This window comes from Oricola indica, from assembly GCF_019966595.1.
Classification (GTDB): domain Bacteria; phylum Pseudomonadota; class Alphaproteobacteria; order Rhizobiales; family Rhizobiaceae; genus Oricola; species Oricola indica.
The window spans coordinates 681,542-739,212 of record NZ_JAINFJ010000001.1 but is presented as its reverse complement, the minus strand read 5'-3'; the positions used below and the strand labels follow the sequence as shown (position 1 = coordinate 739,212).

At 63.1% G+C, this 57,671-nt stretch carries 48 protein-coding genes and 2 pseudogenes (2 of these 50 running past the window's edge); 25 read left to right on the top strand and 25 right to left on the bottom strand.

Annotation, left to right across the window (positions count from 1 at the left end; all coding sequences use genetic code 11):
• The 8 genes from LC343_RS03460 to ligA all read left to right on the top strand — a co-directional run.
• Nucleotides 1-385: the 3' end of a D-alanine--D-alanine ligase gene (locus LC343_RS03460; RefSeq protein ID WP_223475695.1), read on the top strand. Its footprint begins 551 nt before the window's first position; the window shows 385 of its 936 coding nt (coding positions 552-936); its start codon lies off the left edge, out of view; its stop codon occupies nucleotides 383-385.
• On the top strand, nucleotides 373-1,302 hold the full coding sequence (locus LC343_RS03455) for a cell division protein FtsQ/DivIB (protein ID WP_223475694.1): 930 nt from the start codon (nucleotides 373-375) through the stop codon (nucleotides 1,300-1,302). Before LC343_RS03460 ends, LC343_RS03455 begins: the two co-directional genes overlap by 13 nt.
• Nucleotides 1,302-2,624, top strand: coding sequence for a cell division protein FtsA (gene ftsA / locus LC343_RS03450; RefSeq protein ID WP_223475693.1), 1,323 nt, complete (start codon nucleotides 1,302-1,304; stop codon nucleotides 2,622-2,624). Before LC343_RS03455 ends, ftsA begins: the two co-directional genes overlap by 1 nt.
• A gap of 65 nt (nucleotides 2,625-2,689) precedes the next feature.
• Nucleotides 2,690-4,465, top strand: coding sequence for a cell division protein FtsZ (gene ftsZ, locus LC343_RS03445; RefSeq protein WP_223475692.1), 1,776 nt, complete (start codon nucleotides 2,690-2,692; stop codon nucleotides 4,463-4,465).
• A gap of 267 nt (nucleotides 4,466-4,732) precedes the next feature.
• Nucleotides 4,733-5,695, top strand: coding sequence for a UDP-3-O-acyl-N-acetylglucosamine deacetylase (gene lpxC, locus LC343_RS03440; protein WP_223475691.1), 963 nt, complete (start codon nucleotides 4,733-4,735; stop codon nucleotides 5,693-5,695).
• A 212-nt stretch (nucleotides 5,696-5,907) separates the two neighbouring features.
• Complete coding sequence (locus tag LC343_RS03435; protein WP_223475690.1) at nucleotides 5,908-6,747, top strand: outer membrane protein assembly factor BamD; 840 nt, start codon at nucleotides 5,908-5,910, stop codon at nucleotides 6,745-6,747.
• 30 nt (nucleotides 6,748-6,777) lie between these two features.
• Nucleotides 6,778-8,448 carry a DNA repair protein RecN gene (gene recN, locus LC343_RS03430; protein ID WP_223475689.1) on the top strand — a complete coding sequence of 557 codons (1,671 nt, stop codon included), beginning with the start codon at nucleotides 6,778-6,780 and terminating at the stop codon, nucleotides 8,446-8,448.
• 88 nt (nucleotides 8,449-8,536) lie between these two features.
• Complete coding sequence (gene ligA / locus LC343_RS03425) at nucleotides 8,537-10,657, top strand: NAD-dependent DNA ligase LigA (protein WP_223475688.1); 2,121 nt, start codon at nucleotides 8,537-8,539, stop codon at nucleotides 10,655-10,657.
• 10 nt (nucleotides 10,658-10,667) lie between these two features.
• Here the strand turns inward: ligA and LC343_RS03420 are convergent, their stop codons facing one another.
• Nucleotides 10,668-11,348, bottom strand: a complete 681-nt coding sequence (locus tag LC343_RS03420; RefSeq protein ID WP_223475687.1) for a dimethylsulfonioproprionate lyase family protein — start codon at nucleotides 11,346-11,348, stop codon at nucleotides 10,668-10,670.
• A 224-nt stretch (nucleotides 11,349-11,572) separates the two neighbouring features.
• Here LC343_RS03420 and LC343_RS03415 point away from each other — a divergent pair, with 224 nt between their 5' ends.
• The gene (locus LC343_RS03415; protein ID WP_223475686.1) at nucleotides 11,573-12,274 is read left to right on the top strand and encodes an AzlC family ABC transporter permease; all 702 of its coding nucleotides are present in this window, start codon (nucleotides 11,573-11,575) and stop codon (nucleotides 12,272-12,274) included.
• Between the two features lie 3 nt (nucleotides 12,275-12,277).
• Complete coding sequence (locus LC343_RS03410) at nucleotides 12,278-12,580, top strand: AzlD family protein (protein WP_223475685.1); 303 nt, start codon at nucleotides 12,278-12,280, stop codon at nucleotides 12,578-12,580.
• On the opposite strand, the gene LC343_RS03405 is transcribed toward LC343_RS03410, so the two are convergent.
• Nucleotides 12,570-14,405 (bottom strand): aminopeptidase P family protein, encoded by a 1,836-nt coding sequence (locus LC343_RS03405; RefSeq protein ID WP_223475684.1) that lies wholly within the window; start codon nucleotides 14,403-14,405, stop codon nucleotides 12,570-12,572. The two genes, LC343_RS03410 and LC343_RS03405, sit on opposite strands and share 11 nt — an antisense overlap.
• Nucleotides 14,406-14,625: 220 nt before the next feature.
• Between LC343_RS03405 and LC343_RS03400 the strand changes: the two genes are divergently transcribed.
• Entirely contained in the window at nucleotides 14,626-14,811 is a 186-nt protein-coding gene (locus LC343_RS03400; RefSeq protein WP_223475683.1) for a hypothetical protein, read from the top strand.
• 52 nt (nucleotides 14,812-14,863) lie between these two features.
• On the opposite strand, the gene LC343_RS03395 is transcribed toward LC343_RS03400, so the two are convergent.
• From LC343_RS03395 to LC343_RS03380, 4 genes are all read right to left on the bottom strand, one after another.
• Nucleotides 14,864-15,748 (bottom strand): 50S ribosomal protein L11 methyltransferase, encoded by an 885-nt coding sequence (locus LC343_RS03395; RefSeq protein WP_223475682.1) that lies wholly within the window; start codon nucleotides 15,746-15,748, stop codon nucleotides 14,864-14,866.
• Nucleotides 15,745-17,589 carry a cation:proton antiporter gene (locus LC343_RS03390; protein WP_223475681.1) on the bottom strand — a complete coding sequence of 615 codons (1,845 nt, stop codon included), beginning with the start codon at nucleotides 17,587-17,589 and terminating at the stop codon, nucleotides 15,745-15,747. The genes LC343_RS03395 and LC343_RS03390 overlap by 4 nt, the downstream gene beginning before the upstream one ends.
• Before the next feature lie 78 nt (nucleotides 17,590-17,667).
• Nucleotides 17,668-18,249, bottom strand: coding sequence for an SCO family protein (locus LC343_RS03385; protein WP_338018568.1), 582 nt, complete (start codon nucleotides 18,247-18,249; stop codon nucleotides 17,668-17,670).
• 86 nt (nucleotides 18,250-18,335) lie between these two features.
• On the bottom strand, nucleotides 18,336-18,512 hold the full coding sequence (locus LC343_RS03380; protein ID WP_223475679.1) for a hypothetical protein: 177 nt from the start codon (nucleotides 18,510-18,512) through the stop codon (nucleotides 18,336-18,338).
• Between the two features lie 128 nt (nucleotides 18,513-18,640).
• On the opposite strand from LC343_RS03380, the gene LC343_RS03375 reads away from it, so the two are divergent.
• Complete coding sequence (locus LC343_RS03375) at nucleotides 18,641-19,441, top strand: DUF2189 domain-containing protein (RefSeq protein WP_428982492.1); 801 nt, start codon at nucleotides 18,641-18,643, stop codon at nucleotides 19,439-19,441.
• Here LC343_RS03375 and LC343_RS03370 read toward each other — a convergent pair.
• Both LC343_RS03370 and LC343_RS03365 read right to left on the bottom strand, forming a co-directional pair.
• Complete coding sequence (locus LC343_RS03370; RefSeq protein ID WP_223475678.1) at nucleotides 19,326-20,024, bottom strand: acyl-homoserine-lactone synthase; 699 nt, start codon at nucleotides 20,022-20,024, stop codon at nucleotides 19,326-19,328. The two genes, LC343_RS03375 and LC343_RS03370, sit on opposite strands and share 116 nt — an antisense overlap.
• Nucleotides 20,025-20,074: 50 nt before the next feature.
• The gene (locus LC343_RS03365) at nucleotides 20,075-20,815 is read right to left on the bottom strand and encodes a helix-turn-helix transcriptional regulator (protein ID WP_223475677.1); all 741 of its coding nucleotides are present in this window, start codon (nucleotides 20,813-20,815) and stop codon (nucleotides 20,075-20,077) included.
• A 220-nt stretch (nucleotides 20,816-21,035) separates the two neighbouring features.
• Between LC343_RS03365 and LC343_RS03360 the strand changes: the two genes are divergently transcribed.
• Nucleotides 21,036-21,950, top strand: coding sequence for a diacylglycerol/lipid kinase family protein (locus LC343_RS03360; protein WP_223475676.1), 915 nt, complete (start codon nucleotides 21,036-21,038; stop codon nucleotides 21,948-21,950).
• Between the two features lie 2 nt (nucleotides 21,951-21,952).
• Here LC343_RS03360 and ppk2 read toward each other — a convergent pair whose 3' ends face one another.
• The 3 genes from ppk2 to LC343_RS03345 form a co-directional block, all read right to left on the bottom strand.
• A complete protein-coding gene (ppk2, locus tag LC343_RS03355; protein ID WP_223475675.1) occupies nucleotides 21,953-22,870 on the bottom strand; it encodes a polyphosphate kinase 2 in 918 nt (305 codons plus the stop codon).
• A 220-nt stretch (nucleotides 22,871-23,090) separates the two neighbouring features.
• Nucleotides 23,091-24,686 carry an isocitrate lyase gene (locus LC343_RS03350; protein ID WP_223475674.1) on the bottom strand — a complete coding sequence of 532 codons (1,596 nt, stop codon included), beginning with the start codon at nucleotides 24,684-24,686 and terminating at the stop codon, nucleotides 23,091-23,093.
• Between the two features lie 180 nt (nucleotides 24,687-24,866).
• Complete coding sequence (locus LC343_RS03345) at nucleotides 24,867-25,307, bottom strand: protein tyrosine phosphatase family protein (protein ID WP_223475673.1); 441 nt, start codon at nucleotides 25,305-25,307, stop codon at nucleotides 24,867-24,869.
• Nucleotides 25,308-25,535: 228 nt separating this feature from the next.
• Between LC343_RS03345 and LC343_RS03340 the strand changes: the two genes are divergently transcribed.
• Nucleotides 25,536-26,267: a glutamine amidotransferase gene (locus LC343_RS03340; RefSeq protein WP_223475672.1), complete on the top strand. Its 732-nt coding sequence runs from the start codon at nucleotides 25,536-25,538 to the stop codon at nucleotides 26,265-26,267.
• A 38-nt stretch (nucleotides 26,268-26,305) separates the two neighbouring features.
• Here the strand turns inward: LC343_RS03340 and LC343_RS03335 are convergent, their stop codons facing one another.
• The 5 genes from LC343_RS03335 to LC343_RS03315 all read right to left on the bottom strand — a co-directional run bounded on the left by LC343_RS03335 (nucleotide 26,306) and on the right by LC343_RS03315 (nucleotide 30,271).
• Entirely contained in the window at nucleotides 26,306-26,632 is a 327-nt protein-coding gene (locus tag LC343_RS03335) for a hypothetical protein (protein ID WP_223475671.1), read from the bottom strand.
• 167 nt (nucleotides 26,633-26,799) lie between these two features.
• Nucleotides 26,800-27,537 (bottom strand): hypothetical protein, encoded by a 738-nt coding sequence (locus LC343_RS03330; RefSeq protein ID WP_223475670.1) that lies wholly within the window; start codon nucleotides 27,535-27,537, stop codon nucleotides 26,800-26,802.
• 427 nt (nucleotides 27,538-27,964) lie between these two features.
• Nucleotides 27,965-28,273, bottom strand: coding sequence for a hypothetical protein (locus LC343_RS03325; RefSeq protein WP_223475669.1), 309 nt, complete (start codon nucleotides 28,271-28,273; stop codon nucleotides 27,965-27,967).
• 313 nt (nucleotides 28,274-28,586) lie between these two features.
• Entirely contained in the window at nucleotides 28,587-29,111 is a 525-nt protein-coding gene (locus LC343_RS03320) for a hypothetical protein (protein ID WP_223475668.1), read from the bottom strand.
• Between the two features lie 2 nt (nucleotides 29,112-29,113).
• Complete coding sequence (locus LC343_RS03315; RefSeq protein WP_223475667.1) at nucleotides 29,114-30,271, bottom strand: hypothetical protein; 1,158 nt, start codon at nucleotides 30,269-30,271, stop codon at nucleotides 29,114-29,116.
• A 340-nt stretch (nucleotides 30,272-30,611) separates the two neighbouring features.
• Here LC343_RS03315 and LC343_RS03310 point away from each other — a divergent pair, with 340 nt between their 5' ends.
• On the top strand, nucleotides 30,612-30,902 hold the full coding sequence (locus tag LC343_RS03310; RefSeq protein WP_223475666.1) for a GIY-YIG nuclease family protein: 291 nt from the start codon (nucleotides 30,612-30,614) through the stop codon (nucleotides 30,900-30,902).
• 125 nt (nucleotides 30,903-31,027) lie between these two features.
• Here the strand turns inward: LC343_RS03310 and LC343_RS03305 are convergent.
• Nucleotides 31,028-32,743 (bottom strand): annotated as a pseudogene (locus LC343_RS03305) (ATP-dependent helicase); the annotation flags it as partial.
• Nucleotides 32,744-32,863: 120 nt separating this feature from the next.
• A pseudogene (locus tag LC343_RS25300) lies at nucleotides 32,864-33,712 on the bottom strand (ATP-dependent helicase); the annotation flags it as partial.
• A 140-nt stretch (nucleotides 33,713-33,852) separates the two neighbouring features.
• Between LC343_RS25300 and LC343_RS03300 the strand changes: the two are divergent.
• Nucleotides 33,853-34,914: an aminopeptidase gene (locus LC343_RS03300; protein ID WP_338018564.1), complete on the top strand. Its 1,062-nt coding sequence runs from the start codon at nucleotides 33,853-33,855 to the stop codon at nucleotides 34,912-34,914.
• A gap of 45 nt (nucleotides 34,915-34,959) precedes the next feature.
• On the opposite strand, the gene LC343_RS03295 is transcribed toward LC343_RS03300, so the two are convergent.
• Together LC343_RS03295 and LC343_RS03290 are read right to left on the bottom strand one after the other, a co-directional pair.
• Nucleotides 34,960-35,637, bottom strand: coding sequence for a PRC-barrel domain-containing protein (locus LC343_RS03295; protein WP_223475663.1), 678 nt, complete (start codon nucleotides 35,635-35,637; stop codon nucleotides 34,960-34,962).
• A 335-nt stretch (nucleotides 35,638-35,972) separates the two neighbouring features.
• A complete protein-coding gene (locus tag LC343_RS03290) occupies nucleotides 35,973-36,191 on the bottom strand; it encodes a hypothetical protein (protein WP_223475662.1) in 219 nt (72 codons plus the stop codon).
• On the opposite strand from LC343_RS03290, the gene LC343_RS03285 reads away from it, so the two are divergent.
• The gene (locus tag LC343_RS03285) at nucleotides 36,190-37,179 is read left to right on the top strand and encodes a LysR family transcriptional regulator (protein ID WP_223475661.1); all 990 of its coding nucleotides are present in this window, start codon (nucleotides 36,190-36,192) and stop codon (nucleotides 37,177-37,179) included. The genes LC343_RS03290 and LC343_RS03285 overlap by 2 nt on opposite strands.
• A 122-nt stretch (nucleotides 37,180-37,301) precedes the next feature.
• Nucleotides 37,302-38,945, top strand: coding sequence for an acyl-CoA synthetase (locus tag LC343_RS03280; RefSeq protein ID WP_223475660.1), 1,644 nt, complete (start codon nucleotides 37,302-37,304; stop codon nucleotides 38,943-38,945).
• Nucleotides 38,946-38,952: 7 nt separating this feature from the next.
• Here the strand turns inward: LC343_RS03280 and LC343_RS03275 are convergent, their stop codons facing one another.
• Nucleotides 38,953-39,576 (bottom strand): SAM-dependent methyltransferase, encoded by a 624-nt coding sequence (locus LC343_RS03275; RefSeq protein ID WP_223475659.1) that lies wholly within the window; start codon nucleotides 39,574-39,576, stop codon nucleotides 38,953-38,955.
• Between the two features lie 218 nt (nucleotides 39,577-39,794).
• Here LC343_RS03275 and LC343_RS03270 point away from each other — a divergent pair, with 218 nt between their 5' ends.
• A complete protein-coding gene (locus LC343_RS03270; RefSeq protein WP_223475658.1) occupies nucleotides 39,795-40,196 on the top strand; it encodes a GFA family protein in 402 nt (133 codons plus the stop codon).
• Between the two features lie 5 nt (nucleotides 40,197-40,201).
• Here LC343_RS03270 and LC343_RS03265 read toward each other — a convergent pair whose 3' ends face one another.
• A complete protein-coding gene (locus tag LC343_RS03265) occupies nucleotides 40,202-40,738 on the bottom strand; it encodes a TetR/AcrR family transcriptional regulator (RefSeq protein WP_223475657.1) in 537 nt (178 codons plus the stop codon).
• Between the two features lie 118 nt (nucleotides 40,739-40,856).
• Between LC343_RS03265 and LC343_RS03260 the strand changes: the two genes are divergently transcribed.
• Genes LC343_RS03260 through LC343_RS03250 form a run of 3 tightly spaced genes read left to right on the top strand, consistent with a single transcriptional unit; the run spans nucleotide 40,857 to nucleotide 45,348 of the window.
• On the top strand, nucleotides 40,857-41,981 hold the full coding sequence (locus LC343_RS03260) for an efflux RND transporter periplasmic adaptor subunit (RefSeq protein WP_223475656.1): 1,125 nt from the start codon (nucleotides 40,857-40,859) through the stop codon (nucleotides 41,979-41,981).
• Nucleotides 41,978-45,052 carry an efflux RND transporter permease subunit gene (locus tag LC343_RS03255; RefSeq protein WP_223475655.1) on the top strand — a complete coding sequence of 1,025 codons (3,075 nt, stop codon included), beginning with the start codon at nucleotides 41,978-41,980 and terminating at the stop codon, nucleotides 45,050-45,052. The genes LC343_RS03260 and LC343_RS03255 overlap by 4 nt, the downstream gene beginning before the upstream one ends.
• Nucleotides 45,049-45,348, top strand: coding sequence for a transcriptional regulator (locus tag LC343_RS03250; RefSeq protein WP_223475654.1), 300 nt, complete (start codon nucleotides 45,049-45,051; stop codon nucleotides 45,346-45,348). Before LC343_RS03255 ends, LC343_RS03250 begins: the two co-directional genes overlap by 4 nt.
• A gap of 35 nt (nucleotides 45,349-45,383) precedes the next feature.
• Here the strand turns inward: LC343_RS03250 and LC343_RS03245 are convergent, their stop codons facing one another.
• From LC343_RS03245 to LC343_RS03235, 3 genes are all read right to left on the bottom strand, one after another.
• Nucleotides 45,384-46,910 (bottom strand): helicase HerA domain-containing protein, encoded by a 1,527-nt coding sequence (locus tag LC343_RS03245; RefSeq protein WP_223475653.1) that lies wholly within the window; start codon nucleotides 46,908-46,910, stop codon nucleotides 45,384-45,386.
• A 157-nt stretch (nucleotides 46,911-47,067) separates the two neighbouring features.
• Entirely contained in the window at nucleotides 47,068-50,835 is a 3,768-nt protein-coding gene (locus LC343_RS03240) for a PAS domain-containing hybrid sensor histidine kinase/response regulator (protein ID WP_223475652.1), read from the bottom strand.
• 125 nt (nucleotides 50,836-50,960) lie between these two features.
• The gene (locus LC343_RS03235; RefSeq protein ID WP_223475651.1) at nucleotides 50,961-52,625 is read right to left on the bottom strand and encodes a chloride channel protein; all 1,665 of its coding nucleotides are present in this window, start codon (nucleotides 52,623-52,625) and stop codon (nucleotides 50,961-50,963) included.
• 264 nt (nucleotides 52,626-52,889) lie between these two features.
• Between LC343_RS03235 and LC343_RS03230 the strand changes: the two genes are divergently transcribed.
• From LC343_RS03230 to LC343_RS03220, 3 genes are all read left to right on the top strand, one after another.
• Nucleotides 52,890-54,704, top strand: a complete 1,815-nt coding sequence (locus LC343_RS03230; protein ID WP_223475650.1) for a chloride channel protein — start codon at nucleotides 52,890-52,892, stop codon at nucleotides 54,702-54,704.
• A 100-nt stretch (nucleotides 54,705-54,804) separates the two neighbouring features.
• Nucleotides 54,805-56,214, top strand: a complete 1,410-nt coding sequence (locus LC343_RS03225) for an FAD-binding oxidoreductase (RefSeq protein ID WP_223475649.1) — start codon at nucleotides 54,805-54,807, stop codon at nucleotides 56,212-56,214.
• 112 nt (nucleotides 56,215-56,326) lie between these two features.
• Nucleotides 56,327-57,671: the beginning of an AsmA family protein gene (locus LC343_RS03220; RefSeq protein ID WP_223476100.1), read on the top strand. The gene runs 2,360 nt beyond the window's last position; 1,345 of the gene's 3,705 nt are visible here — the first part of the coding sequence; the start codon lies at nucleotides 56,327-56,329; its stop codon lies beyond the right edge, outside the window.

Sequence of the window (57,671 nt, the reverse complement as noted above, 5' to 3'; positions counted from 1 at the left end):
GCTGACCTGCGCGGTGATGGGCGACGTCGCGCTCGGCGTGACCGAGATCGTCCCGCAGGGACATCAGTTCTACGATTACGATTCCAAATACGTCGCCGGGGGATCAAATCATGTGTGTCCGGCAGAAATTTCACCAAATATTTACCAAACAATAACCAAGCTGGCACTCAAAGCACATCAGGCCTTCGGGTGCCGGGGCGTGACCCGTTCCGACTTCCGCTACGACGACCGGTTTTCCAAGAACGGAGAGGTCATCTGGCTGGAGATCAACACCCAACCGGGGATGACGGCGACGTCGCTGGTTCCCGAACTGGCTGAACATGCCGGGCACTCCTTCGGGGAGCTCTTGAGTTGGATGGTGGAGGACGCATCTTGTTTGCGTTGAACGGGAAAAGCAGGGGAAAGGGCCGCGTCGCGCCGGATGGCAGCGAAGGCGAAGGCCGTTTCGTCGTGCCTCGGCTCCTGCGCCGGCCCGCCCGCCTGTTTTCCAAGATTTTCGCCGGTGACATCACGGTTCCGCGTTACGCGGAAGCGGTGGGTCTCGTTTCGCTCTTCGCTGCGACTGCCCTTTATGGTTCGGTGGCGGGCGGTCAGTTCGGCGCGGTCGCCAACACGGTGACGGCATCGCTGGGATTCGCGGTGCAGGAAGTCGAGATTTCCGGCCAGGTGAATACGTCCGAAGTCGCCGTGATCGACGCGCTGGGCCTCGGCGAAGCAACTTCGCTTGCCCTGCTCGACGTGCGTGATGCGCGCGAATCACTTCAGGATCTGCCCTGGGTCGAGCGGGCCGAAGTCCGCAAGGTCTATCCGGGCAAGCTGGAAATCCGCATCGACGAACGCCAGGCCTTCGCGATCTGGCAGTCCGGTGACGCGCTGTCGCTGATCGAACGCGACGGGCGGGTGATCGCCGCCTATTCCGGATATGGCTTCAACAATCTGCCGCTGGTCGTCGGACCTGGCGCGGCGACTTCCGCAGCCTCCTTCATGGAACTGCTTTCGGATTATCCCGCTGTTGCCGGCAAGGTGAAGGCGCTGATCCATGTGGGCGAGCGCCGCTGGGATGTCCGGCTGGCGAACGGTATCACCGTGAAGCTGCCTGCCGAACAGCCCGAAAAGGCGGTCGAGCGGCTGCTCGTCATGGATGCGGGCACGCAGATCCTGTCGCGCGATATCGCCTCCATCGATCTCCGGCTCGCCGATCGCACGACCGTTGCGCTGACCGAGAACGCCATGGCGCGCCGCGAGGCTGCGCTGAAGGCGCGTGAAAAGGCCATCAAGGCCGCGAAGCGGAGCAGCATCTGATGCCAACCAAGCCCCGCGCTCCCGAACAGAAAAAGCCACGGCGGACCGCCGTCGTCACGGTGCTCGATATCGGTAGCGCCAAGACGGCCTGCATCATCGCGCGCATGGTGCCCAACGAGGGTGGACAGTACCTGCACGGCCGCACGCATGCGCCGGAGGTGATCGGCATCGGCCACACCAAGTCGCATGGCGTGAAATCGGGCCTGATCAACGATCTCGACGCCGCCGAGCAGTCGGTGCGCCACGCGGTGGACGCGGCGGAGCGCATGGCCGGTCTGACGGTCGATTCGATGATCGTCAATGTCAGCGCCGGGCGGCTTTCGAGCCATGTTTCCAGCGCGTCGATCGAACTCGACGAGAACCGGCCGATCTCGAAATCGGATATCGCGAAGGTCCTGAAGGCCGGCGTGGCGCGCGCATCCAATGTCGATCGCACCGTCCTGCACATGCTTCCCGTCGACCACGTGCTCGACGGCGAGCGCGGCATTGTCGATCCGCGCGGCATGGTCGGGCGCGAGCTGACGCTCAACATGCATGTCCTGACCGCCGACGCCGCACCGCTGCGCAACGTGGAAATGTGCGTGAACCGGGCGCATCTGAGCGTCGAGGCCATGGTTGCCACGCCCTATGCGAGCGGGCTTGCCGCGCTTGTCGACGACGAACTCGACCTCGGCTGCGCCTGTGTCGACATGGGTGCGGGCACGACATCCGTGGCGATTTTCGCCGAGCGCGCCTTCATCCATGCAGACAGCATCCCGGTTGGCGGACATCATGTGACGATGGACATCGCACGCGGCTTTTCCTGCCGGCTCGACGATGCCGAAAGGCTGAAGGTCATGCAGGGCTCGGCGCTTGCGGGGCCGGCCGACGAACGCGACGTCATCCAGGTGCCGGCGATCGGCGACGAGGACAGCGGTTACGCGACGCAAGTCCCGCGCAGCCTCCTCAACCGTATAATCGCCGCACGTGTCGAGGAGACCCTTGAGATGCTGCGCGATCGCATCAACAAATCCGGCTATTCCAGCGTTGTGGGCAAACGCGTCGTCCTGACGGGCGGCGCGGCGCAACTGACCGGCATGCCGGAACTGGCGCGGCGTATTCTCGGGCGCAATGTGCGGATCGGACGTCCTCTCGGCGTCAGCGGTCTGCCGGCAGCGGCCAAGGGGCCGGCCTTCGCGGCGGCGGCGGGGCTGATGATTTATCCGCAGGTGGCCAAAAACGACCACAGCACGATGAAATTCGGGCACCCGTTCCGCATGGCGGGCACGGGGACCGACGGGCCATTGGGACGCATGACCCAGTGGCTAAGGGACAGTTTTTAAAGGAATCGCGGGGCGGCCCGCGTTCGGATGTGGCGGCGCATCCGGCATCAGAAAGGATGGAAACCATGACGATCAATCTTCAAAAGCCGGATATCACTGAGTTGAAGCCGCGTATAACGGTCTTCGGCGTTGGTGGCGGTGGCGGAAACGCCGTCAACAACATGATCAATGCCGGCCTGGAGGGCGTCGACTTCGTGGTCGCCAACACGGACGCGCAGGCTCTGTCCATGAACAAGGCGGAGCGGATCGTCCAGCTCGGGCTCGGTGTTACCGAAGGTCTCGGCGCGGGATCGCAGCCGGATATCGGACGCTCGGCCGCCGAGGAATGCATCGACGAGATCAACGATCATCTGAACGGCACCCATATGTGCTTCGTCACCGCCGGCATGGGCGGCGGCACGGGCACGGGCGCGGCTCCGGTCGTTGCCAGTGCGGCGCGCGCCAAGGGCATCCTGACTGTCGGCGTCGTCACCAAGCCGTTCCATTTCGAAGGCCAGCGCCGCATGCGCACGGCTGATGCCGGCATCGAGGAGCTGCAGCAGAACGTCGATACGCTGATCGTCATTCCGAACCAGAACCTGTTCCGCATCGCCAACGACAAGACGACCTTCGCGGACGCCTTCGGCATGGCCGACCAGGTTCTCTATTCCGGCGTCGCCTGCATCACCGACCTGATGGTCAAGGAAGGCCTCATCAACCTCGACTTCGCCGACGTGCGTTCGGTGATGCGCGAGATGGGCAAGGCGATGATGGGGACCGGCGAGGCATCCGGCGAGGGCCGGGCCATGACCGCCGCCGAAGCCGCGATCGCCAACCCGCTGCTCGACGAAACCTCGATGAAGGGCGCGCAGGGCCTACTGATCTCGATCACGGGCGGTCGCGACATGACCCTGTTCGAGGTGGACGAAGCCGCAACCCGCATCCGCGAAGAAGTGGATCAGGACGCCAACATCATTCTCGGTGCGACCTTCGACGAATCGCTCGAGGGCATCATCCGCGTGTCGGTCGTCGCGACCGGCATCGAGGCGCAGCCTGCCGCATCGAGCCGCCCGGATACGGAACTTCGCGCCCAGCCGCGCGCCGTCTCCGCTCCCGCGGCCCGCCCTGCGGCAGCGCCGTCTTCGACACCGGCGCCTTCGTCGACCGCACCGCGCGCAGCGGCACCGTCTCCGGCGCCTCAGGCCACGGCGCCCGCGCCCCGGCCGGCGATGCAGGAACAAGAGGTCAGCGAAGTGATTCGCGAGGCCGAGCGCGACATGTCGGCCTTCGAGCAGAAAGCTGCCGCGGCACCGGCTGCTCCCGCTCCGGACTTCAAGCCGCAGAGCCGTCTCTTCACCAGCGCGCAGCAGCCGATGCGGGCGGCACCGGCAACCGCGCCGATTGCAGCCGCACAGGCCGCGCCTGCCGCTCAGGCTCCAGCACCCGCCGCTCATGCCGCGCCCGCGCGGCCGCAGCCGGTGGAAACGCAGATGAGCGAATCGCCGCGGATGCCGCGCGTCGAGGATTTCCCGCCGATGGTTCAGGCGGAAGTCGATTCGCATTCGACGCACAGCCATGCCGGCGAGGAGGACGATCGCGGTCCGATCGGTCTGCTCAAGCGCCTGACCCATGGTCTTTCCCGCGATGAGAAACCGGCTGCGGCGCCGAAGTTGCGTCCGGCCGATCCCGGGCTCGATCATGGCCAGGCGGAGCCCCGTCGTCAGCTTTCCCAGGATGCCCAGCTCTATGCTCCGCGGCGCGGACAGCTCGACGATCAGGGCCGTCAGCAGACACATGGCGGGGCTGCTTCGGAAGACGATCAGCTGGAGATTCCCGCGTTTCTGCGCCGGCAGGCCAACTGAGCCTCAACGAATGTAACGAAGTGAAAGAGCGGGCCGTCGAAAACGGCTCGCTCTTGTCATTTAAGGCACTGAAATAAAAGGGTTTTCTTTTAGGTTCGCAAATTGTAAACTAGGTAACAATTAGTAAAAAAGCGTGATTTGGTCCGAGGGGCGAGTCACGGATAATGTCCCCGCAGAGGGGAGAACCAGCCTGGTGGAAGCCGCAGGCGGTTCGTGCATTACGCCAAAGAGCATCGCGTTTTCGTTGGTGCTTCAGCGGAAAGGCCAATGGGGACCAAGTTGCAAGGATACCAAGCCACACTCTGCGAAAAGGCAGATTTGTCCGGCGTCGCTGTCCACAGCGGTGAACAGGTTTCAATCAGGCTTCTCCCTGCTGCCCCGAACACTGGTGTCAAATTCAGGCGAATTTATGAGGACGGATCGGTCGCGGAACTGACCGCGGTGGCCGGTCAGGTCGGCGCGACGGACCTGTGTACGATGCTGGGCGATCCCTCCGGCGTGCATGTCGCGACTGTCGAGCATCTCATGGCCGCCTTCTGGGCGACCGGCCTGGACAATGTGGTGGTCGAGATCGACGGCAACGAAGTGCCGGTGATGGACGGATCGAGCCGCGTTTTCATCGAAGCCATCGACGAGGCGGGCATCACGCACCATGCGGTGAAGCGTCGCTATGTCCGCGTGAAGAAGACGGTCCGCGTCGAGATCGGCGGATCGTGGGCAGAGTTCAAGCCGCATATGGGAACGCGTTTCGAGGTCGTGATCGATTTCGACAGCCCGCTGATCGGCCGACAGGAATTCAAGTCCGACGTCAATGGCGACGTGTTCCGGGGTGAACTCGCCAATGCCCGCACATTCGGTTTCATGAAGGATGTCGAGCGGCTTTGGGCGTCCGGCCATGCGCTCGGGTCCTCTCTCGAGAATTCCGTGGTCATCAGCGACGACCATGCCGTCATCAATCCGGAAGGGCTGCGTTTCCGCGACGAGTTCGTCCGCCACAAGACGCTCGACGCCATTGGCGATCTCGCCCTTGCCGGCGCGCAATTCATCGGGTGCTATTCGTCCTATCGTGGCGGGCACCGCCTCAATGCGGCGGCGCTCAAGGCGCTGCTGACGGACCGTACAGCCTTCGAAATCGTTGAAACGCCGGAAAAACGCGAACGTGTTTTCTCCGGCGATTTCGTTGCCGTCGCGGCGGCACAGGCACAGATGCACGCACCCTGGGTGCTCTGATCCCGAGCAGCGTGCCATTTTCACAACGCATCGCAACTGATTGCAGTGAAGGACGTGGTGATTGACGCCGCGCCACAAAATCGCGACATTCTGGCCGCACGGCGTTGCCGGTCGAATTGCGACACGGTAATGGACGATCTCGCGAGCGGCTTCCAACCGCCAGCCGCGAATACGGGAAGATGAATATGACGACCTTGTCTGCGGGAAATGCAATGCGAACCAGCCGAAATCTCGTTCGTGTCGCGACGGTGGCGGCCTGTGCCGGACTGATCGGCGCTTGCGCAAGCAAGGACAAGGGTGTGGACCTGCAGGCCTATGTCGACACGATCGAGCCGGCCGACGTGCTCTACAACCAGGCGCTCGCCAATATGAACAACGGCAAGTACCGCGAGGCGGCGCGCAAGTTCGAGGCGGTCGACCGGCAGCATCCCTATTCGGAATTCGCCCGCAAGGCGAATGTCATGGGCGCTTTCAGTTCCTACAAGATGGGCGCATATGACGATGCGGTGCAGGCGGCGCGGCGGTTCGTGAACCTCTATCCGACCGACGAAGACGCGGCCTACGCCCAGTATATTATCGGCCTGTCCTATTTCGCGCAGATGCCCGAAGTGACTCGGGACCAGCGCGACACGGTGCTGGCGATGCAGAACTTCAACGAGCTGATCGAGCGCTATCCCGATTCGATCTATGTCGAGGACGCGAAGGAAAAGATGCGCGCCGCCCGCGACCAGCTCGCCGGCAAGGAAATGCAGATCGGGCGTTACTATCTCGAACGCCGCGAATACCCCGGTGCGGTCAATCGCTTCCGCACGGTGGTCGAGGATTATTCCAATACGCGTCACGTCGAAGAAGCACTGGCCCGCCTGGTCGAGACCTATCTCTCCATGGGCCTTGTTTCCGAGGCGCAGACGGCGGCCGCGGTGCTTGGCCACAACTTCCCGGACAGCCAGTGGTACTCCGATTCCTACGCATTGCTGCAGAGCGGTGGCGTGGAGCCGCGTGAGAACACCAATTCCTGGATTTCGCGCGCCAGCAAAATCTTCGGTAGCTGAGGCAAGCGGGCCGGGGGAAACTGAGCGGTCATGCTGTCACAGCTCTCGATCCGCGACATCGTACTGATCGAGACTCTCGATATCGATTTCTCCAAGGGGCTTTCCGTCCTGACCGGCGAAACCGGTGCGGGCAAGTCGATCCTGCTCGATGCGCTGTCTCTGGCGCTCGGCGCGCGCGGTGACGCCTCGCTGGTGCGCCATGGCGCGAAGCACGGCCAGGTCACGGCGCTGTTCGACCTCGCACCGACCCATCCCGTCCGCGCATTGTTGGAAGAAAGCGGTATCGACGCCGAGGCGAGCGAACCGGTGATCCTGAGACGCATGCAGTCGGATGACGGGCGGACCCGGGGGTTCGTCAACGACCAGCCGGCAAGTGCCGGGCTCCTCAAGTCGATAGGTCGCGCGCTGGTCGAGATCCACGGCCAGCATGACGACCGGGCCCTGGTCGATGCGGCGACCCACCGCGATCTTCTCGATGCGTTTGGCGGCCTCAAATCTGAAGTGGCGCATGTCGGTTCGCTTTTTCGGTCCTGGAAAGCGGCCGAGAAGGCGCTGGCGGTGCATCGCGCGCGTGTGGAGGAAACGGCGCGCGAGGCGGATTACCTGCGCGCGTCGCATGAGGAATTGTCCAAGCTTGCACCGGAACCGGGCGAGGAAGAGGGGCTGGCCGAAAAGCGTGCGCAGATGATGCGCGCCGAAAAGATCGCCGGCGACCTCAACGAAGCGCATGACGTGCTGTCGGGACAGGCGTCGCCCGTGCCGCATATCGCAAGCCTGTTGCGGCGGCTGGAACGCAAGGCGGAAGAAGCGCCGGGTCTGCTCGACGACGTCAACACCGCGCTCGGCTCGGCGCTCGACCATCTTGCCGATGCGCAGGCTCGCATCGAGGTTGCGGTCAACACGTCGGAATTCGATCCGCGCGAACTGGAAGCGATCGAGGAGCGTCTCTTTGCGCTTCGTGCCGCCTCGCGGAAGTTCAATGTCGCGGTGGACGACCTGCCGGCGCTCGCCATCGATTTCGCCGACCAGCTTGCCGATCTCGATGCCGGCGAAAGCCGGCTCGGCGAACTGGAAAAGGCGGCTGAGGAGACACGCGAGGTCTATGACCGGGCGGCGGCGGCGCTGTCCCAGGCGCGCCTCGGCACGCGCGACGAACTCGTCGCGGCGGTGATGGCCGAGCTTCCAGACCTGAAGCTGGAACGCGCCGAGTTCATCGTGGAGATGGCCAGCGATGCCGAACAACGCTCCGAAGAGGGCATCGACCGGATCGAGTTCTGGGTGCGCACCAATCCCGGGACACGGGCCGGGCCGATGATGAAGGTCGCCTCGGGCGGAGAGCTGTCGCGTTTCCTGCTCGCGCTGAAAGTGGCGCTCGCCGATCGCGGCTCCGCGCCGACGCTCGTCTTCGACGAGATCGACACCGGTGTGGGCGGCGCCGTGGCGGATGCGATCGGGTCGCGGCTGCGCAGGCTGTCGGAGACCGTGCAGGTGCTTTCGGTGACCCATGCGCCGCAGGTCGCCGCGCGCGCCGCGTCGCACTTCCTGATCGCCAAGGCCCCGTCGCATGGCGAGCAGGTGGTCACCTCGGTCGCCTGCATGGGCGATGACGAACGGCGCGAGGAAATCGCGCGTATGCTGGCCGGCGCGACGATCACGGACGAGGCGCGGGCAGCCGCCTCGCAGCTTCTGAAAGCCGGCTGACAGCAGAGTTCACGGATTGCGGCGAAAGCGGTTTGCCCGCTGAAGGTTCGCCGCTAAATTCCGCTTGGATATGAGTCGGATAGGCGGCATGGCTGACAACAAGCTTACACCTGTTGAGAAATTGAATCAGGACGAAGCAGCCGCCGAGCTGGCGCGGCTGGCCGCCGTGATCGCGGAGCATGACGCGCGCTATCACCGCGAGGACGCGCCGACGATTTCGGATGCGGAATACGATGCGCTGAAGCAGCGCAACTTCGCCATCGAGGCGCGCTTTCCGGACCTGAAGCGCGCTGACTCGCCGAGCGAAAAGGTCGGCGCGGCCGTCTCCGAAAAGTTCGAAAAGATCCGCCATCGCATTCCGATGCTGTCGCTCGACAATGCGTTCTCCGACGACGATGTGCGGGACTTCGCGGCGCGGGTGCGCCGCTTCCTCAAGCTTGGAGAGGATATACCGCTCAGGCTGACCGCCGAGCCGAAGATCGACGGGCTTTCGCTTTCGCTGCGCTACGAAGAGGGCGCGCTCGTCTATGCGGCGACGCGCGGCGACGGTACGACCGGCGAAAACGTGACGGCGAATGCCCGGACGATTTCCGACATTCCGAACCGGCTGAAGGGAAACCCGCCCGCCGTCATGGAGGTGCGCGGCGAGGTCTACATGACCAAGGAGGATTTTGCCGAGCTGAATGAAAGGCAGGCGGCGGCGGGCAAGCAGACCTATGTCAATCCGCGCAACACGGCGGCCGGCTCGCTGCGCCAGCTGGACTCTTCCATCACTGCCGGCCGGGCGTTGAAGTTCTTCGCCTATGCCTGGGGCGAGGTTTCGGACATGCCGTCCGACACGCAGATGGGAATGGTCGAGGCGCTACAAGAATTCGGCTTTGTTACCAATCCGTTAATGGCAGTCTTTGAGAATGTTGAGGAACTCCTCGAGCATTATCACGCCATCGAGATGGAGCGGGGCGAACTCGCCTACGATATCGACGGCGTCGTCTACAAGGTAGACGATCTGAAACTGCAGGAGCGTCTCGGCTTCGTTTCGCGCAGCCCGCGCTGGGCGATTGCGCACAAGTTTCCCGCCGAAAAGGCGATGACGACATTGAACGCCATCGATATCCAGGTCGGCCGTACCGGCGCGATCACGCCGGTCGCGCGGCTGGAGCCGGTGACTGTGGGCGGCGTGGTGGTCGAGAACGCGACACTGCACAATGCCGAGGAGATCGAGCGTCTTGGCGTTAAGATCGGCGACACGGTGATCGTGCAGCGGGCGGGAGACGTCATTCCGCAGATCCTCGGCTTCGTGGAAGAGAAGCGGCCGGAAGACGCGACCGAATTTGCCTTTCCGGCGACCTGCCCGTGCCCGCTCGAAACGCCCGTGGTGCGCGAGACCAATGCGAGCGGCGAGGAAAGCGTGGTGCGGCGGTGCTCCGGTGAGTTCGCCTGTCCGTTCCAGCGCAAGGAGCACCTGAAGCATTTCGTGTCGCGCCGCGCCTTCGACATCGAGGGGCTGGGCGACAAGCAGATCGAATATTTTTTCGATGACGAGAGCGGGCTCGAGATCAGGACCCCGGCGGACATCTTCACATTGGCGAAACGCGACGAGAGCGCGCTAACCAAGCTGAAGAACCGCGACGGTTATGGCGAGGTCTCGGCGCAGAAACTGTTCGATGCCATCGAGGAGCGGCGCACGATCCCGCTCGAACGGCTGATCTATGCGCTCGGTATCCGGCATGTGGGCGAATCGACGGCGCGGACGCTCGCGCGGTCCTATGGCGACTGGGGCGCATTCGAGGAGGCTTCACTGAAGATCGCAGAAGGCGACGAGCCGGCGCGCGAGGAGATGGACGCGCTGGAGGATGTCGGCGGCGCGGTGATCGACGCGGTGGCGCGCTATTTCTCGGAGCCGCACAATCGCGACATGATCGACAAGCTGATCGGCGAACTGACGGTGGAAGAAGCCGAGAAGCCGCAATCCGATACCGCGTTCTCCGGCAAGACGATCGTATTCACCGGCTCGCTGGAGCGCATGTCGCGCGACGAGGCGAAGGCCATGGCGGAGCGTCTGGGCGCGAAAGCGTCAGGCTCCGTGTCGAAGAAGACGGATCTCGTCGTTGCCGGTCCCGGCGCGGGGTCGAAGCTCGCCAAGGCGCAGGAGTTCGGCATCGAGGTGATCGACGAGGACGAGTGGTTTCGCCGCGTCGAGGCGCTGTAGCCTTTCCCGGCTATTTCCTCCTGGCGCGGGTGAACTTCATGGTGTGCCCGGTTATCGCCTCGGGTGTGCCCGTCCAGGCATAGGCGAGAAGGGCGGGTTCGTGAATCGACGTCCTGATCGTGTGCGTCGTGCCGGCGGCATTGAAGATCATGGATGGCGGCCGGAAGACGCCGAGATCGTTCTCCGAAACGGCTCCGGAAAGGATGGTGTAGCTCTCGGTGACGCCGTCGTGGCGATGGGACGGGTAGACGCATCCGGGTGCGAAGAGGACGAAACCCAGGACAAGGTCCGAGGCCGCCACGTGGCCGGCGGGGCCGAGAATATCGGCGTAACCGTATTTTCGGGCCAATGCCGGCCGGAGGTTCTCGTAGCCATATTCCCAGCGCAGACGCGGCGCCATCTTGGCCGTCGTGCGCACGAAGACCTCGGTCGGCTCGCGTTCGCCATTGTCGAGCGCGCGTCCCAGATGGCTGGTCACCGGCAAGGTTGCCGGCTCGGTCAACCTTATCGGCGGATTTGCCTTCATGATCTTCGCGAGCCGTTCGCGCACCATGCGCATATGGGCGCGGATCGGGGCGCTTCCGCCGGTCGGCGCATAGCGATAGGCGGTTTCGAATTCGCGCAGCAGGTAGAACAGGTCGGTATCTTCCGCGAGCAGCGGAGATGCGGGCGTTTGGAGTTCGGCAGTCACGAGACGTCTCCCGCGTAGTGAAACTGGATGGCGTGACCCGCGGCACGCCGATGGCACGCGTTCAGATTACGCCAAAACAGGGTTCGATGATGATGCAAAAGCGGCGTCGTCCAGCCCAATGATGGCGTTTTTTGCTCCGGCGGCCCGCCGTCGTTGTCTCCCTGACAATTCTTTCCGTGACGCGTCAGTAATGTTGACCTATACCGCTCGCGGAGTTGATCACCATGAACGCAAGACGGGACATAGCCGCAGGCATTCGTGCGGTCTTGCCGGCGATGCTGGCTGCCGCGCCCTTTGGGCTTCTGTTCGGCGCGCTCGCTGTGGACAACAATTTCACGGTTGGCGAGACGGTGCTGATGAGCGCCACGATCTTCGCCGGGGCGAGCCAGATGGTCGGCATCGACCTGTTCGGCGACAAGATCGCCCCGTGGCTGATCGTCCTGTCGATCTTCGCCGTGAATTTCCGGCACGTTCTCTATTCGGCCGTCATCGGTCGGCAGATGCGCGCATGGTCGGCGCTTCAGCGCTATGTCGCGTTCTTTTTCCTGGTCGATCCGCAATTCGCCGAGTCGGAAAAGCGTGTCGAATCCGGCAGGCCGCTGACATTCGCCTGGTATATGGCCGGCGGGCTCACATTCTACACGACATGGATCGTGGAAGGATGGCTTGGCGCGACCTTCGGCAAAATGGTGGACAATCCGGCGGCCTATGGCGTCGATTTTCTTTTGCCGATCTATTTCCTCGGCCTCGTTATGGGGTTCCGCAGGCGCGCCAACTGGCTGCCGGTGGTGGCGGCCAGCGCCGTCGGCTCGATCATCGCATATGTGCTGGTCGGCTCGCCCTGGCATGTCTCGATCGGCGCGCTGTGTGGTGTCGCCGTGGCGGCGGTCATCGGCGCGAAACCGGCGGGCGAGGCGGTGGAGTAGACGATGGAATTTTCCACGATAACCTGGATCGTGCTGGCCGGCGCGCTCGCCACCTATCTCACCCGGATCGGCGGCCATCTCATCCTGTCGCGGTTCAAGACGATCCATCCGCGTGTCGAGGCGGCGCTGAACGCGGTGCCCGCCGCGGTCCTGACGACGCTGGTCGCCCCGGCGGCGGTGTTCACCGGCCCGGCCGAGACGGCGACCGTCATCGTCTGCGCGCTCGCCGCCTTCTACCTGCCCGGCATGGCGGTTTTCGTCATCGGATGGGCGGCGGTGCTGGCGTTCCGGGCCCTTATCGGCTGATCGGAGACGTCATCGTCTGCAGCCATGACCTGACAACCGGATCCTCGAGCAGGGGGCTCACTTCCTCCAGCACACGGGCGTGGTAGGCGTTCAGCCAGTCGAGCTCCGCCTCGGACAGGAGCGAGATGTCGATCAGTCGACGGTCGATCGGGCACAGCGTGAGCGTCTCGAAGGAATGCACGGCGATCTCTCCGCCCTGCGGGATTTCGGCGGGCTGGACCAGCACCAGATTCTCGATGCGAATGCCATGCGAGGCGGGCTTGTAATATCCGGGTTCGTTGGAAACGATCATGCCGGGCAGCAGCGCCTGCGTGCCGCGACGGGAAATGTTCTGCGGGCCTTCATGAACGCCAAGGAATGAGCCGACGCCATGGCCGGTGCCGTGGGCGTAATCGAGCCCGGCCTGCCAGAGCGCGTTGCGCGCCAGCACATCGATGTCGACGCCGCGCGTTCCCGCGGGAAAACGGGCCAGCGTGATGGCGATCATGCCCTTCAGCACCAGCGTGAAGTGGCGGGAATACTCCGCCGATGGTTCGCCGAGCGGGATCACGCGGGTGATGTCGGTCGTGCCGTCATGGTATTGCGCGCCGGAATCGACCAGCAATAACTCGCCGGTCGCCAGCTTGCGATTGGTCTTCTCGGTGACCCTGTAATGGACGATGGCGCCGTTCGGGCCGGCGCCGCAGATCGTGTCGAACGATATCTCCGCGAGCGGCATGGCGAGGCGCTCGCCGGTTTCGCGGCGAAATTCCTCGAGCGCGCTCACCACGGCGATCTCGTCGAGTTCCTCCGGCTGCTGATTGTCGATCCAGGCGAGAAAGGCGGCCATGGCGGCGCCGTCGCGGCGCTGGGCATTGCGCGCGCCGGCCTGCTCTGCGGCATTCTTGCAGGCCCGGGGCAGGCGCACGGGATCGGAAGCTTCGACAAGGCGGGCGCCGGCGTCCTGCAACTCGTCGGCGATCTTGCGGGCGGTGAGAGCCGGGTCGATCAGCACCGCGCCGCCTTTCGCGCCCAGTTCACGCAGCCCGTCGTCGAATTCTGACGGCGGGCGCAACGTCGCCAGTTGCGTGAGATAGGCTTCCGTGCGGATGGGCAGCTTGCGCTTGTCGATGAAGAGCACCGGATCGCCCTCGACAGGCAGGATGGCGAAGGCGAGCGCCAGGGGCGTGTGCGAGACGTCGTTGCCGCGAATGTTGAACAGCCAGCAGATCGAGGCCGGATCGGTGAGTATGGCCGCATCGGCCTTCTCGTCGCGCACCGCATCGGCGATGCGGCCGATCTTGTCGCGGGGCGTTTCGCCGGCAAATTCGAAGGGATGGATGGCGACGGGTTCGAGCGGCTGGGCCGGCAGGTCGTTGCGGATGGCGTCCACGAGGTTGCGTTCGACCGGCACCAGACCGGCGTCCGCGCTGGAACAGGCGGTTGCGAGCTGTTTCGCGCCCTGGACGGTGTGCAGCCACGGATCGAACCCGATGCGCATGCCGGGCTTCAGGTTTTCGGCGAGCCATTGATGCGGCGGGTTGGCCATGAGGTCCTGCGGCGTGAAGACGGCCGGGTCCGTCTGGGCGCGGACCTGTAGCGTGTAACGGCCATCCGTGAACACATGGGCTTCGTCCTGAAGGATAATGGCCGCGCCGGCGGAGCCGGTGAAGCCGGTCAGCCATGCCAGGCGCTCGGCGCGTTCCGGCAGATACTCGTTCTGGTGTTCGTCGGCATGCGGAACGAGGAAGGCGTCGAGACCTTCTTCCGCCATCCGGGCGCGCAGGGCGGCAACCCGGGCCTTGCCCATCGACGGATCGCTCTTTTCGGTAAATTTCTGGAACATCGCCGGGCCTCTGGTTCGGATTCGCCGGGCGGACGTTATGCGCTGGCCTAAAGCGGATCAATCCGGCGCGACGCATTTCGGCGCATGCTGCGGCGCATCATTTCATTTCGCATATGCGAAGGACGCATGGCTGCCTTGCCATATTGGCCGTGGTCACATTTGCCGCAGGCGCCCATATTGACCTTGTCGGTGCGTTACCGATTCAATCAGGAGACCCCAAATGACCGTCAAATCGAAAAAAGGCATGTTCCACAACGCCTTCGACGCCATGGTTAACGCACGCGCACGCCAGGCTTCGTCTTATGTCAACGGCGCGCTGCTGATGCTCGATGACAAGACGCTCGAAGCGCATGGTTACGACCGCGCGGAACTCCGCCGCCGTCCGACCGCCTTCTATCCGTTCTGAATATCCGCATCGTCGATGCGACAAGGGCGGCCACGAGCCGCCCTTTTTCGTTTCAGCCGCGATCGAGATACATCGTGACCCATTCGTCGCGCCAGATCGTTTCGCGGTGATACAGCCCGGCCGAGCGGAAGCCGGCCAGCACCATCTGGCGCTGCGTCGCCAGGATGCCAGACAGCACGACACGGCCGCCCCGGGCCAGATTGCGTTCGATTTCCGGCGCCATGCGCATCAGCGGCCGCGCAAGGATGTTGGCGACGACGAGATCGAACGGCCCCTCCTCGATGAAGGCGCGGCCGGACAGGCCGGCGGTCGTCTCGAATCGGATCAGGCCCGCCTCTCCGTTGAGCCTCGCATTCATGACCGCGACCTTCGTCGCGACCGGATCGATATCCGTTGCGAGTATCGGGCACTTGGCGAGTTTGGCCGCTGCGATGGCCAGCACGCCGCTGCCGGTGCCAAGGTCGAGCAGGTTGGCCGGATAACGGGTCCGGATGAGCCGTTCCAGCATGATCAGACAGCCCGCCGTCGTGCCGTGGTGGCCAGTGCCGAAGGCCTGCCCGGCCTCGATCTCGACAGCGATGTCGTTGGCGCGCACCGCGTCGCGGTCGTGGCGCCCATGTACGAGGAAACGCCCGGCGCGCACCGGCTTCAATCCTTCCAGCGACTTGGCGACCCAGTCGATATCGGGGAGCACCTCGCGTGCGATCTCCAAACCGAAACCATCCGATCCGAGGCGGTTGGCCATGCGCGCCTCGATATCCGAAACCGCATCCTCGTCGCCATGCGCGTAGACGGACACCTCGTAGATCTGGCGTGGTTCGTCGATCTCCATATTGGCCAGCGCGAGGCCGTCATCCTCGAATTCCCGTTCGAGCAGGTCGAAGATCCTTTCCGCCTCAAGCTTCTCGGCGGTCAGATACAGGCGGATTTGCGTCATTCGGGCTTTCTTTCGGATTCGGCCATTTTGGCGCGTTCTTTTTGGCGTGTTTCGGCTGCGTCGGGCGGGGCAAACCTCAGAATCACGTCGTCCTCCTGCGCCTTTTCGCCGTCGGAATTCGTTTCGAAGACGAGCGCGCCGTCGGGCTTGCGCCACAGGATCACGCGCCCCTCTTCGGGGCTGCTGGCGAGATAGGCGTCGTAGTCGAATTCGTCGGTCAGGCGCGTCGACTGAAAGGTCCAGCCCGCCGCATGTTTTTCACGCAGGTCGCGCAGGCCCAGACCAGGCTTGAAGAGCTGCCGTCCGCCGATGGTGAAGCGAAGGGCGCGCCGGTCGGGCTGTTCGCGCGAGACTCCGATCTCGTAGACATTGTTGCGACCGATCTCGGGGCCGAAATTGGTACAGACGAGGGCATTGTAGGCGTCGTTGTCGGTCGCCGCGACAAGCGCGTTGAACCGGCCGATGGCCAGATGATGGTGGGCGTGCTCGGACAGGGTCTCGCCGTAATGGGTATCAAGGCCGGCCTGGCGGGCATCGCTGAGGTGGTTCCAGTTGGCGTCGGCGATGGTCACGGGCACTTCCATGTCCTTCAGCTTCGACGCGAATGCGGTTGCCCAGCGCGATCCGCCGACGATCAGCACGCCGGGCTTCTCCGCCATGCGCAGGCCCAGGATACGCGCGAGCGGCGCGAGCGAGAAACCGTGAAGCACGATGGTCGCGACCACCACCGCGAAGGTCAGCGCCACCATGCGTTCGCCATCGGGGACGGATGCCTGAAACAGGAGCGAGCCGAACAGGCTGGCGACAGCCACCGCGACGATGCCGCGCGGCGCGATCCAGGCCGTCAGCAGGCGCTCCTGCCAGGTCAGACCGCCGCCGATCGTCGCGACGAAGATCGCAGCCGGCCGGATCACGAGGAGGAGGGCGGCGACGAAACCCACGGCCCGCCAGTCGAGCGCCCGGATGACCGACCATTCGAGCGCGGCGGTCAGGAGGACAAAGAGGCCGGAGACGAGCAGGACGGTGATCGTTTCCTTGAAGCGGCGCAGTTCCGACAGCGAGGCAAGCCGCGAATTGGCCATCCGGATGCCCATGATCGTGACGGTGAGGAGGCCCGATTCTTCCAGAATCAGGTTGGAGACGGCGAAGACGCCCAGCACGGACGCCAGAAGAACCGGCGCCTTGAGGTACTCGGGAACATGGCCGCGTATGAAGGCCCAGATCAGCAACTGGCCCGCGCCGATGCCGGCAACGATCGCGAAGACAAACGCGACGATAATCGTCAGCAGCAGATTGTCGGAGTCGTGACCGCCGTGAAAGGCGAGGAACACCTCGAAGGATATGACCGCCGCCAGCGCCCCGATCGGGTCGTTGACGATCGCTTCCCAGCGCAGCAGCGAGGCGGGCCGGGACTTCAGGGCCGACGAACGGAGCAGCGGCATGATGACCGTCGGGCCGGTGACTATAAGGATCGCGCCGAGAATGATCGCGACCGGCCAGACGAGACCGCCGATATAGTGACCGGCGCATGCCGCGCCGAGCCATGTCAAAGGACCGGCAATCAGGATGATTCGTCGGACGGCGGTGGAGGTTTCGCGGATTTCCGTGAAGTTGAGTGTCAGCCCGCCCTCGAACAGGATGATCGCGACAGCCAGCCCGACGACCGGCTGGTAGATGTCGCCGAAATCCTGTGCCGGCACGATGAACCCGGTGACCGGACCGGCGAGGAAGCCGGCGGCGAGAAGCAGAACGATCGCCGGCAATTGCAGTCGCCATGCGAGCCATTGGGCGCCGATACCGGCCACGCCGATAAAGGCCAGTTTGGCGGCCAGATCTTCCATGTTTTCTCGCGTCCTGAGCGGGTCACACGGTCATATTGCCATTGTACCCGGTGGGGCAAGGGCCTGGATCGCGCTGCGTCAGGTTTCCGCGAGATCGCGCAGTTTCTGGATGGCGGTCTCGGTATCTTCGCCGAAGGCGATCGTCTTGCGGAAGCGCCCCTCGCTGTCGAGCAGGATGACGGAGGCGGTGTGGTCCATCGTATAGTCGCCGTCATCCATGTCGATGCGTTTGAAATAGATGTTGAAGCCGCGCGCCATCTCTCTGACGGCGTCGGGATCACCGGTAATACCGCGTACGCGGTCGGTCACGCTCGATACATATCCGCCTAGAATTTCGGGCGTGTCGCGTTCCGGGTCGATGGTGATGAAATACGCCTCGATGTCCTTGCCGTCCTCGCCGAGCGTATCGAACCAGTTGCTCATCTCGTAAAGCGTGGTCGGGCAGATTTCCGGGCAATGGGTGAAGCCGAAGAAGATCGCGGTCGGGTGGCCGCGAAAGGCCTGCTCGCTGATCGGCTCACCGTCCTGGTCAATGAGGTTGAAGGCGACACCGTAGGGTTCGCCGGATCCGCCCGATCCCTGACGGTAGATCTCGTATCCCAGCCATGCGCCGACGACGGCGAGCACGACGACGAGACCAGCGATTATCGCACGCATGATGGACCTCTCATTGTTATCGGGTTCCAATTAGGGGAAATGGGTCGGAATTTCATCCGGTCATTTTGGCGCGGCTTCGCTGCGCCGGATCAAAGGCACCAGGCCAGGCCGGCCTGCAGCATCGACCAGAACAGCGTATCGCCATTTGCGAGCCATCCGGCGACGCCGACTGCGCCGATCACGGCGGCAATCGCGGACGCCACGATGATAGCGCGCGTTTCGGTGCCACGCGCCTGTTGCGGTCGAAGGGTCATCCTGTCGTTCATGGTGGCGTTCTAGCGCATTCGGGCCGTCAATCCAATCGGACCGAATTGGGCTGCCATGTTGACTTGCGTCAATGAGCACAATTGCCGCGCGTTACAATGTGTCGCAGTCTGTGACGGGAGGACAAATCATGACGAATGAAAACAACGCGGAGAGCGCAGCACGGCGGCCGCCGGCCATGCCGACGGTCAACACGATCGCCGTCGGCGACATTGCGGAGGTCCTGAAAGCCGGCCTGTCGGATTTCTTGCGCGCGCCATTGTTCGGGCTGTTCTTCGGCGGGGTCTTCGCGCTTGGCGGCATCATCATCGCCCTTTCGCTGACGACATGGGACATCCCGTGGATGATCTATCCGGTGGCAATCGGCTTTCCGCTGGTCGGACCATTCGTGGCGGTCGGGCTCTACGAGGTCAGCCGGCGGCTGGAGGCGGGGAAGCCCCTGTCATGGGGCGAAATTCTCGGCGTGGTCTGGCTGCAACGCCAGCGCGAACTGGCCTGGATGGCGTTCGTCATGCTTTTCGTGTTCTGGGTCTGGATGTACCAGGTGCGCCTTCTCGTCGCGATCATCCTGTCGCGTTCGTCCTTCTCGACACTCGACCGTTTCATCGAGGTCGTATTCACGACGCCGCAGGGCTGGACGTTCCTCGCGGTCGGTCACGTCGTCGGCGCCATCCTGGCGATGGTGCTCTTTTCCATCACGGTGGTCTCGATCCCGCTGCTTCTCGACCGCGAATCCGATTTCGTGACCGCGATGATCACCAGCGTCAAATCCGTGACGTCCAACCCGGTTCCCATGCTCGGCTGGGGCGTGTTCGTCACGCTTGCGGTGATCGTGTCTTCGCTGCCAATGTTTCTGGGTCTGATCGTGACGCTTCCGGTGCTCGGACACGCGACGTGGCATCTGTACAAGAAGTGCGTTGCGCCTGCATGACGCAGCGTAGCCGCTCGGAGGCGGCGCGCGCGCGTTCATCGATCGAGATGAGGCCGCACACGACGTCACAACCGTCGATTGTGCGGCTGCCGAGAAGCTCGAAGCCGAGGCTGAAGACGCGGGTCAGTTCGTACATCCGGCGTTCGGTGACGATGATGTAGTGGGTGATACCGTTGCGCAGCGCGTAGTCGAGATTGGCCAGAGACAGTTCCAGCGTCGCCATGCCAAGTCCGACCGGCAGGCGTTCCGCTGCCGCCGCGCTATCGACGCAGAACCGCGAGAGTTCCCAGATCGTGGGTGAGTGGAAATCGAAGTCCTCCGGCACGAGGCCGTCGAAGGCGAGATCCAGCAGCGTCGTCTGCGTGGTCGGAATCAGCCGGATTCCCGCATTCACCTGGCCGTTTTCATCGACGGAAAGCGCGTAGGTGCAGGGCATGTCGTCGAGGCAATCGCGCTCTTCGTCACCCTGGACCTCCACATCCCAGCCAAGCCGGTCATGGAACACCGTCCTGCGCAAACGGTAATAGCCAGCCACTTCGCGCGCATGGTCCGCGCGGTCATGCATTTCCACATGGATGATCATCGACGCCTCCGGTCCGAGCCGGAGTCCGTCTTAGCGAAGGCAGAGTCGAATTACAACTTCTGATCGTATCGACTTAACAATTTCAACTCCAGCGCGCGAGCAATCGCCGCCGACTTGTTGGACACATGCAGCTTCGTCTTCGCGCTCTGGAGGTGGGCGATGACCGTCCAGCGCGAGATTTTCAGAATTTCGCCGATCTGCTTGTCGGTCTTGCCCTGCGCGCCCCAATAGAGAACCTCGATCTCGCGGTCCGTGAGGTCGACCTTGGGCGGATCGTTCTTCAGGAACTGTTCGGTGACGGTCAGCGCGATGATATGGGAATGTTCCCGGAATTTTGCCATCAGGCCGCTGGCCTCGTCGCGGGCGTTGGTGACATCGACATCGGTGGCGAAGGTCGTCACGGAGCGGATGTTCTTGCCGATGTGGACGGGCATGCCGATGGTGTAGAGGCCGATATCATGCGCGATCGCGCCTTCGGCCAGCTCGGCGAGTTCGACATTGTCCGGATGACGGTGGTCGAAGATCACGGCGCTGACCGATTCGAGTCCCTTCGCGATGACTGGGTCGATCTGCGCATAGTTGCGCTCTGTATAGCGTTCCAGCCATTTCTCAGGGTAGGTCGTCACGATGATGTTGGAGGCAATTCCGCCGCCGCCGACCTGGGCCCAGAAGGATATGTAATTGCTCCCGGTGTCAGCGCATGCTTTCTTCATGGCTTCCAGAATGGCGGGCGGAAAGTCGGGATTCGATGGCGCCACGACGAAATCGGGCGCGACCAACACGCGATACATTACAGATTATTCCCCCAATGACACGCAACCGGACGTCGTCTGACGCGTTCGAAAGACAGTGCCCGAAAAATCATACAATTAATTGTAGGCGATTACAGCGCGCCGGGACAACCCGTATATCGGGGCCGTTATCACCGCCGGGCTTTGGCGATTTGGTCGAGCGCCCCATTTATACTCGCAGCGCCACAGCCGGAGAAAAGAGAGAGGTCGTTTCACCGCCATGCATTTCGCCGCAGTGATCAATCCCGATGCCTCGACGCTGAAAACAGTCGACAGGGACCGGCTTGCCGATTCTCTGCGCGAACGGTTCACCGAAAAAGGCCACTCCATCTCGATCGGCTTCCACCATGGAGCGGAGATGGGCGAGGCGTTGACCGAAGCCTGCGAGGCGAAAAATACCGATGCCGTGCTGGCGGGTGGCGGTGACGGCACGATCTCGGCGGCAGCCGGCATCATCCACAAGACAGACAAGGCGCTCGCCATCCTGCCCGGCGGCAACATGAACCTGTTCGCGCGCTCGCTCGGTATCCCGCTCGACATCGAACCCGCGATCGCAGCGCTTGCGGCCGGCGAACCGAAAGCGGTCGATATCGCCTTTGCGAACGACCGTCCCTTCATCCACGAATTCTCGCTCGGGTTGCATCCGGAGATGATCGAGGAACGCGACCGCCAGAAATTCGGCTCCCGCCTCGGCAAGCTGATTGGCGGCATGCGGTCGCTCTCGCGGGCGATCCTGCGTCCTCCGCGGGTGCGGATCCGGATGGAGAATGGCGACGAATCGGGGCGGGCCATCGTGACGTCCGTGTTGGCCATTTCAAACAATCCTTACGGGGAAGGGCATCTGCCCTATGCCGACCGTGTCGATACCGGCGAGCTCGGCGTCTATATCGCTCATGCGCGCAAGCCGGCGGAGCTGGCGGCAATCGCGGCCCGGATACCGGTCGGCACCTGGGCGGGCATGCCGCAGATGGAGGTTTTCACGGCGACGCATCTTCGTCTGACGCGAAGGCGTTCGGTGAAGGCCGCAATCGACGGCGAACTCGTCAAGATGAGCAGCCCGGTCGAGGTACGGATCGCGCCGGGCGGGCTCAATGTAATCATGCCGCGCGAGGCCGATGCCGTGCGCGGTCAGTAGGATCAGTACTTGCTCGGCACGTAGAGTTCCGGCGGCAGAACGGCGCGTTCGTATTCCGGATTGAACACGCGTTCCGGCAGTTCGATATCGTCGTGCGGTACAGGTTCGTAGGGAATCAGGTTCAACAGGTGGTCGATGCAGTTGAGGCGCGCGCGCTTCTTGTCGTTGCCCTCGACGATGTACCACGGGGCTTCGGGAATGTTGGTGCGCGCGAACATCTCCTCCTTGGCCTTGGTGTATTGCTCCCAGCGCACGCGCGATTGCAGGTCCATTGGCGACAGTTTCCACTGCTTCATCGGATCGTGGATGCGCATGAGGAAGCGCATCTGCTGTTCCTCGTCGGTGATGGAGAACCAGTATTTGACGAGGCGGGTGCCGTTTCGCACCAGCATGCGCTCGAATTCGGGGACGTCGTCGAAAAATTGCTCGACTTGGTCCGGGTTTGCGAAGCCCATGACGCGCTCGACACCGGCGCGGTTGTACCAGGAACGGTCGAACAGAACGATCTCGCCGGCAGCCGGCAGATGCGGGACATAGCGCTGGAAATACCACTGCGTCTTTTCGCGATCGGTCGGCGCGGGCAGGGCGACAACCCGGCAGATGCGCGGATTGAGCCGCTGGGTGATGCGCTTGATGACGCCACCCTTGCCGGCGGAATCGCGGCCCTCGAACAGGACGACGATACGCTCGCCGCTATGGGCAACCCAGTCCTGCAGCTTGATCAGTTCGGATTGCAGGCGAATCAGCTCGCGGAAATAGACCTTGCGGTCGATCTGCGCGGGATGCGCCTTGTTGTAGATCTTGCGCAGTTCCATCGACAATGCGGGCTCGGAAATCTCCAGCTCGAAATCTTCGTCGAGCGTGTCGGCCAGTTCCGCCTCCAGCCAATCCTGAACGTCGTCGTGGGGACCCGTATCCATCGTCATTGCATCCTCGTCCTTCTGATCCGCCCGGTACCGGGCGTGCCGACATTCCTTGGCCGCGCCGTTTGAACCTTTTGTGACACACGCACCTTACGCCAACCCATCGCGCGGTGGATATTTGGCGGCAGCCGGCCCTTGCGATGAGGGTGCTTCTCCGGTCTTGACGTAAAAAGGCGGGCCGAAGCCCGCCTTTTCTCCTCCTCCAAGGATCGCCGGGTCAGGCGGCGAACTGGTTCATCGTGTTGTCCTTGCCGCTGGCCTTGAGCGCCGCTTCGCCCGCGAACCACTCCTTGTGATCGTCGCCGATGTCGGAGCCTGCCATGTTCTGGTGCTTGACGCAGGCGATGCCCTGGCGGATCTCGGCGCGCTGGACGTTCTTGACGTAGCCGAGCATGCCTTCCTCGCCGAAATACTCCTTTGCCAGGTTGTCGGTCGACAGGGCGGCCGTGTGGTAGGTCGGCAGGGTGATGAGGTGGTGGAAGATGCCGGCATCACGCGCCGCGTCGCGCTGGAAGGTACGGATGCGCTCGTCGGCTTCGGCGGCCAGTTCCGACCCGTCATAGGCGGCGCTCATCAGCGTTGCGCGGTCGTAAGCGGACACGTCGCGGCCCTCTGCCTCCCAGGCATCGTAGACCTGCTGGCGGAAGTTCAGGGTCCAGTTGAAGGACGGCGAGTTGTTGTAGACCAGCTTGGCGTTCGGGACGACTTCGCGGATGCGGTTCATCATGCCGCCGATCTGGCCGATATGTGGCTTCTCGGTCTCGATCCAGATCAGGTCCGCGCCGTTCTGCAGCGAGGTGATCGAATCGAGCACGCAGCGGTCCTCGCCGGTTCCGGGCCGGAACTGGAACAGGTTGGAGGGCAGGCGCTTCGGACGCAGCAGCTTGCCGTCGCGCTTGATGACGACATCGGAGGAGCGAAGCTCGTCGGCCGAGATCTCCTCGCAGTCGAGGAAGGCGTTATACTGGTCGCCGAGATCGCCGGCTTCGCTGGAATAGGCGATCTGCTTGGTCAGGCCCGCGCCGAGCGAATCGGTCCGCGTGACGATGATGCCGTCATCGACGCCAAGTTCGAGGAAGGCGTAGCGGCAGGCGCGGACCTTGGCGAGGAAATCCTCGTGGGGCACGGTGACCTTGCCGTCCTGGTGGCCGCACTGCTTCTCGTCGGACACCTGGTTTTCGATCTGCAGCGCGCAGGCGCCGGCCTCGATCATCTTCTTGGCGAGCAGGTAGGTCGCCTCGGCGTTCCCGAAGCCGGCATCGATATCGGCGATGATCGGCACGATGTGGGTCTCGTGATTGTCAATTCTGTGCTGGATCTCGGCCGCCTTGTTGGCGTCGCCGGCATCGCGGGCGGCATCGAGGTCGCGGAAGAGCAGGTTGAGCTCGCGCGAATCCGCCTGGCGCAGGAAGGTGTAGAGTTCCTCGATCAGCGCGGGCACGGAGGTCTTTTCATGCATGGACTGGTCCGGCAGCGGACCGAACTCGGAACGCAGCGCGGCGACCATCCAGCCGGACAGGTAGAGATAGCGGCGCTTGGTGGAGCCGAAATGCTTCTTGATGGAGATCATCTTCTGCTGCCCGATGAAGCCGTGCCAGCAGCCCAGCGACTGGGTGTAATTGGCCGGATCGGCGTCGTAGGCCGCCATGTCCTCGCGCATGATCTTCGCCGTGTAGCGGGCGATGTCGAGGCCGGTCTTGAACTTGTTCTGGGCGCGCATGCGGGCAACCGCCTCGGCATCGATGGCGTCCCAGCTGTTGCCGCGATCGGCGATCAGATTGCGGGCTTGCTGGATATCCTGGGTGTATGACATTTCGGGTTCCTCTCGTCGATTTGTAAAAATCTGTCATGCCGCAATGCAGCGGAGACCGGCGAGAGTCACGAAAATCGCGCAAAACAGCGCCGCAATTCGTGTCGAAATGTTGCGGCGCGGTGTAACGGGCAGTAAAATTGTAAAAAATTTACAAGACGGGGCGTGTCAATCCGGCGTCTGTCAGGCGGCGATGGACGCCGCGTGATCGTCGATGAACTCGCGCAGTTCCTCGAGCTGGTAGCCGGCCTGCGCGGCGCGCTGCAGAACCGTGTCGGTGCCGAGGCGGGCGGCGGAGGCCTGCGCCCACAGGATGGTGGAGCGATTGCCGGAGCGGCAATAGAACAGGACCGGGCCGGGAAGATCGCGGAGCGCCTTCGCCTGCGCGGCGACGGGCTCGTCCTCGGTGACGTCGTGATTGGTCACGGGCAGGTGGCGATAGACGAGGCCGTAGCGCAATGCGGCGACTTCGGCTTCCTCGCTCGGCAACTGGTCGTCGGCCTCGCCGTCGGGGCGGTTGTTGACGATGGTGCGGATGCCGCGCGCGGCGATGTCCGCGAAATCGTCCGCCGTGAGCTGCGCGGCGACGAAGACGTTGTCTTCAAGCTGTGCGATCCTGGCCATGCGGGCCGCCTTTCCCGTTCTAACCGCCCGGTGCCGGACGCAATCCGGGCTGGCGCCATTATCGCTCTCGCCGAGACCGGTGGATAAGATGGCGAAGCTCAATTGGCGGCGCGCAGAGGAATTCCTTTGCGCGGGCGCGGCGTTCGGTGAAAAGCGAATCCGCATGCGCGTTTGACGCACGCGGGCGATTGGCTCATTAAGCGCGGCGTTCCTTCCAAGGCGGGCCCCATGAAACCGTTCCTGATCCTGCAATTGCGCCCCGAGGCGGAGGCCTCCGACGACGAGTTCCGCGCCATCCTGCACAAGGGCGGGCTGAGCGAGGACCGGGCGCGGCGCATCCGGCTGGAGCGCGAGGAACTGCCGGCGATCGACCTTGCCGACTATGCCGGCGTGATCGTTGGCGGCGGGCCGGGCTGCGTGTCCGACGCGCCGGAGGACAAGAGCCCGCTGGAAAAGCATATCGAGGACGAGGTGATGAGCCTGATGCCGGCGATCACCGGGGGCGACGTGCCGTTTCTCGGCTGCTGCTACGGTATCGGCATCCTGGCGCATCATTTGGGCGGGCGTGTCTCGAAGGACCGCTTCGGCGAGCCGGTTTCGGTGGTGCGCGCGACGGCGACCGAGGCCGGGCGGGCCGATCCGCTGCTTTCGGGGATCGACGGGCCGTTCGACGCCTTTGTCGGCCACAAGGAAGCGGTGCAGGACCTGCCGGAGGGCTGTGTGCATCTGGTGGCGGGCGATGCCTGCCCGTTCCAGATGATCCGCTTCGGCGAGAATGTCTATGCGACGCAGTTCCACCCGGAAGCCGATGGAGAGGTCTTCGCGCTGCGCATCCGCATCTATCGCGAGAAGGGCTATTTCGACCCCGGCGACGCGGAGCAACTGACGGCGGCGGCGCGGCGGGGCGACCCGCAGGCGGGCGCGCGCATTCTCAGGAATTTCGTCGAACGCTACGGCTAGTGCATTTTTTCCATAGCAACTTGAGCTGCACCAGCCCTTCAATTCCCCGCGACGCGGCCCTCGGGCCGGTATTTGTCCATCACCGCGTCGAGGCGGGTGTTGGAGATCGCGGGATTGGCGGCCTGGAGGCAGGGAAGCAGGATCGCCTTGTTGGCGGTTTCGCGCGCGCCGGACGCGCGGGAGCCTTGCGGGGCCGGGTTCACATTGGAAAAGCAGGCGACGAACTGGCCGGGCGCAATGTCCAGATCGGCGGCGATCTTTTCGACCGGGCGGCGCGGATCGTTCTTCAAAGGCTGCCGGGCCAGCGCTGAATTCGCCGCAATGCCGGCCACGGCAACGGCCAGAACGAGCAGGTAGAAGCGCATGGGAGACCTCCGGATGCGTTTCGGACCATGGCAGGATAGGGGCGGAAACGCGGCAGGCCCAGTTACAAATCGGTAAGGAAAAGGGGCAGGGCGCGCGCGATCGGCCCCGCGCGCCGGTTGTTCCGTCCGCAAGCGCCTTGGCGTGGGTGTCGCGGGCGGGCACCCGGTCACGACGTGTTCAGCGGCATCGCCGCCTGACACGCCAGCGCATGGCATTCGCGCAGGATATCGTCGGCCTCGTTTGCCGGGCGTTTGCGATGGCCGGGCGGAAGGCCGCGCCGCAGAAACGGGCGGTGCCGGGGACCGCGCAGACCGGCATCGCGGCGGGCGCGCCGGCGAGCGAGGCGCTTCGCGTGGCCGTCAATATCGTCCAGCGCGCGTTTCAGCGCCTGAATGCGGCGGCAAAGCGCGCGGGCGCTCACCTCCTCGTCCGGGTCGGCACGCATGAACCCGTCTTGCGGGAAGGGGCGCAGGCCGTGCCAGCCCCGCACATCGAAGCGGCGGGGCGGATCGGTCAGCCGGAAGGCGGGAATGGCGGGCGCGGATTTCTCTGGATTGGCGGCAGGCTCGGCCGGTCTTGCGCGGGCGAGACCGAAATCGACATTTTCGAGAACGGTCACGCAACCGGTTGCCCGCATGACAGGCGCGGGCGCTTTTTGCGCGCCGGGTTTCGGAGGCGGGACCTCGATGCCGCGCGCCGCGATGACGATCAGCCGGCGGGCAGCGGCCTCGGCCGGGCGCAACAGGCGGATGATCCTGCGCCAGACCCGGCGCGGCACCTCGTCCGCGCCGCCCACGTCCAGCCCGGCATAGATGAACAGCACCGCGACGATGCGCAGGAGCGCATCGCGGTTGCGGGCGATGGCTCCGGGCCAGTCGAAAGTGTGGGCTCGCGCGGTGGTCATGGCGCAAGGGTAGGGGGAGGTGGCGGGGCGGTGGATGAGACGTTGGCGCGTCGTCCTGCGCTTTCCTTATAAGGCGCTGTTTTCACGAAGGATCTTTGTGTGTCGCTTCGCGACGACCCCCACCCTGTATCCCTCCCCACAAGGGGGAGGGAGGACGTGAGCATCGCTGCTCGCCGTCACCCTTCAGCCAGCGTGTGGCGCTGTATCGGCGCGGAGGAGCGCGGCGCAGTTGCGGTCGATGGCTGCGGGCCGGTGGAAAGTTTGGGTTTGAGCGGCGATTGTGGCGCAAGGGTAGGGGGAGGTGGCGGGCTGGTGGATAAGTCTTGCCGGGTTTGCGTGATTTCGGGCTTCTTCGAGGGCTCCGATCCAGGAGCCCCCGTTTCGGTTTTGCGGTTCAGGCCCGCACGACAATTCGCGACAGAGCCGATTACTCTGGCGCCGGTGTGAAACGCGCGTAATTGGGGCACTGGTCTGCGTGGAATGTCGCACATCCGGAATATTTGTTTACGTGGTCATAGTTCGTGCAGCAGACCCGTTTCGTGCCGACCCGACCTGCCTTGAAGGTATTTGAAGCACCTCCGCTGCGCTGACTCGCCGAATTTCCATTGATGATCTGGGTATTGCTTTGCGCCTGGACGAGTATCAGGCTTGAATCGGCGCTTGCAATGGCCGGATTGAAGGTAACTGCCGAAACCAGCAGAACAGATGATACTGCGATATTCGATAGGGATTTCATCTTCCGATCCTCCTTTGTGGATACGGCAAGGATGACCTGTCCGTTACATTCGGGCTGTGCGCTTCTGCACAAGCACCGGTGTCTGAATTCTTGACCCGACGCCCGCCCGAACCGCGGGGCTTGCCGGCGGCTCCAACTCCAGGGCAGGGAGCATCATGCGGAAAGGCCGGCACCGCGTCCGTGCGGCCCTCGTCGAGACCGGCATAGATGAAGGGCACCGTGACGATGCGCAGGAGCGTGTCGCGGTTGCGGGGCGGTGGATAAGTCAGAAAAACGGAGCGCAAGAACCAACATTCATTTTGATACATGCAGTCTATTTTTTATATAATGTAAATATTGCAGCAAAAATGGCCGATATTGCTACATATGCCCAAATTACGGTGTTAAGGTATTGCGCCCAGGGCCTGAGGCACCCCTCTTTCTCCGCGCTCATGTCTTCTATCCTAAGCGTGCTAAATATCACTTCATAAGGAAGCACCACATCATTGCAGCCCGGTAACATTGCGAACTTTGATATAATTACAGAATATATAAGAAGCGCCAAGATGACCAATACGATTATCTCAACAAGTATATCGTATAGCGTCGCCTTCCGAAATACAATCTCATCAGGACCGCTTTGGCTGTCTCTATTTATAAAATTGCTGTTAAATTCATCATTTCTAAATATATAGATGATATCTATTGCTAAAAGCATCAAAGCCAGAGATAGGGCAGGTAATACGATACAATTTATGTACCATTCTTCAAATGCAATCATAAAAAAGTATATTACAGTAATAATGAGCAATGATACGATTTTAAGTTTCGGTCTGTATTTTCCAAAAATTTTTTCCATTTTTATTTCTTTTTATTAAATGCCATATTTGCGAAATATAGACTTGCATACCCTTCATATGTAAGCTTGTTTCTAAAAGCATATATATTGTCACTATTCATTTCTGATATTCTGCCCATTCCACGAATCTTTTCTGGTCTATGTTTAGTATAAAAACGGCCCTTTTTTATCTTGAACTCGTGAGACTCCTTCGCGAAATCTCTTCTCTCTAGATGGGTATCGATAAAATCTTGAGACGTGCCGGGAAACTTCGCCAAGAAAAAAAACTGAGGCTTTCCTGCTCTTACCAATTCTCTCGAAAGCCCTACGCAAGAGATTTCATATTCCGTAGGAAAAAGGCCTAATTCTGCCTGTATCTCTCTCTGCATGGCGAAGGAAATTCCCATTGATGATTTATTCCTTCCATCAAAATAAAGATCATCCCATTCAAGTACGCCAGAGGATGTGCAGTGCAGGCCTCCGTGGTCTATTGAAGCCACGCGATCCGGATCCCTATCGACAAAAATCGGATAATTATCACTATCCAAAAAGAGACACGCAATCCCAATTGTATTAGATAGAAGAGAATTCCTATAGGGGATAAATGCCTTCCCATCGTTAGATAGATTTCGAAAATCTACATCTGATCCCTTATATTTGAATTTTAAATCGCAAAATTTATGGCAAATTACATTCTCTATATAATTGCTAATCTGTACTTTAATGTAATTTTCTTCGATGTTTATATCGCTCAGTCTGACGCAATTATTAATTTCAAATTCATCAAACTGATTTCCGTATTTTGCTGGGAAAAAAGATAGCATTGGATTTCTTTTCCAAGGCTTCACTTTGTTGAGATTAACTTTTATTCTTATCCCGTCCGTGTTGATGATATTTGGTAATGAATTTTCTGCCATGCTTCTAATATGATTTAATATGTCTTCTTCAGGATTCCAAAATTCAATTTCGTCCTTCTCAGAGTTCTGTATATGAAAAATAGGTATATCGTCATTTATAACTGCTGGTTGTACGCCGGGGACATTCTGCAGTGTCATAAAAGTAAATTTTTCATATAAAACATTATGGATCATAAAGTGCTTATCTGTAAAATTGCTATAATTAGCTTTACAGGCATCTGTGATCTGATCAATTTTTGAAATTGAATCCTTGTATCCCGCCATCATACCCCTCTTCGTCTCTTCCCGATAACAATACAACTTAATTGTAGGCGAGTCCACTCTGGAAATATTACATAAGATATGGGATTGTATGGCAAATAGCCGGTCGACATGTAATAGGTCTTACCGTGCCGGTTGTGGGGCTCAGCCCCTTCCATATACCCGTCCAGAACCGCTTCTGGCAGGCGTTGTTGAAATCGATTGTCAGCTAGTTGCCGTCCACCTCGACCACTTTGCCATCGCCGAATTCGATACGGCGCACGGGGTGCCCTCGACGATTTTTGTCTCTCCCTACCGTCATCCCTGTGCTTGTCACAGGGATCCATTCCGCTAACGTCGACGGATGGGGCGCGTGGGCTATGTCTACATTCTGGCATCCAAGAAGGGCGGGACGCTTTATACCGGCGTCACAAGCGATCTGGCGCGGCGCGTTTACGAGCACGAGATCGGCCATGGCTCGAAGTTCACGGCGAAATATGGCGTGAAACGGCTGGTCTGGTTTCAGGAGTATGACGAGATCACCGAGGCGATCCGGCGCGAGAAGACGATCAAGAAGTGGCCGCGCCAATGGCGTGTCAATCTGATCGAGGAGAGTAATCCCGACTGGAACGACCTGCGGCGGTTGTTGTGGTGAGGGCGGTCGGGGGGCGTTCGGCGGGCGTGATGGTTATTTCGGGCGGGTGGCGCGGCGGTCTCTGGAATGGGTCCCTGTGACAAGCACAGGGATGACGGCGGGTGGGGACGTGTCGCGGTAGTTGGTCACACCCGCTCCACAAACCCGTCAAGCACGCGTTTCTGCCCGGCCTTGTCGAAATCCACCGTCAGCTTGTTGCCTTCCACGGCCACAACGTTGCCGTTGCCGAACTTCATGTGGAAGACGCGGTCGCCTGTCGTGAAGTCGGAGGGGGTGTCGGAGACGGATTTGGCGACGAGTTCGCCCTCTATGGTGCGGCCCTTGACCGATTTGCGGCCGGCGCCGTAGCCCGAGTCGGTCTCGCCATAGCCGATGCGTTCGACGCCGACGCCGGAGCGCGAACCCCAGTTTTGCGCGGTGCCGGCGTTGCGGTTTTGCCGGGCGCGCTGCCAGCCGGGCGAGGAGCGGTTGACGGTGAAGGGATCGGCCTTGTCGAAGCGCGACGCGCCATAGGAGCCGTAGCCGCCATAGTTGGATGACGGTTCGGCCACATCGCAATGGTTGGCCGGCAATTCATCGAGAAAGCGCGAGGGCACGGTGGATTGCCACAGGCCGTGGATGCGGCGGTTGGAGACGAACCAGATGTGGCAGTTGCGCTTGGCGCGGGTGAGGCCGACATAGGCGAGGCGGCGTTCTTCCTCCAGGCCGGAGCGACCGCCCTCGTCCAGGGCGCGCTGGTGCGGGAACAGGCCTTCCTCCCAGCCGGGCAGGAAGACGGTCTCGAACTCCAGCCCCTTGGCGGCGTGCAGCGTCATGATGGAGACGGCGTCCATGTCCTCGTTCTGCTCGGCATCCATGACGAGCGAGACATGCTCCAGGAAGGAGCGCAGGCTCTCGAACTCCTCCATGGAACGGACCAGTTCCTTGAGGTTTTCCAGCCGGCCCGGCGCATCGGCCGAGCGATCGTTCTGCCACATGGCGGTGTAGCCGCTCTCGTCGAGGATCTCCTCGGCGAGCAGGTGGTGCGCCGTGTTCTCCAGCCGCTCCTGCCAGCGGCCGAAATGCTCGACCAGTTCGCGCAGGGCGGCGCGCGGCTTCGGCTTCATTTCCTCGGTCTGGACGATTTCCCGCGCGGCTTCGAGCATGGGAATGCCCTGCTTGCGGGCGTGGTCGTGCACCATGCGCACGCTCGCATCGCCAAGGCCGCGCTTGGGCGTGTTGACGATGCGCTCGAAGGCGAGGTCGTCGGCCGGCTGCGCCACGACGCGCAGATAGGCCATGGCGTCGCGGATCTCCATACGCTCGTAGAAGCGCGGGCCGCCGATGACGCGGTAGTTCAGGCCGAGCGTGACGAAGCGGTCCTCGAATTCGCGCATCTGGAAGGAGGCGCGCACGAGGATGGCCATGTCGTTAAGCCGGTGGCCCTTGGTCTGCGCGGCCTCAATCTCCTCGCCGACGGCGCGGGCCTCCTCCTCGGAATCCCAGGCGGCGTGGACCTGCACCCTGGTGTGATCCGGGTCGGATATCTCGGTGAACAGCGTCTTGCCGAGGCGGCCCTCATTGTGGGCGATGAGGTGCGAGGCGGCGCCGAGGATGTGCTCGGTCGAGCGGTAGTTGCGTTCGAGGCGGATGACGGCGGCGCCCGGAAAATCCTTCTCGAAGCGCAGGATGTTGTCGACCTCCGCGCCGCGCCAGCCATAGATCGACTGGTCGTCGTCGCCGACGCAGCAGATGTTGATCTTGTTTTCGCTCGCGGCCGTGCGCTCGCTCCGCTCGCTGGCCTCCGCGGGGGCGGCCTGACCGGCCGGCGGGCGGTCGCCCTTGCCGCCTGCGGCGGGGGGCGGGTAATCGCCGGGGAAAGAGGCTTCCGCGAAGCCTTCATTTTCGCTCACGCTGTCGCCGCTGCGCGGCTCGCTCCGCGAGGGCGCGCCAACGGGCGCGGCGGCCGGTCGGCCTTGCGGGCCTTCGGCCCGGGACTTCGGCCTCTGCGCCAGCAGGCGGAGCCACATGTACTGGGCGGTGTTGGTGTCCTGATACTCGTCGACCAGGATGTATCTGAACTTGTTGTGATACTCGGCCAGCACGTCCGGATTGTCGCGGAAGATGCGGATCGGGTGGCACAGGAGGTCGCCGAAATCGCAGGCGTTCAGCGTCTTGAGGCGGTCCTGATAGGCGGTGAAGAGTTCGCGGCCCTTGCCGTTGGCGAAGGCGCGGGCGTCGCCCTCGGGGATATCCTTCGGGCCGTAGCCCTTGTTCTTCCAGCCGTCGATCATCTGCGCGAAGGTGCGCGGCGCCCAGCGCTTGTCGTCGAGGCCCTCGGCCTGGATGACCTGCTTGATCAGGCGGATCTGGTCGTCGGTGTCGAGAATGGTGAAATCCGACCGCAGGCCGGCCAGTTCGGCGTGGCGGCGCAGGATCTTCACGCCGATGGAGTGGAACGTGCCGAGCCAGGGCATGCCCTCGACGGCCTCGCCGACGAGGAAGCCGATGCGCTCCTTCATCTCGCGGGCGGCCTTGTTGGTGAAGGTGACGGCGAGGATCTGGCCGGGCCAGGCGAGGCGGAGCGACAGGATATGCGCGATGCGGGTGGTCAGCACGCGGGTCTTGCCGGTGCCGGCGCCGGCCAGCACGAGGACAGGGCCCTCGGTGGTTTCGACGGCGCGGCGCTGCTCGTCATTGAGGCCGTCGAGATAGTCGGGCGGCTGCGCCGGCCGGCGGGCCTGCATGGCGCGCGCGGCGAGGCCGGAAGGCTCGCCGACCGGGCGCGGGGGCTCGTCGCCGAAGGGAATGTCGTCGAAAGGATCGCTCATTGACACGGAATGTAGTGATTCGGGGCAGAAAGACCAGAACGGAACAGGAATGGCCCGAGTGGGCGCGCAGGTTTTTTCGGCGCCGGGTTTCGCGGAAATGGCCTGCGGCGTCTCGCAAGCCGTGCTATGGGCGAAACATGATGGGCGTGTTTGTTCGATTTGCGGTGGCGGCGGTGCTGGTTGCGGGGCTCAGCGGCTGTACCGGCATCTCCTATTACGCGCAGTCGGTGAACGGGCATCTGGAGATGCTCTCGGCCCGGCAGCCGGTCGCAAAGCTCGTCGACGATCCGTCGCAGCCGGCGGAACTGCGCGCGGAGATGGCGCTGGCAAGCGATATCCGCCGCTATGCGACGGACGAACTCGCGCTGCCCGACAACGCCAGCTACCGGAGCTATGTCGATACGGGCCGCGATGCGGTGACGTGGGCGGTGTTCGCCGCACCGGAATTCTCGCTGGTTCCGCAGACATGGTGTTTCCCGGTTTTCGGCTGCGTGCCCTATCGCGGCTATTTCTCGCGGGACGCGGCGATCGAATTCGCGAAGGATGTGCGGGACGAGGGCATGGATGTCCATGTCACAGGCATCACTGCCTATTCGACGCTCGGCTGGTTCAGCGATCCGCTGCTCAACACGATGTTTCGCCGCGACGAGGCGTTTCTGGTGGCGCTGGTCTTTCACGAACTGGCGCATCAGCGGTTCTATGTGCGCAACGACACCGCCTTCAACGAGGCCTTCGCGGTCACGGTGGAAACGAGCGGGGTCAGGAAGTGGCTGAAGGACAGGGGGGATGCGGCCGCTTTGGGGCGCTACGAGGCGGAGCTGAAGCGCGAGGCGGATTTCCTGGATCTGATCGCCGAGACGCGGACCGAGCTGATCGGGATTTATCGCGGCGCGGACAGCGCGGAGGAAAAGCGCGCCGCGAAGGCGGACGCCATCGACAGGCTGCGGGCGCGCTACCGGCGTTTGCGGGACGGGCGATGGGGCGGATATGCGGGCTACGATGGGTGGTTCGACGCGCCGATCAACAACGCCAAGCTGGCGGCGACCGCCGTCTATAACGACCTCGTGCCGGCATTCGTCGAGCTGTTCGAGGCCTGCTCGGGCGATTATCCGAAATTCTACGAGGCTGTCCGGCGGATCGGTGCGCTGGACAAGACAAAAAGGCTGGCCGCTCTCAAAGCGGCGCGCCGTTGCGGGACATGAAAAAGGGCGGCCGTTGGGGCCGCCCTTCTCGTTTGGAATGACCGGTTATTCGGCCGGCGCGGCAGGCGCTGCCGGCTCGGTCGCATTCGGATCGACGGGCGCGATCGCGCCGGTCATGCCCGAATCGGTGCCGAGTTCCTCGATCGTCTTCTTGCGCTGTTCATTGGCGGCCTGCTCTTCCTTCGTCACGAAAGAGGGAGCGGCTTCCAGTTCCTCGCGCGTGGTGTCGAGGACAAGATTCATGTCGCCGGCTTCCGCGTTCTCGGAAATCGACAGGGCGTCGAAGCGAACGCCGACATCCTTTTCGCCGATGCCGAGGAAGCCGCCGACGCCGATGATGACGCCTTCCAGCTGACCGTCGGCGGAAACGACGAGGTCGTTGATGTCGCCCAGCGTCTCGTCCTGGCCGTTGATGACGGTGTGGCCGACGAGCTTGGTCGAGCGATACTGGTTGTCTTCCTCGTAGATGAAGAACATCGAATCGTCGGCTTCGGCCATCTCGGTGGTTTCGGCAGCAGGCGCGACCTCTTCGGCCGGCGCTTCGCCGGTCATGGTTTCACCGGTGTCGGACCCCATGGTGTCCGTGTCCATCGAATTCACGTCGTCGCCCGGCAGGATGACAGCCGGCTTGTCGGCCGGGGCCTGGTCCTGTGCGAATGCCGGCGCCAGCGGGGCGGCGATCAGGGCGATGAATGCGGTCGAAGTCAAAAGTGTGCGTTTCATGACAATCTCCTCTGTTATGGCGACTGGAGGGTGCGCCATTGGGTCCACAACGGCGTCGAAGCCGAACACGTTCCTTTTTCGGCCGGGCACATATTTCGCCCGTGCTGAAATAGTATGTGATGGAACCGGTCGGGCGTATTCTCGTGGTGACGCGACCGCCGTCTGTAACGATCTCGTGTCGGATTTCGAGCGCCTGTTTGCGGCCTGTTCGGGCAGCTATCCGGATTTCCATGCTGCGGTGGAGCGTCGCGGTGTGCTGGACAGGGACAAGCGCCGCGCGCCGTTGAAGGCGGCGAGACGCTGCGGGTGAACGGTCCCCGTTACGCGCCTGGAGATCAGCCCCGACGGTAGTTGATATACATCCACTGCATTCCAAATTCGCTGGCGCAGCAAGCCGGGTATGCAAGCAGCATTTCCTCCATCGCCTCGCGCCGCTCGGTTCCGGTCTCCGGGGCTGCTGCCTTAACGGGGAGGGTCGGCCTCGACGGGGTGAAACGGGCGAGGATCACGTCCGCGATATGTCGAATGCCGGGGAAGAGCGTTATCGTCGTCATGGCCTGGATCCTTTTTTCCGTATTGGATGACGGGAAGGTTACGTTGCGACACTTGGTGCTGGAAGAATTGTCGGCGTTGTGCTGTTCTTCAAAAATGAAGAACGGCTTCCAGAACTGGTCGGATGTGCGTGTGTTCCTGGCAGTGTGTCGGAAGGGATCGACGCTCGCCGCGTCGAACGCGCTCGGCGTCGCGCAGCCGACGGTCGCGCGGCGCATCGAAGCGCTGGAGCATGTGTTCGGGCTGACACTTTTCGAGCGCGATAATCGCGGTTTTCGTCCGACCGATGCCGCACGGACGCTGCTGCCACTCGCGGAGGCGCTGGAGACGGCGGCCGAGGCGCTGGCGGACAGGGCGCACGATTTGTCACAACCGCGCCTTATCCGGATTACCGCGTATTCCGGCAATTTCTCGCCGCGTGTGTCGGACATCTTTACCGCCTACATGGCGATGCATCCGGACATCCAGTTCGAGTTCCTGCCCAGCGCGAAAACGCTGGATCTCATGGCGGGCGAGGCGGACATCGCCCTTCGCATCCTTGGGGAACCGCCCGAACCGGAACTGATCTGCCGGCATATCAGCACCGCGCGCTTCTCGGTTTACGGTGCGCCGGCCTATGCGGCGAAACATGGTCTGCCGAAGTCACCCGAAGACATGAAGGGTCATTGCTTCGTGACATCCGATCGCACGGGCTTATTAAAACGGCTCGAGGAATGGATGCTGCGCCACGTTTCGCCGGACCGGTTGCAAAGATACAGCGAAATCGAGCTGATGGACGCGGCGGTGAGGTCCGGCCGCGCTCTTGGCATCAGGAACCTGCGGCTGGTGGAGGGGGAAGAAAAGGCGGGAACGCTGATCCGCTGTTTCGAGCCGCCGGAGGAATTGTCGGCCCAGCACCTGATGCTCGTCTCGCCGGACGCCTACCGGCGGCCGGAAGTGAAGATGTTCACCAAGTTCTTCGCGCCCCGCTACGCGGCGATCTTCCGATAGCGACGCCCTCTTTGGCCGTATTTTTACGCGGTTGCCGGGGCGAAAACAAAAGCGATAATGACGCGGGGGAGGCGGCGCAGTAGAACGGCGCTTCGCATATTGTCACCATCGGGAGGAGAAAGATGGAAGGCACGATCTATGGCGAGGGGCTGGAACGCAACGCGGCCAATTACCAGCCGCTGACACCGCTCAAGCATCTGGAGCGGGCGGCGGCCGTGTTTCCGGACCATGTCGCGATCATTCACGGTTCGCTGCGCAGGACCTATGCCGATTTCTACGCACGGTCACGCAAGCTGGCCTCGGCGCTGCAAAAGGCGGGCGTTCAGCGCGGCGACACGGTGGCGGCGATGCTGTCCAACACGCCGGCCATGCTGGAAGCCCATCACGGGATACCGATGGCGGGCGCGGTTCTGCTGTCGATCAATACGCGGCTCGACGCCGACATCATCGCGTTCCAGCTCGACCATGGCGAGGCGAAGGTGGTGCTGGTCGATCGCGAATTCGCCGATGTGATGGCCGCCGCGCTGAAGCGGGCGGAAGCCGATCCGATCGTCATCAATTACGACGATCCGGATTACCCTGATGACGCGCCGTTCCCGAAGGGGCCGATGATCGGACCCCTCGAATACGAGGCGTTCATCGCCGACGGCGATGCGGAATTTGCCTGGCAGATGCCGGCCGACGAATGGGACGCGATCTCGCTCAACTACACGTCGGGGACGACCGGAAATCCGAAGGGTGTGGTCTATCATCATCGCGGCGCGGCGCTTATGGGCTATGCCAATGTCATCGCGTCCGGCATGGCGAAGCACCCGGTCTATCTGTGGACGCTGCCGATGTTCCACTGCAATGGCTGGTGCTTTCCGTGGACGCTGGCCGTGCAGGCGGGCACGCATGTGTGCCTTCGCTGGGTGCGCGCAGGCGCGATGTATGACGCGATCTCCGACCATGGCGTGACGCATCTTTGCGGTGCGCCGATCGTCATGTCGCTGCTGATCAACGCAGCGGACGAGGACAAGCGCGACTTCCCGCAGACCGTGACCTTCAACACCGCCGCCGCGCCGCCGCCGGAAAGCGTGCTGTCGGGCATGGCGGATGCGGGCTTCGAGGTGACCCATCTCTACGGGCTGACCGAAACCTACGGGCCGGCGGTGGTCAATGAGTGGCATGCGCAGTGGAACCTGCTCGACGGTCCGCACAAGGCGGCGCGAAAGGCGCGCCAGGGCGTGCGCTACACGGCGCTGGAAGACGTGACCGTGATGGACCCGGAAACGATGGAAAAGGTGCCCGCCGACGGCGAGACGCTGGGCGAGGTGATGTTCCGCGGCAATATCGTGATGAAGGGTTACCTGAAGAACCCGTCGGCCACCGACGAAGCCTTTCGCGGCGGCTGGTTCCATTCCGGCGATCTCGGCGTGATGCACGAGGACGGCTATATCCAGCTGAAGGACAGGTCCAAGGACATCATCATTTCCGGCGGCGAGAACATCTCCTCGATCGAGGTGGAGGACACGATCTACAAGCACCCTTCCGTGGCGGCGGTTGCCGTTGTGGCGCGGCCGGACGAGAAGTGGGGCGAGACGCCCTGCGCCTTCGTCGAACTGAAACCGGGCAAGGATGCCTCAGCGGACGACATCATCGCCCACTGCCGCAACCTGATCGCCCACTACAAATGCCCGCGGCACGTGGTGTTTTCGGAACTGCCGAAGACCTCGACGGGGAAGATCCAGAAATACGTGCTCAGGGAGCAGGCGAAGGACGTGTGAGCGCGGTTCAGCGCCGTTCCAGGACGATCAGGTTGTCGATCACCTCGGCGGTCTGGCCCTCCGGGCCGGTCGCCTGCCGCGTGAGCGGGCCGACCTGAACCGTGGTCCAGCCTGACATGTCCAGCGCCATGCCGGCGAGGATTTCGTCTGCCGTGGAGAAGACGTGGTCGGGGTTGCCGGAACGCCAGGGCAGGGCGGAGCCGTGGGTCGCGACCAGCAAGAGGCCGCCCGGCACGAGTGCCGAAGCCGCCTGCCGCAGCGCGTTGGCGCGGCCGAATTCGACCGGCGATTCCAGGAACATTGCGTAGACCATGTCGAATTCGCCTTGCGGGAATGTCTGCGACAGGTCGTGTCGGGCGAAGGTGACGCGGTCGGCGACACCGGCGCGTTCGGCATTGGCGCGGGCGAAGCCAAGGACGGTCGCCGAAACGTCGACGGCGGTGACGGTCCAGCCGCGCCCGCCGAGCCAGACGGCATCGTCGCCCTTGCCGCAACCCAGTTCAAGCGCGCGGCCCGGCGTTCTTTCCTGGGCATATCGCACGAGGACAGTGGAGGGGCGGCCGGAGGTTTCGGGAGAGGCGTCGCGGTAAAGGTCTTCCCAGAAGGTTTCGGATTCGCTCGGTGCGGTCATGTCGGTTCCAGCGGTTCGTGAAAGGGATGATGTCGTTCGGAGATTCATGGAACTTCAAATGATACATGAAAGAGGTGTTGTCAATATCATGTAAGTTTCATTGTTGCGTGAAAAGACGCGACCGCGACCGCGATTTGGTGCTGCGCGATACGACCCGACCGTTTAAACGGTTTCCGGAGTGGTTGTTCCGGCGAGAGCCCGCATGGAAGGAGACAGACATGACCCATAAACATTCCGGCTCGTGCCTTTGCGGCGCGGTGGCGTTCGAGATCGACGGGGATTTCGACAAGTTCTTTCTGTGCCATTGCAGCCGCTGCCGGAAGTTTTCCGGGACGGCGCATGCGTCGAACCTGTTCTCCTTTAATGGCAAGCTGACATGGCTTTCCGGCGAGGAGAAGGTGAAGCTGTTCGAGGTGCCCGGCACGCGCTTCATGAAGGCGTTTTGTGCGGATTGCGGCTCGCCGATGCCGCGTGCGCGCGAGGAGGCCGTGGTCGTGCCGGCGGGCTGCCTCGACACGCCGGTCGACATAAAGCCGGACGGGCACATCTTCTTTGCCGACAAGGCGAATTGGGACGAGCATCTGGAGGCGGTGGAGACGTTCGATCAGCGACCGGGGTAGGTGGCTTACGCCGCTCCTATCATCGATGCGATCTTATCGAGAACGAGGCGGCGTTCCTCCTCGCCGAGAATGGCGGTTCCGAAGACCTGCTGGGCTCTCATGCCCTCCAGAACGAGGAACAGGGTGAGCACCGCGCCGGGATCGGGCGTTTCCTGGAGCATCCGGTCGAGAAGCTCGCGGTTGAACGTCTTGACCGGCGCCAGCAGGCACGGATCCTCGGCCAGCGCGGCCAGAAGGCCCGATGACGGCGGCGATTTCTCGTCCAGCGTCCTGACGACCTGATCCATGTAACGCGCCGCGAAATCGTTTCCCTGCAACCGGTCGGCCTTTTCGTCCAGCTCGGCGCGAAATTCATCCAGAAAACGCTCGACGAGGGCACGCATCAGCGCCGCCTTGTTGGGGAAATTGTAGAGCAGGCCACCCTTGGACACGCCGGCGCGGGCGGCGACCGAGTCCAGCGAGAGATGCGCGGCGCCATCGCTCATGGCCAGTTCCGAGGCCGCCGTCAGGATCTTCTCGCGCGATGATTCTCCACGCGCCATCTGCGACCTCCCATTGACTTTACCGTCCAGACGGTACAGTAAACTGTCCCGGACCGCAACTGCCTTTCCAGCTGGATGGGTGCTGCCGCCGTCCAACGAACGACAACGGACCCCGTTCATGATCAAGAGATTCATCATCGCCTTCATTCTGCTCGTCGTGATTTGCGGCGGACTGGTGGGGTTCAACCTCTTCCGCGATCAGGCGATCGAGGATTTCTTCGCCAACATGCAGCAGCCGCCGGTCGCGGTTTCGACGACCGAGGTCCAGTCCGTGTCCTGGGAGCCGGCGATCCGCGCGATCGGAACGGTCAACGCGGCAAACGGCGTCGACCTGACGATGGAAGTGCCCGGCGTGGTCAAGGAAATCCAGTTCGAGGCCAATGCGACGGTCTCCGAGGGAGACCTCCTGGTTCGGCTCGACGACGAGGTGCAGCAGGCCGATCTCGCGTCGGCGAAATCCCAGCTGAGCCTGAACGAGCAGGCCCTCGTGCGTGCGCGCGAACTCCAGGAGCGGGGCGTTGGCTCGCAATCGACGCTGGAAACCGCGCAGGCGGCCGCGACGGCTTCGACATCGCAGGTGACGAAACTGCAGGCGGTGCTGAACCAGAAGCAGTTGCGCGCGCCCTTCGGCGGGACCATCGGTATCCCGCAGATCGATATCGGCCAGTATATTTCGCCCGGCCAGGTCGTCGCCACGCTGCAGGACCTCGAGACGATGAACGCGAATTTCACCGTTCCCGAGCAGCAGTTCGAATTGCTGGCGATCGACCAGCCGGTGCGCATCGGACTCAGCGAAGACGATCTGCCCTTCACGGGAAAGATCACGGGTATCGATCCCAAGATCAATCCGGCCACCCGGCTCGTTTCTGTGCGCGCCGAAATCACCAATCCCGACGGACGCCTGAACCCGGGCCAGTTCGTGCGCGTGCGCGTCGGCCTTCCGGTCGAGGACGACGTGATCGTCATCCCGCAGACGGCGCTTGTCGCCAGCCTCTATGGCGACTTTGTCTTCCGGATCAAATCGGTCGAGGCCGAAGGGGATTCCGATGCCGAGCCGACGCTGACGGTCGAGCAGGTCTTCGTGAAGCCGGGACGGCGCTCCGACGGCACCGTGGAAATCCTCGACGGTCTGACGGGCGGTGACGAGGTGGTCAATGCCGGGCAGAACCGGTTGTCCAACGGCGCCCGCGTGACGATCAACAACTCCGTGCAGCCCGACGGGGCGAAGGACAGCGCGCAATGAACATTTCCGCGCTCTTCATCCGGCGGCCGGTTCTTGCGACCGTCTTCGGCATCCTGATCCTGCTGCTCGGTTTCCAGGGCATCTTCAACCTGGCGGTGCGCGAGTATCCGGAGGTCGAGGAAACCGTCATCACGGTGACCACCGTCTATCCGGGCGCGTCGCCGGAGCTGATCCAGGGCTTCGTGACGTCGCCGATCGCCGCCGCTGTCGCGACCACCGAGAATATCGACTACGTGACCTCGCAGAGCCGGCCGTCGGCCAGCGTCGTCACGGTCCAGATGAAGCTCGGCTCCAATCCGGACGTGGCGCTGACGGAAGTGATGTCGAAGGTCCAGCAGGTCCGCGGGCAGTTGCCCTCGGATGCGAAGGACCCGACCATCGTCAAGGGCACGGGCCAGCAATTCGCGATCATGTATATCGCGATGCAGAACCCGAACATGTCGGCGGAACAGCTCACCGAATATATCGAGCGCGTCATCCGGCCGCGCATGTCGACCATCGAGGGCGTCGCCGAGGTGCAGGTGATGGGCGCGGCGAACTACTCGATGCGCGTCTGGATCGACCCGATACGCCTCGCGGCGCGCGGGGTCACGGCGGCGGAGGTCGTCGGCGCGATCAACCAGGCGAACTTCCTGTCCGCGCCGGGCAAGACCAAGAACGAATACGTCACCTATTCGATCACGACGGAAACGACGCTCAGGACGCCGGAGGCGTTCGGTTCGCTGCCGTTGCGGTCCAGCGGCGACGAACTCGTCCGGCTGCGCGACGTGGCGGATGTCGAACTCGCCGCCGAGAGCACCGACATGGTGGTCAATTTCAACGGCGAACCCGGCACGTTCATCGGCATTTTCCCGACCCCCGCCGCGAACCCGCTCGACACGGCGGACGCGGTCATCGCCGAATTGCCGGCCATCCAGGCGACGCTGCCGCAAGGCATGGAGATGAACCTCGTCTACAACGCGACCGAGGCCATCAGCGCGTCGATCGAGGAGGTCTTCAAGACAATCGGCGAGGCGGTCGCCATCGTCGTGGTGGTCATCCTGCTCTTCCTCGGTTCATTCCGCTCGGTGCTGATGCCGATCGTGACGATTCCGCTCTCGCTGATCGGCGCCTGCGGGCTGCTTCTCGGCATGGGCTATTCGATCAACCTCCTGTCACTGCTCGCCATGGTTCTGGCGATCGGCCTCGTCGTCGACGACGCGATCGTGGTGGTGGAGAACATCCACCGCCATATCGAGGAGGGGATGACCGCGCGAAAAGCGGCCTTTAAGGGCATGAGCGAAATATCGGGCGCGGTCGTCGCCATGACGCTGACCCTGGCCGCCGTGTTCGCGCCGCTCGCCTTTACCGGCGGGCTGACCGGTTCGCTGTTCAAGGAGTTCGCCTTCACGCTGGCGGGCGCGGTTGTGATCTCGGGCATCGTGGCGCTGACGATCACGCCGTCGATGAGCGCACGGCTGTTGGCGCATGACGGGGAAAGCCGCTTCCAGGCCGTTGTCGACCGGACGTTCGAACGGCTGGAGAACTTTTACGAAAAGCTGGTCTCCGGGTCGCTGAAATACCGGCCGGTGACGCTGATGATCGTCATCGCGCTGGTGACGCTGACCGGCTTCCTGTTCGTGAAGACGTCGACCGAGCTCGCGCCCGAGGAAGATCGCGGCGCGCTGTTTTCGCTGATCACGGCGCCGCGCTATGCGACGAGCGACTACACGACGGTCTATGTGGACGAGATGCGGGAGAAGACGAAGGACCTGCCCGAGCTCGACGCCAGTTTCTCGATCGTCGGTTTCGGCGGCCAGACGAATAGCGGCATCGCCGTCTGGGCATTCGACGACTGGAGCGAACGCGACCGGTCGCAAAAGGAAATACAGGGGGACATCCAGGCGCGGCTGTCCTCGATCACCGGGGTTCAGGCGCTGGTCTTCGCGCCGCCGTCCCTGCCGGGCGCGGGCGGCGGGCTGCCGATCTCCGTGGTGATCCAGTCGACCGGCGATCCCAGCCTGGTCTACGAGGTGGCGGAGGAAATCCGCCAGAAGGCGCAAGCATCCGGACGGTTCATCGTCGTGCAGAACTCGCTCGCCTTCGACGCGCCGCAGGTGACGGTGTCGGTGGATCGGGAACGCGCGGCGGCGCTCAACATCCCCGCGAGCCAGGTCGGCACGACGCTCGGCGTCCTTGTCGGCGGCGGCGCGGTCGCCCAGTTCGATCGCGATTCCAACAGTTATGACGTGATCACGCAGGTGCCGCGCGAATATCGGGAGAACCCGGAAAGCCTCGGCGATTTCTTCGTGCGGAGCGCGACCGGCGAGATGGTGCCGTTGTCGGCGGTGACCTCGGTCTCCACGGCGGCGTCGCCGGCCTCCATCGAACAGTTCAACCAGCTCAATTCCGCGACGATCTCGGCGCTGCCGCTTCCCGGCGTGACCACGGGCGACGGCCTGCAGGCGATCGAGGAGATTGCCCTGGCGGCGCTGCCGGACGGGTTCTTCGTGGATTATTCCGGCCAGTCGCGGCTGGAGAAGGAGCAGGGGAACACGATCCTGATCGCCTTCGCGATGGCGGTGGTCGTCATCTATCTGGTGCTGGCGGCGCAGTTCGAGAGTTTCCGCGACCCGCTGATCATCATGATGGCGGTGCCGCTGTCGATCTTCGGTGCGATCGTGCCTCTGAATCTCGGCCTCGGCACGCTGAACATCTATACCCAGATCGGTCTGATCACGCTGATCGGACTGATCACCAAGCACGGCATCCTGCTGGTGGAATTCGCCAACCAGCAGCGGACGCATAACGGCCTGTCGCGCCTGGATGCGATCATCGCCTCGGCGAAAGTCAGGCTGCGGCCCATCCTGATGACCACGGCGGCCATGTCGCTCGGCGTCGTGCCGCTCATCCTGTCGTCGGGCGCCGGCGCGGCCGCGCGCAACTCGATGGGGCTGGTCATCTTTTCGGGCATTCTCATCGGAACGATGTTCACGCTGTTCGTCGTGCCGATGTTCTACACCTTCATCTCCGCACGCGATCTCAGCCCCGAAACGGAGGATGATGCCGAGGCGACGCCGGAACACCCATGACGAGAAGACGCGGCAGCCGGCAGAGCTTCGACTGGGCAGGGTTGGAGACCCTGTCCGTGGGCGAGGATGAATTGATCACGCCAGCCCAGTGCCGGATGGCGCGGGCGGGTATCGTGATGTCGGTGCGCGAACTGGCGCGCCTGGCGGATGTGTCAGGGTTGGAAGTAACGCGCTTCGAGAACGGCAATGAGGGCGCGCTGCCCGAGATCGTCCGGCGCTTCCGGCTTATACTGGAATCGCGCGGCGTCCGGTTTCTGGATGGCTCCGAAGGCGGTGGGGTGGAAATCACCGAGTGAGGCAGCGCGGCTTCCTCTCGCCGCGTCGATAATCGCTACTCCGCCGCTTCCACCCGCCCGTTTCCGTCGCTGAGCGGTGCGTCGGCGTTGCCGCCGGTTGTCTGGGCGTCGAGGTCGGGGAAGGCGGCGATGCGTTTGCCGGTGTGGTCCTGGTGCAGGACGATCAGGCCCTGTTCCTCGAACCAGTCGAGGAAGCGTCGTGCGCGGCGCGCGGAATGGGTGCCGTAGGCGCGGGCGATCTCCGCGTCGGAAGGGCAGGGCCCGGCGGTGATCGCGGTTTTCGCCAGCATCAGGAAGACGCCCTGGAGATCGTCGGTCACGCCCGTGGCGAGCGACAGCGCCGTCTGCCAGGCTTCGCCGGAGGCCGTTTCCTCGTCGACGCCCGAGCGCGCAACGGCAAGGCGCAAGCGAAATTCCCCCATGGAGAGCGGCGCGCCGGCGATGCGGCGCATACGGCCGCGCATCAGGAAATCCTGATATAGTTCGGAGTCGGAGCGGAAGGCGGACTCCGCGCTGGCCGTGATGGCGGCGAGCGTCTCGGCGATCCAAACCTCAAGTTCCTCGGCGTCCATCGGCGGGCGGCGTCCGGGCGTTTCGGCTTCCGGTTCGGCCTGCTGGACTGACGCGGCGTGCGCGAGGTCCTCCATGATGTCGGTCGTCGCGCGCGGTTGTGGCGCGGCGCGGCGCGTGACGGGAGGCCGGGCGAAATCCTCGGGAGCCGGCGTGAAGATCAGGTCTTCGACGTCCTGCGGCGCGTCGGGAAGCGGCATCAGCTTGGGGCTCGACGAGCGCGCGCCGGTCTCGACCGGGCCGATCGTGACCTTGAGCGGGCGACGCGACATGGCGGGCCCGAGCGCGACGAAGGAGCCGCGCTGAAGATCGCGGAACTGCTCGGCCTGGCGGCGGTCCATGCCGAGAAGATCGGCGGCGCGGGCCATGTCGATGTCGAGGAAGGTGCGCCCCATCAGGAAGTTGGAGGCTTCCGCCGCGACGTTCTTGGCGAGCTTGGCGAGGCGCTGCGTGGCGATCACGCCGGCAAGCCCGCGCTTGCGGCCGCGGCACATCAGGTTGGTCATCGCGCCGAGCGATGCGCGGCGCGCGTCTTCGGCGACTTCTCCGCCGGCGGCGGGCGCGAACATCTGCGCTTCATCGACCACGACGAGGACCGGGAACCAGAATTCGCGGTCCGCGTCGAACAGCGCGTTCAGGAATGTCGCGGCGGCGCGCATCTGGTCGTCGATCTCGAGGCCTTCCAGCGTCAGCACGCAGGAGACGCGGTGCTGGCGGATGCGGTTGGCGATGCCGATCAGTTCGCCCTCGGACCGGTCTGCATCGACGACGATATGGCCGAAGGCGTCGGCCAGCGTGACGAAATCGCCTTCCGGATCGACGACGACCTGCTGGACCCATTTGGCCGACTGTTCGAGCAGACGGCGCAGCAGATGCGATTTGCCGGATCCGGAATTGCCCTGGACGAGCAGGCGTGTAGCCAGCAGTTCCTCGATATCGAGCTTCGCCGCGTCATGCGTGGCGGTCGTTCCCATGTCGATGTCGACTTTCAAGGCCGGGCTCGCTGCGGTGATGGTTCGAGGACAGCCGGCAGAGACGCCGGCCCACCCCTCGATAGAGGATTCGCGGGCCGGACGGAAACCGGTTTGCGCACGGTCCACAGGCAGGAGGCGCACGAAACCGCATCAGTCGGGAAGACGATGCGATGCCTTAAAGGTTGTGTGCCCTGAAGTGGCTGCTGGAGAGCCACTCATTGACCTTGGCCAGCAGGGTGTCGGGGCTGATCGGCTTGGACAGGTAATCGTCCATTCCCGCTTCCAGACACTTCTCGCGGTCACCCTTGAGCGCATGCGCCGTGACGCCGACGATCGGCGTCCTGCGGCCGTTCAGCTCTTCGCGCTTGCGGATGATTTCCGTCGCCTCCAACCCGTTGAGTTCCGGCATGGAGACATCCATCAGGATAAGGCGCGGCGGCTTGCGGGCGCTGGTGTCGACGGCCTGCCTGCCGTCGCCGACGATCTCGAAGGAGAAGCCGGAATCAAGCAGGATTTGCGAGAAGACGAGCTGGTTGACCTCGTTGTCCTCGGCAATAAGGACATCGAGCGCGAAATCGGTCGCTTCCGGTTCCGCGTCCTTCGCCTGCGCGACGGGGCCGCCGGGGGCTGGCTCAAGCGCGGGGTTTTCCCGAAGCGGGCGCGTGCTTGCCGTTTCCGGTACCTCTTCCGGGGCGATTGCCGCGGGCGAGGGTGCATTCGCGGTCTGGGAATCGCGGGTCCGTTCCGAAGAGACGATGGAGTTCACCATCGCATCGAACAGATGCGACGATCGTGCCGGCTTCATCAGGTTCTTGTGAATGCGCAGGCGGCGGATCTCGTCCGGCGAAACGCCATTGTCGACCGAGGTCAATATGACGATCGGCGTGTCGCTCAGGCGGCTGTCGGAGCGGATCGCGGCCGCGACGTCGGTGCCGTTCATGCCCGGCATCTGATAGTCGAGCACGATACATTCGAAGGGCGCGTCGAGGCGTTTCGCCTCGCGCAGGACCTGCAGTGCCTCGATGCCGGAACCGACCGCGCAGCTGTCGAACCGCCAGGCGTTCATCTGCTCCATCAGGATGGAGCGGTTCACCGAGTTGTCGTCGACGATCAGGACGCGCGCGCCGGTCACATCGGTCGAGGGAAGTTCCGGACGGCTGATTTCGCCGTGTTTGGGAAGCGTGATCGAGAACCAGAAGGTCGAGCCTTCATCGATCTTGCTTTCGACGCCGTATTCCCCACCCATCAGGCTGATGATGGAAGACGAGATGGCGAGCCCCAGACCGGTGCCCTCGTGGCGGCGGGTGGACGAGCCGTCGACCTGCGAGAATTTCTCGAAGACCGTCGCAATCTTGTCTTCCGGGATACCGATCCCGGTATCGGTGATCCGGAAGGTCAGTTTCGCCTCGTCGCCGAGATCGACGGCGTCCACGTTGATCAGCACGTGGCCCAACTCTGTGAACTTGACCGCGTTCGAGACGAAGTTGGTGATGACCTGGCGCAGCCGACCGACGTCGCCGACATAGGCGTCGTGGATCGCCGGGTCGACGCGAACGATCATCTCTATATCTTTCTGCTGCGCGCGTGCGGTCATCAGCGTGGCGACGTCTGTGACGGCCTCGCGCAGTTCGAAGGGTTGCGGATCGAGCTCCATCTGGCCGGCATCGATCTTCGAGAAGTCGAGTATGTCGTTGATGATCGTCAGGAGGGCGTTGCCCGACTTGATGATGACATCGGCAAAAGTGCGCTGCTTGCTGTCGAGATCGGTGGCGGTCAACAATTCCGCCATGCCGAGAACGCCGTTCATCGGCGTGCGGATCTCGTGGCTCATATTGGCGAGGAATTCCGACTTGGCGCGGTCGGCGTTCTCGGCCTTGATCTGGGCGTCGCGGAGCGCCTTTTCACGTTCCTTGAACTTGGAAATATCCTCGATGCGGATGACGAGGTAGTTCTTGCCGTCGGCCAGTTGTTCGCGCGACTTGAAAGCCTTGGCCGCGAAGACCGTGCCGTCGGCGCGCCGGATGTCGTGCTCATGCGCGAAGGTCGTGCCGGTCTTCATGACCTCGTCCTCGAACATCGTGGCCTGGTTGGCGTTTTGCGGCCCGACGATGTCGATGGCTCTCTTGCCGACGATCTGGTCGACCGACAGGCTGTGAAGTTCGGCGAACGCCTTGTTGGCGATGACGCAGACGCCGTCGGTATCCTTCACGAGAACCGGGCTTGAGAGCCGGTCGAGGATGCTCTGGCCGAGCTCGGCCTTGGTGCGGGCGGCGATGGCTTCGTTCTCGCGCGCCTTCATCTCGTTGATGTCGGTCGTGATGCCGACGACATAGACCGACCCGTCCGAGCCGACGGCCTTCGATTTGCGTGCAAGGCGGTATTGCGGCGAACCGTCTTCGCCGACGCCGATTTCCTCGAGTTGCTGAACCTCGCCGGTTTCCAGCACCTTCCGGTCGGCTTGCATGTATTCCCGACCGGATTCGCCGAAGACCTCCAGATCGGTCTTGCCCATGCTTTCGGCGACCGTGACGCCGGCGAATTTCTCCCATCCGGAATTGGCGTAGATCAGCCGGAGATCGGGGGTCTTGGCGTAGATCGCGGCGGGGATGGCCTCGATGATGTTCTGGTAGAGTTCGTTCTCGCGGACGCGCTCGGCAAGCGCGATCTGCTGGTCCTTCAGTTCCGTGACATCCATCCTGAGGCCGATCAGCATGTTGTCTTCGGTTCTGATGTTGACGACCTTGTGCCAGTTGCCGGAACGGGCGCGGCGCAGCGATTCAAACCGGTGCTGATGATACTCATCCAGCTTGCGCCGTTTCCACTCCGACGGATTGGTGTCGTGCAGCATGTCGATCTCGGGATCTTCGCTGTCACGCCACAGTTCCTTGGCATGCGCCAGATCGACCGCCGCCGAGAGCGGTTGGCCGGGCCGCATGGCGGGACCGAGAAGCGGCTGGTCTTCCTGCAACCGGCGATTTGAGAGCAGGAAGCGGTCCTTGTCGTCATAGACGACGATGCCTATCGGCACATTGTCGAGGACTGTCTGCAGAAGCCGGAAGGATTTCTCGGTCTGAGTTTGAGCCGTCTCCAACTGGAGTTCGTGATCCTTTTCGGCGGTGATGTCGGTGCGTATACCGATGAAAATTCCGCTTTCGAGGCGGCGGTTGTCGATCTTGCACCAGCGTCCGTCGCGCAGCTGTTCAACAATCTCAAAATGGGTCTTGTGATGTTTGGCGACGCGGTCGGCTATTTCCTCGTCGAGTTCCGCTTCCGACAGATTCTCGGCCTTCAGATTCGTGGCGTAGACCTCGCGCAGGATGGAGGCGCGCATGACCGTCGACAGTTCGGCGCCGGGAACGAGCATGTCTGCTACGCCCGGATAGAGATCGTGCATCGCTCGGTTGGTGTAGAGTAGTCTGTCTTTTTCGTCATAGATCACGACGCCGGAGCCGATCGCGTCGAGGCTGGCCTCGATGATCTGGGTCAGGCGGCGCGTCTCGTCGCGCGCGCGCTTCATTTCCTCGAGCATGGAGATGATGTCGCTGAGGTCGTTTCCCGTTCCGCGATAGCCTTCGAATTCGCCGTTCTCTCCAAAGACCGGATGGCCGGAGACGGAAATCCAGTGTTCCTGGCCGCGCGGATCGACGAATTCGTAGATGAAGTCGCGAAAAGGTTCCCGGCGTTCCAGCACCTCGAGATGCGCTTCGGATTTTTCCTTGTTTTTCGTATGGTTGAGGAAGATGTCCCGGCGCGATCTTCCGATCATCTCCTCCGGGGAAACGCCGGTGATTTCCTCCACGTCACCGGACATGAAGGTAAAGCGATGGTCCTTGTCGGTGACCCAGATCCACCCGGCGGAGCCCGAAACGATATTCTTGTAGTCGTCGAGGGTCGCGCCTTCCGGAAGGAGGGCCGCCGTGTCAGTTCGCGATCCGTTGTTCATCACTACCCTGCCGCAATCCAAAAGTTGCAGGCGCGCCGAACCACAACTTCAGCACGCGGTGTATGCAGAGTCGCCGAAACAGATGAACCACGCGTTAACCAAGCGCGGCTTTGGGCCGGCCGGGCTTATCTGTGCTCTTCGACCGAAGCGTCTATGAGAGCCTTGTTGAAATAGCGCAGCGCGCGCACCTGGGTCGCCCAGCCGACGATCTTTTCGGGCTCCCTGTCGTCGATGACAGGCAGGCGCGCATGCCCGCCCTTGTCGAACAGGCGCAGCGCAACTTCCAGCGTGTCGGATCGCTTCAGCGTGGGTGTGCCGGATTCGGTATCGTACTGTTCCGGTTCCGCATCGGGATCGAGCGGATCCATGAAATCCATCACGCGGCGTGAGCGGGTGAGGGCGCGGTGCGGTCCCTCGCTGACGAAAAGGCCACGCATCTCGAGCTGCCACTGGAAATAGGAATGGGCATGAACCGCCTGGTTGATGCCATAGGCGATGGCGACGGTGAGCAGCAGCGCGATCGACAGCGCATAGCCGCCCGTCAGTTCGAACACGATCATGATGGTGGAGAATGGTGCGCCGAGAACGGCGGCGGCGACGGCGCCCATGCCGAGGATCGAGTAGAGCCCTTCGCTGGAGGCCAGTTCCGGGAACGCCGAGGCGGCGATGAGCCCGAAACTGCCGCCAGCCATGGCGCCGAGATAGAGCGACGGCGAGAAGATGCCGCCGCCGAACCGCGAGGCAAGCGTGATCGCGGTCGCCGCGGTCTTGGCGACGAGCAGCATCAGCATCATTCGAAGCGGAAGATTGTTGTTCAGCGCGTCGTCGGTCGTTTCGTAGCCGACGCCGAGCACTTCGGGAAACACCACGGCGATCGCGCCAACGCCCGCTCCGCCGACGACGGGACGCACCCATGTCGCCATGTTGATGTGGCGCGCGACCCAGTCCGTCGCGACGAGCGAGAACTGCAACAGGATCGCGACGATGGCGCAGGTGACGCCGAGAAGCGCGAAGGCCGGGAACTCCCAGTAGGAGGTGATCTGGTGATCCGGGATGATGAAGGCCGCGACATCGCCGAACCAGAAGCGGGTGACGAGCGTGCCGACAACCGAGGAAAGCACGATGGGCACGATGGCCGACAGCGCATAGTGGCCGAGCACGACTTCGTGGGCGAAGATCATCCCGGCGATCGGGGCGTTGAACGAGGCAGAGACCGCGCTGGCGACGCCGCAGGCGAGCAGGACGCGGCGCGCGGAATCCGGCAGGTGCAGCCGGCTGCACAGGGTCGAGCCAAGGGTCGCGCCGAGATGGACGACAGGCCCTTCGCGGCCCGCGCTGGCGCCGGAGCCGAGCGATAGGGCGGTTATGAGGGCCGACGAGATACCAGGCCAGAAGGGGAGACCCCGCTCGCCGAGGACTCGGGCCTCCATGACATCCGCGACGCTGAAGGTTCGCTGTTTCGACTGGATCGTCTGCAGCAATATGCCGACGACGAGGCCGCCGACGACCGGTGCGGCGAAGATGACGATCTTCGGAATGCCGGCGGCGGCGCTGACCACCGATTCCGACGTGGTGCCGAGCCACAGCAACTGGACGAGCCCTATGGCCTCGCGGAAGAGCACGGCCGCAATCGCGACGACCAGCCCGATGATCACCGAAAGAAGCCAGACCGCGGGCAGGCGGCGGCCGGTGAAATCGCGCAGGTTCGTCGTCATCTCGGACAGGGCCGCCGAGAAGCCCGTCTGGAGCATTGCCAGCAGGCGGCGCAGGGGTGAAGGCGTGTCTGACATGGTACCGCCGCGGCCGACTCCGTAAGCGTGAAGTTGCGAATGCGGCGCCATAGTAGAGCGCTTCACGGCGGGAATGAAGCGGTCGCGTCGGGCGATCCGCAGGCGATATGCCCGCCGCGCCTTGATTTTCGCCGTCGCGCGGTTCAGGAGAGGGCTTTCCATGGGCTCCGCCGGCGCATTCCTGCCGATTTCAGCGTTTAGCGCAGACGGTTCTCTCACTTTCGACCGCTTTCGGCCGTAACAAGAAACGAAGAAAACGGCACCATGCCCCTGTTAGACCGTCTGCAACTCAGCACGACCTCCACCGATCTGCCTCCCCATGAATCGCGGATCGTCTCCCTGCCGCTCCTTTGCATGATCGCCTTTGCGATCGGACTGGTCGCAGCGGCGGGTGCGGTGGTTTTCCGAATTCTGATCTCGGTCGTTCACAACCTCTTCTTCTACGGGCGTTTTTCGACGGTCTATGACGCCAATCTGTTCGATGCGCCGAGCCCGTTCGGCCCCGCGATCATCCTCGCGCCGGTTGTCGGCGGGCTGATCGTCGTCTGGCTGGTGAAGACGTTTGCGCCCGAAGCAAAGGGGCACGGCGTTCCCGAGGTGATGTTCGCGATCTACCATGCCAAGGGCAATGTGCGCGGCGTGGTGGCCATCGTGAAGTCGCTCGCCTCGGCCATCTCCATCGGCAGTGGCGCATCGGTCGGCCGCGAGGGACCGATCATCCAGATCGGCGCATCGTTCGGTTCGACCGTGGCGCGCATGCTCAGACTGGCGCGATGGGAGAAGATCACCCTTCTTTCGGCCGGCGCGGGGGCCGGTATCGCCGCGACGTTCAATACGCCTCTCGGCGGCGTGCTTTTCGCGGTCGAGATGCTGCTGCCCGAAGTCTCGACGCGGACCTTCCTGCCGGTCGTGGTGGCGACCGCGACGGCCACCTATGCCGGACGGATCGCCTTCGGTCTCGACCCTGCCTTCATCGTGCCGCTGGCCAACCTCGAAGTGCACCAGGCCGTGGATTTCGTCCAGCTGATCGCATTCGCCGTGCTTGGCGCGCTTGCCGGCATCGCCTCCTGGGCGTTCATCCGTTCGCTTGCCTGGTGCGAGGACACGTTCCCGAAGCTGCCCGGCAACGAATACACCCAGAACATCATCGGCATGCTGATGATCGGCGTTCTCGGATACGGCTTCTTCCTGGTCACCGGCCAGTATCACACCTATGGCGTCGGTTACGCGACGATCCAGGACATCCTGAACGACCAGCCCTACACGCTGGCGCTGCTGCTGCTTCTGCTGGCGGCCAAGATCTTCGCAACCTCGGTCAGCCTTGGCGCGGGGGCTTCGGGCGGCGTGTTTTCGCCGTCGCTGTTCATCGGCGCGGCGCTCGGCGGCGCCGTCGGGGTCATCGGGATGACGCTTTTCCCGGATCGCGGCTTTGCGCCGGCGGAATTCGCGCTGGTGGGCATGGGCGCGCTGGTCGGCGGCGCGACGGGCGCGTCGATGACCGCCATCGTGATGATCTTCGAGATGACGCGGGACTACAATGTCATCGTGCCGCTGGTCCTGGCGGTCGGGATCGCGCTCGGGGTGCGGCGCTGGCTGATCGCCGACAATATCTACACGATCAAGCTGCGCCATCGCGGCCGGCCGATACCGCAGATCCGGCACACGAACATGTATCTCGTGCGCCAGGCAAAGGAATTGATGGCGACGAATTTCATCGTTCTGCCGATCGACATGACCGTGTCGGACGCGCTCAAGGCGCTGCCCGCGGAGATGGATGGACCGATCCACGTGATCGTCGAGGACGAGGGGCGCATTGCCGGTTTCGTCCGGTTCGGCACGATCCCCTACATGGCGGACCGGCGCGCGCATCAGACGCTACGCGAGATCATGTCGAGCGACTATGTGATCGCGTCGCAGACCCATATCCTGAACTCGGTGATCACCCGCATGAACCAGCGAAACCGGTCTTATGCGATCGTGGTCGCGGGGCCGGGTGTGGTGCCGCGCACCGAGAACATCGTTGGCGTGATCGACACATCGGAAATCGCCGAGGCGGTGATCTCGAACCACTATGCGTGACGGCGCCGTTGCGCGCATCGCGGGTCGGACCTAGAAACACATTCCGCGCTATCATGCCCCGTGACGGGCGACGCGGCACATCGACTGTCGGGAGGAATACGTGGCCCTCAATGATATCAAGCCGGCCGAACGCAACGAAAGCGGCATCGCCCTTGCGCTCGACATATTGAAGCAGCGTTTCGGCGAGCGGTTTTCGGCAGGCGAGGCGCTGCGCCGCCAGCATTCGCACACAACCACCTACATTCCCTCGCAATTGCCGGACGGCGTGGTCTTCGTCGATAACGCGGAGGAGGCGCAGGCCATTGTGGAAGTCTGCGCGCAGCACAAGGTGCCGATCGTGCCGTTTGGAACCGGTACGTCGCTGGAAGGCCACGTGAACGCGCCGGCGGGCGGCATCTCCATCGATTTCAGCCGGATGAACCGGGTGATCCAGGTGAATGCCGAGGATCTGGATTGCGTGGTCGAACCGGGCATCACGCGCAAGCAGCTGAACGATTATCTGCGCGACACGGGCCTGTTCTTCCCCATCGACCCCGGTGCCGACGCCAGCATTGGCGGGATGGCCGCGACACGCGCCTCCGGAACCAATGCGGTGCGCTACGGGACCATGCGCGAGAACGTCATGGCGATGGATGTCATCATGCCGAACGGCCGCAAGATCACCACGGCGAAGCGCGCCAAGAAGAGCTCGGCCGGCTACGACCTGACCCGGCTGATGGTGGGATCCGAAGGCACGCTCGGCGTCATCACCTCGCTGACGCTGCGCCTTCAGGGCATTCCGCAGGCGATCTCGTCGGGTGTCTGTCCGTTCCCGACGCTGGACGCGGCGACGCATGCCGTGATCATGACGATCCAGATGGGCCTGCCGGTGGCGCGGATCGAACTGGTGAACGAATTGCAGATGAAGGCGATGGTCGACTATTCGAAGCTGGATCTGCCGGTATCGCCTTGCCTCTTCGTCGAGTTCCACGGCACCGATGCGGGCGTGAAGGAACAGGCGGAGACGTTCGGCGAGATCGCCGAGGAGCTCGGCAGTTCCGGTTTCATCTGGTCGACGCGCGAGGAGGAACGCGCGCGGCTCTGGCAGGCGCGGCATGACGCCTACTGGTCGTGCCTGCAACTGCGCCCCGGCGCCAAGGCGGTGGCGACCGATGTTTGCGTGCCGATCTCGCGGCTTGCCGACTGCATCTCCGAGACCGAGGCCGATATCGAGGAAGCCGGGCTGATCGCGCCGATCGTCGGTCATGCGGGCGACGGCAATTTCCACGTCTCGGTGCTGGTCGACGACACAGATCCGAAGGAAATCGAGGCGCTGGAGAATTTCGTCGAGCGGCTGAACATCAGGGCGCTGTCGATGGGCGGAACCTGCACGGGCGAGCACGGAATCGGCCAGGGAAAGATGAAGTTCCTGGAACTGGAACTGGGCGGCGCACTGGACGTGATGCGGTCGATCAAGCGTGCGCTCGATCCCGATAACATCATGAATCCGGGGAAGATTGTCACGTTGTAGGGTTGCGGGCTTCGTAACCCTTGATCTTGACGCCGAGTGGCGCATCATGCGCAAGGGCAGTCACCGGTCGTGCCCGGCCGGGTGATGCGGCTCGGCCCCAGGGAGCAGGCAACTGGCGCGGCTTTTAGTCATTTTGGGTAGTCTTCTGGTTCTGGCGCTGATCGCGGCGCTGGTGGGGCCGTATTTTATCGACTGGGACGCCTATCGCGCCGATTTCGAAAAGGAAGCGACACGCATTCTCGGCCAGAAGGTGACCGTGTCCGGCGAGGCGAAGGCGCGGCTGCTGCCGTTTCCCTCCGTCACTTTCGAGGATGTGCGCGTCGGCGATCCGGAAAAGCCGCTCGCAACGGCCGACCGTTTTTCGATGGATGCCGAGCTGGCGCCGTTCCTGAGCGGCGAATTGCTGATCTTCGACATGCGACTGGTCAATCCGGTGGTCGAGATGTCCATCGACGAGCGCGGGTTGCCGGACTGGACCCTGCCATCGACCGGGCCGGTGAGCCCGACGCGGGTCGTGCTCGAGAATGCCTCGATCATCAACGGGTCGATCACGCTGCGCGACGAGATCGACGGGCGCGACTGGGCGATGGACGGCATCAACGCGTCTGTCTCGGCCGACAGCCTGCTCGGGCCTTACCGACTCGACGGCAGCGGATGGATGAAGACCACGCCGTTGGCCTTCCGGGTCACCACCGGCGGGTTGTCACGCGAAGGCTTTTCGCTGCGCACAGTGCTGGAAATGGAGCGCCAGGGCATCGAATTGTCCGTCGATGGGCGTGTCGCGGAACCGGAGGTCGCCTCGGCCGCGCCCTATAACGGAACCTTCGTGGTGCGGCCACTCTCGGGCGGTTCCGAGAAGCGGTACGAGGTGGAGGGCAAGTTCGCCGCCTCGCCACGCGGCGTCGAGGTGGAGGAATATCGCGGCGAGTTCGGACCGGTCGCCGATCCCTATGTGATCACCGGTGCGGCCGGTATCACGGGCGGCGCGAACCCGCGCTACCATGTCGAGGTGACGGGCAACCAGGTCACGCTTCCGGATACGGCGGCCGCCGAGGAGGAAAGCGCGGCCGGCCTGACCTTTGCCGAGCGGCTGGCGCGCATCGAATCGATCGTCGCCGCGCTGCCTTTTCCGCCGGTTCCGGGCAGTCTCGACGTCGACCTGCCGGCGATCATCGCGGGCGGCACGACGATCCGCGACATCAAGCTCGTGGCCTCGCCGGACGACACGGAGGAAGGGGACGGCCGGCGGCGGTGGAAGGTCACCGGATTCGAGGCGCAATTGCCCGGGCGAACGACGGTCGAGGCCGATGGGGTCCTGCAATTGCCGGACGCCGGCAATGACGAGGAGGCGGCGCGTTTCGCGGGATCGCTGGTCGTCGCGTCGCGCCAGCCTTCCGGCCTCGCGACATGGCTGACCGGGGCCGCCGACGAGGCGATCCGGCGGTTGCCCAATGCGG

Coding starts and splice junctions, on each gene's coding strand:
- LC343_RS03325 (WP_223475669.1), bottom strand. CDS start 28,273: ATGAAATCCCTATCGAATATCGCAGTATCATCTGTTCTGCTGGTTTCG.
- LC343_RS03290 (WP_223475662.1), bottom strand. CDS start 36,191: ATGACGACGATAACGCTCTTCCCCGGCATTCGACATATCGCGGACGTG.
- ftsZ (WP_223475692.1), top strand. CDS start 2,690: ATGACGATCAATCTTCAAAAGCCGGATATCACTGAGTTGAAGCCGCGT.
- LC343_RS03360 (WP_223475676.1), top strand. CDS start 21,036: ATGCATTTCGCCGCAGTGATCAATCCCGATGCCTCGACGCTGAAAACA.
- LC343_RS03335 (WP_223475671.1), bottom strand. CDS start 26,632: ATGCGCTTCTACCTGCTCGTTCTGGCCGTTGCCGTGGCCGGCATTGCG.
- LC343_RS03405 (WP_223475684.1), bottom strand. CDS start 14,405: ATGTTCCAGAAATTTACCGAAAAGAGCGATCCGTCGATGGGCAAGGCC.
- LC343_RS03415 (WP_223475686.1), top strand. CDS start 11,573: ATGAACGCAAGACGGGACATAGCCGCAGGCATTCGTGCGGTCTTGCCG.
- LC343_RS03375 (WP_428982492.1), top strand. CDS start 18,641: ATGACGAATGAAAACAACGCGGAGAGCGCAGCACGGCGGCCGCCGGCC.
- LC343_RS03255 (WP_223475655.1), top strand. CDS start 41,978: ATGAACATTTCCGCGCTCTTCATCCGGCGGCCGGTTCTTGCGACCGTC.
- LC343_RS03345 (WP_223475673.1), bottom strand. CDS start 25,307: ATGGCCAGGATCGCACAGCTTGAAGACAACGTCTTCGTCGCCGCGCAG.
- LC343_RS03395 (WP_223475682.1), bottom strand. CDS start 15,748: ATGACGCAAATCCGCCTGTATCTGACCGCCGAGAAGCTTGAGGCGGAA.
- LC343_RS03250 (WP_223475654.1), top strand. CDS start 45,049: ATGACGAGAAGACGCGGCAGCCGGCAGAGCTTCGACTGGGCAGGGTTG.
- ppk2 (WP_223475675.1), bottom strand. CDS start 22,870: ATGGATACGGGTCCCCACGACGACGTTCAGGATTGGCTGGAGGCGGAA.
- LC343_RS03370 (WP_223475678.1), bottom strand. CDS start 20,024: ATGATCATCCATGTGGAAATGCATGACCGCGCGGACCATGCGCGCGAA.
- LC343_RS03275 (WP_223475659.1), bottom strand. CDS start 39,576: ATGACCGCACCGAGCGAATCCGAAACCTTCTGGGAAGACCTTTACCGC.
- LC343_RS03315 (WP_223475667.1), bottom strand. CDS start 30,271: ATGGCGGGATACAAGGATTCAATTTCAAAAATTGATCAGATCACAGAT.
- LC343_RS03365 (WP_223475677.1), bottom strand. CDS start 20,815: ATGTATCGCGTGTTGGTCGCGCCCGATTTCGTCGTGGCGCCATCGAAT.
- LC343_RS03410 (WP_223475685.1), top strand. CDS start 12,278: ATGGAATTTTCCACGATAACCTGGATCGTGCTGGCCGGCGCGCTCGCC.
- LC343_RS03380 (WP_223475679.1), bottom strand. CDS start 18,512: ATGAACGACAGGATGACCCTTCGACCGCAACAGGCGCGTGGCACCGAA.
- LC343_RS03230 (WP_223475650.1), top strand. CDS start 52,890: ATGCCCCTGTTAGACCGTCTGCAACTCAGCACGACCTCCACCGATCTG.
- LC343_RS03330 (WP_223475670.1), bottom strand. CDS start 27,537: ATGACCACCGCGCGAGCCCACACTTTCGACTGGCCCGGAGCCATCGCC.
- ftsA (WP_223475693.1), top strand. CDS start 1,302: ATGCCAACCAAGCCCCGCGCTCCCGAACAGAAAAAGCCACGGCGGACC.
- recN (WP_223475689.1), top strand. CDS start 6,778: ATGCTGTCACAGCTCTCGATCCGCGACATCGTACTGATCGAGACTCTC.
- LC343_RS03260 (WP_223475656.1), top strand. CDS start 40,857: ATGATCAAGAGATTCATCATCGCCTTCATTCTGCTCGTCGTGATTTGC.
- LC343_RS03350 (WP_223475674.1), bottom strand. CDS start 24,686: ATGTCATACACCCAGGATATCCAGCAAGCCCGCAATCTGATCGCCGAT.
- LC343_RS03295 (WP_223475663.1), bottom strand. CDS start 35,637: ATGAAACGCACACTTTTGACTTCGACCGCATTCATCGCCCTGATCGCC.
- LC343_RS03435 (WP_223475690.1), top strand. CDS start 5,908: ATGCGAACCAGCCGAAATCTCGTTCGTGTCGCGACGGTGGCGGCCTGT.
- LC343_RS03300 (WP_338018564.1), top strand. CDS start 33,853: ATGGGCGTGTTTGTTCGATTTGCGGTGGCGGCGGTGCTGGTTGCGGGG.
- LC343_RS03310 (WP_223475666.1), top strand. CDS start 30,612: ATGGGGCGCGTGGGCTATGTCTACATTCTGGCATCCAAGAAGGGCGGG.
- LC343_RS03265 (WP_223475657.1), bottom strand. CDS start 40,738: ATGGCGCGTGGAGAATCATCGCGCGAGAAGATCCTGACGGCGGCCTCG.
- ligA (WP_223475688.1), top strand. CDS start 8,537: ATGGCTGACAACAAGCTTACACCTGTTGAGAAATTGAATCAGGACGAA.
- LC343_RS03280 (WP_223475660.1), top strand. CDS start 37,302: ATGGAAGGCACGATCTATGGCGAGGGGCTGGAACGCAACGCGGCCAAT.
- LC343_RS03270 (WP_223475658.1), top strand. CDS start 39,795: ATGACCCATAAACATTCCGGCTCGTGCCTTTGCGGCGCGGTGGCGTTC.
- LC343_RS03340 (WP_223475672.1), top strand. CDS start 25,536: ATGAAACCGTTCCTGATCCTGCAATTGCGCCCCGAGGCGGAGGCCTCC.
- LC343_RS03235 (WP_223475651.1), bottom strand. CDS start 52,625: ATGTCAGACACGCCTTCACCCCTGCGCCGCCTGCTGGCAATGCTCCAG.
- LC343_RS03320 (WP_223475668.1), bottom strand. CDS start 29,111: ATGGAAAAAATTTTTGGAAAATACAGACCGAAACTTAAAATCGTATCA.
- lpxC (WP_223475691.1), top strand. CDS start 4,733: ATGGGGACCAAGTTGCAAGGATACCAAGCCACACTCTGCGAAAAGGCA.
- LC343_RS03390 (WP_223475681.1), bottom strand. CDS start 17,589: ATGGAAGATCTGGCCGCCAAACTGGCCTTTATCGGCGTGGCCGGTATC.
- LC343_RS03285 (WP_223475661.1), top strand. CDS start 36,190: ATGGCCTGGATCCTTTTTTCCGTATTGGATGACGGGAAGGTTACGTTG.
- LC343_RS03400 (WP_223475683.1), top strand. CDS start 14,626: ATGACCGTCAAATCGAAAAAAGGCATGTTCCACAACGCCTTCGACGCC.
- LC343_RS03240 (WP_223475652.1), bottom strand. CDS start 50,835: ATGAACAACGGATCGCGAACTGACACGGCGGCCCTCCTTCCGGAAGGC.